We start from the raw sequence: 56,347 nt of genomic DNA, 5'->3' as shown, positions 1-56,347 counted from the left end.
GGGGTGTCCTGAGGCACCGCCGCGCTGGGGGCGGCGCCATCGGTCACGGGCAGGGAGGTGGACATTGTGGCAGGTCTCGCGGCAAGGATGGGATTGGTACCGGATGTCAGTACTTGATGCGCGGATCGAACAGGCGGTAGCTCAGGTCGATCATCAGGTTGATCAGCACGTAGACGCCGGCCGAGATCAACAGCACGCTCTGGATCACCGGGTAATCGTGGCGCTGCACCGAGTCGACCACCAGGCGGCCGACGCCGGGAATCGCGAACACGGTCTCGGTGACGACCACGCCGCCGATCAGCAGCGCGATGCCCATGCCGATGGTGGTGGCGATCGGGATTGCCGCGTTGCGCAGCGCATGGCCCAGCACCGGCAGCACGCCCAGGCCTTTGGCACGCGCTGTGCGGATGTAGTCCTCGTGCAGCACCTCAAGCACGGTGGCGCGCGTCATGCGCGTTACCAGCGCGATATAGACCAGCGCCAGGTTGACGCAGGGCAGGACCAGGCTGCGCAGCCATTCGCCGATGCCGTCGGCCAAGCGCGCATAACCCTGCACCGGAAACCACGGCAGTTGGATGGCGAAGGCGTAGACCAGCAGGTAGCCCACCAGGAACACCGGCAGCGAGAACGCCAGCACCGCGAACAGCATCACCAGCCGGTCGATCCAGCTGCCGGCGCGGTAGGCCGCAAGCGTGCCCAGCGGCACCGCGACCAGCAAGGTCAGCAGCATGGTCAGCGCGGCGATGGAGGCCGTGGGTTCCAGCCGCTGCGCCAGCAACCGGGCCACCGGCACCTGGGTGAAGATCGAGGTGCCGAGATCGCCGGTGGCGAGCCGGCCGAGCCACAGCACGAACTGCCGCCACAGCGGCAGGTCCAGGCCCAGCGCGCCACGCAGTCTGGCGATGTCGTCGACCGTGGCAAGGTCGCCCGCGATCAGTGCAGCCGGGTCGCCCGGCGACAAGTGGATCAGCAGGAATACCACGGTGGCGACCACTGCCATCACGGGTAGCGTCGCGGCCAGGCGTCGGAGCAGGTAGCCCATCGTTGTGTCTCCTCGGTGGGTCGTTCTTCGTTTTTCGTTCGTCGTTCGTCGTTTCTACTTGTCGAGCATCCAGACCGTGGGCATGCCGGCCCACAGCTTGTCGACGCCCTTGAGGCTGGCGCGCGCCGCGAAGGCCGCAGAGTACTGGCCGGCGTTCACATAGGGCACGGCCTCATAGGCGCGCTTCTGGAAGGCATCGAGCAATTCCTTGCGCTTGGCCGGCACGGTCTCGCGGATCCAGGCGGTGCGTAGCGCATCGAGCGGCTTGTCGCAGGGCCAGCCCGGTAGGCTGTTGCCGCAGGCGGCACTGAGGTAGGCGTTGGTGATCGGCGAATTCGAATCGAACTCGCCCGCCACCGTCACGTACATGCTCCAGCCACCGGCCTCGGGCGCATCGCGCTTGGCGCGGCGCGCCCCGATGGATGCCCAGTCCATGTTCTGCATGTCCACGTTCATGCCCATGCTGCGCATGGTCTGCGCTGCCATCAGGGCCTCGGCGTTGAGCTGGGGCACGTCGGTCGGCACCAGCACCACCACCTTCTCGCCCTTGTAGCCGGCCGCGCCGAGCAACTGCTTGGCGCGCGCCAGGTCGGCCTTGCGGTACGGCTCGGCGCCGGCCGTCGTATCGTTGGGGCCGCCGCAGATGAAATAGGTGGCGCAGTAGTTCATGCGCATATCCAGGGGATAGCCCATGGCCGCTGTGAAGCGCTCCTGGCTCACCGCCTGCAGGAAGGCCTGGCGGACCTTCGGGTTATTGAAGGGCGGATGGAGCTGGTTCATCACCAGCACACCCTGGTAGGCGCCGCCCGAGCCGATCTTGACGCTGGTGTCGGCACGCAGCGGGGCGATGTAGTCCGGCGGCACCTGCTCCACCAGGTCGACCTCGCCGCGCTTGAGCGCCGCGATGGCGCTGTTGGCATCCGGCAGGTAGAGCCATTCCACGCGGTCAAACTGGCTCTTCTTGCTGCCGGCGAGACCGCTTGCCGGTTCGCTGCGCGCGACGTAGTTCGGGTTGCGCACGAAGACCGCCTTGTTGCCCGGTACCCATTCGTCGCGCTTGAAGACGAAGGGGCCGGAGCCCATCACCTCGGGCAGCGGCGCGGTGGCGGGCATCCTGGCCAGGCGCTCCGGCAGGATCACCGGCGGAAAGCCCGATGGCTTGGCCAGCGCATCGAGCACCATGCCAAAGGGCTCCTTGAGCGTGAGCGTGAAACTGCGCGCGTCGAGCGCCTTCCATTCGGCGCCAGCGTCACCCATGGCGCGGCCCAGGCTGTCGCGCGCGCCCCAGCGCTGCAGCGATGCGACGGCGTCGGCCGCGGTGACCGCGCTGCCATCCGAGAACTTGAGGCCGGGGCGCAGGGTGAAGCTCCACTGCTTGCCGTCCTTGGAGCTGCTGTACTTCTCCACCATCTGCGGTTGCGGCTTGCCGCTCGCGTCCTGCGCGAACAACGTGTCGTAAACCATGTAGCCGAAGTTGCGCGTGATGTAGGCGGTGGTGAAGGTCGGGTCGAGGATCTTCAGGTCGGCATGGGCCACGACCTTGAGCGTCTTGGTCTGCGCCAGCACGGGAAGGCTGACGCTGGCCAGGGCGAGCGCGCTCGCCGCGAGAGCGGTGCGCAGGGTGGGATTCGGTTTCATGGGCGTGTCTCCGTTCTTGTTGTCGTTGTTGTCGTTGTTATGGTTGTAGCCGTTGCTAACCGGCGCGCGGCGCTCAGGCCGCCGCCGCGTCGAGCGGCCACTTGGGCCGGCGCACCTTGCGGTAGGGCAGGGTCGTGAGGTCGAGCGTCACGGCGCCGGGGGCGCCCGCGTAGATCACGTGCCTGGCCACCTTCGAGAACGAGGCGTAAAAATGCTGCGAGGACTTCACCACGATGATCTTCTTGCGCGCGAGGTCGCAGCCCAGTTGCGTGAACAGATCCGTGCCCATCGCCTGGTTGCGCAGGGTGATCAGCACGATGTCGATGCCGTTGGCTTCCACCAGCGCGCAATCGCCCATCTGCACCGGCGTGTTCGACAGGCCGGTCATCACCATGTTGGGCAGCAAGGCCTTGATCGTGCAGTCCAGGTCCAGCGGATCCCCCGAGAGCGGGCTGATCTTGCCGCCGATGCGCATCGCCAGGCGCGCGCCCACACCCGCGTCAAAGGCGATGCGCACCGCGATCGGGTCCCACAGCGGGCCGACGGCGGCGTTGGCGATGCCGCGCTCGATCATGCGGCGCAGGATAAAGGTGGAGTCGCTCGCCGCGCCGCCCCCGGGATTGTCGGCGCCGTCTGCCAGCACCACCGGGCCGCCGTCGAAGGCCAGGGCCTCGTCGAGCGAGGTGTCGATGTCCGGATAGCGCACCTTGAGCGCCTCGCGCATGCCGATCAGCTCGTCGGCCAGCCGGCGGGCCAGCGCATCGGCCTGGGCCTGGTTGCCATCGGTGTAGACCAGCACCTTGGTGCCCATGCCGGGCACGTCTCCCCACGAGAAGCCGTGGGCGATGGAGACCGACAGCACGCCGTCGCGGCCTTCCAGCGACTGGATGCGGTCCACGAAGCCGCGCGCCGGCTCGCGCGAGGTATGAACGGTAACGATCATCTCGCAGTCGACCACGGCAGCCACGGGGCGGACCTTGCCTTGCACCTTGGCCGCGCACAGGTCGACCAGTTCCAGGGCGCGCTCCAGCACGTCGGTGTGCGGGTATTCCTTGAAGGCGACGAGCACGTCGGCGTGCTCCACCATCTCCGGCGTCAGGTGGCTGTGCGGATCGAGTTCCGCGCCGATCACCACCTGCGGCCCGACGATGGCGCGCACGCGCTGTAGCAAGTCGCCTTCGCAGTCGTCGTAGCCATCGGCCACCATCGCGCCGTGCAGGCCTAGCAGCACCATGTCCACGGGCAGCGCCGCGCGCAGGTCGGCCAGCAGTTCCTCGCGCAGGGTTTCGTAGGCATGGCGCGTGGTCGTGCCGCTGGGCTGCGCGCCGGCTACCATGCCTTCGGACAACTGCCAGCCGCGCTCCTTGCCGCGCAGCCGGGCGGCCCACAGCGGGCCGGAGAAGAACGTCATCTGCTCGGGATGCTGGCCAGCCGGGAAGTAGCCGCGGTCCCTGAAGGACGCGAGGCCTGTCGGCATCGGCCCGAAGGTGTTGGTTTCGGTGGCGAGGGAGGCACTGAATACACGCACGGTGGTGAACTCCTGGTCAATTTGGCGATTGGCGATTTGGGGGGGGACGCGATTCAGGTCGGGCCAGCGAGGCGGCGCAGCCGCGCGGGCCCTAGCATCTCGGCGGTCAGGCCGAACGATGCGGGATGCGCGGGCACGGGCAAGCCGCGCGCAAGCGCGGCGCAGGTGTCGCCCATGGCGGCCGAAGTCTGGATGCCATAGCCGCCCTGGCCAGCGACCCAGAAGAAGCCGGGGGCCGCGTCGTCAAAGCCGCCGACCAGGTCGCCGTCGGCGACGAAGGAGCGCAGCCCGGCCCAGGTGCGGGTGGGGCGGCGGATCGACAGCGATGTGGCTTCCTCGATGCGGTGGATGGCGAGCGCGATATCCATTTCCTCGGGCTGGATGTCTTGCGGCTCGACCGGATCGGCATTGGCCGGCGAGCCCAGCAACATGCCGGCATCGGGCTTGAAGTACCAGTCCTCGCCGGCGCCGAAGACCATGGGCCAGTGGTCCGTATCCATGTCCGCGGGCGGCGCGAAGATGAACGCGGAGCGGCGGCGGGGCTCGATTCCCAGCGGCTGCACGCCGGCCAGTCGCGCAATGGCGTCGACCCAGGCGCCGGCGGCGTTGAGCAGCACGGGCGCTTCGTATACAGCCCCGCCCGCTTCCACGCGCCAGTGGTCCCGCACGCGCGCAATGGCGCTGGCTTCGGCATCGCACACCAGCTTGCCGCCGGCCTGGCGCATGCCGCGCAGATAGCCTTGGTGGATGGCATGCACATCCATGTCCGCGGCGTTGGGCTCATACACGGCGCCCAGCACCTGTTCTGGCCGCAGCGCCGGCACGCGCTCGCGTGCTTGCTCGGCGCTCAGGCGGCGCGCATCGGGGTCCATGGCGCGCAGCACCTCCCAGTGCGCTTCGAGCAGCGGCAATTGTCCCGGGCCGGCGATCATGAGCGCGCCGCGCGGGGTGAGCAGCGGATGCGAGGCAAAGCCCGGCGGCGGGTCCTGCAGGAAAGCGCGGCTTGCCATGGTCAGCGCGCGTACCTGCTGGGTGCCATAGCTCTCCATGAAAAGTGCCGCCGAACGGCCGGTCGAGTGGTAGCCAGGCTGGGCTTCGCGCTCGAGCACGATGACGCGGCCATGCGGCGCGAGCCAGTGCGCGACGGACGCGCCGGCAATGCCACCCCCGATGACGAGGTAGTCGGCTGAGATCGGCGAAGCAGCGTGAGTTGTGCGCATGATGGTGGTGGGGCTGAGCGCGCTCGTGGGGCGCTGGTGCTTTGGAATGCGAGTGAGTGTATTCAAGAATTTGCGAATATGCAAATTGCGGATACGCAAATTTTGCACTAAAGTGAGCGGCATGGGATGTACCCGGCTGCGCCGTCTGATAGCATCCGCTCCAACGGAAAAAAGGACGCAGGCTTGAAAACACACATCGCCCCGGGGCGCGGCAGCGACGATAGCGAAGAGTCGCGCACGCTCGACCGCGAGACCTTTGGCAAGCGTCTGCGCAGTGCGCGCAAGGCCTTTGGCTGGACGCTGGCACATCTGGCGGAGCTGTCGGGCGTGTCGATCACCACCATTTCGCGCGCGGAGCGTGGGCAGCTGGCATTGGGCTACGAGAATTTTGCCGCGCTGGGCAAGGCGCTGCGGATGGACATGGGCTCGATGTTCGCGGGCGCCGGCGCGAAGACTGCGCCATTCCAGGGGCCCGTCGTGACGCGGGCCGGAGAGGGCGTGACCTATCGGGGCGTGTCGTTTTCCTATGAATTCCTCGGCACCGAGGCGGTGGGAAAGCAGATGATTCCGGTGGTCAGCACCGTGCACGCGCGCCGTATCGCGGGGCCCGAGGATTTCGCGCGCCATCCCGGGGAGGAGTTCGTGTACGTACTCTCCGGCGAGATCGAGGTGCATTTCGACGGCGGCGAACGGGTGCATCTGGCGCGCGGCGACTCGCTGTACTTCGATGCCCGCATGGGCCACGCCTACATCAGCCTCAGCCGCCAGCTCGCGCGGATCGTCGGCGTGATGACCAGCGAAAGCAGCTTCATGAAGTCCGCCCAGGCCGGGGAGACGGAAGCCGCGCTGAAACCTGCCGCCAGGCGGCCGCAGGGTAAGGGTTGAAGCGTTGAAGCCCTAAAGTATTCCGTCTCCTTGCCGTTAAGCGGCCACGCCTTATTCAATCTGTACGCGAGGAGCTGGCATGCTGAAACGGATCAAGACCCAACAGCTTCAAGTCGGAATGTTCGTGGCCAGGGTGGGGGGGGCATGGCTGGAGCATCCCTTCTGGCGCTCCCGGTTCCTGGTGAACAACCAGGAACAGATCGACCAGATGATCGCCTCCAAGGTCGAGGAGGTCTGGATCGATCTGCTCAAGGGCAAGGGTGTGTCGCCGCCCGTGCAACTCGCGGCATCGGGATCCTTGAGCGTGAAGCCCGTCGCGGACGAGCCGGCCGGCGCCGTGCCGCAGTCGGGGGTGCCGCTGGAGGTGGAGTTCGGGCTGGCCCGGGAGGTGATGAAGAACGGCAAGGCGGTGGTCGGGTCGATGTTCACGAACGCCCGCATGGGCCGGGCGCTGGAGGTGGAGGGCGCCCTGATGCTGGTCGATTCCGTATCGAATTCGCTGACCCGCCATTCGCAGGCCCTGATCGCGCTGGCGCGGCTCAAGGTGCGGGACGACTACACCTATCTGCATTCCTTCGCGGTCTGCGCGCTGATGATCGCGCTCGGCCGCACCCTTGGCCTGGACAATGCCGCGGTGCAACAGCTCGGGCTGGCAGGCCTGGTGCACGATATCGGCAAGATTTCCGTGCCCACGCACGTGCTGCACAAGCAGGGCGAGATGACCGCCGCCGAGGTCGCGATGGTGCAGCGCCATCCTTCGGTGGGTTACCGCGTCCTCAACGAGGCCAAGCTCTACAGCAATATTCCGCTCGATGTCTGCATGCACCACCACGAGCGCATCGACGGGCGCGGCTACCCGTTTGGCCTGCATGGCAACGAGATCAGCGTGCACGCCAAGATCGCCGCGGTGTGCGACGCCTATGACTCCCTGACCTCCAACCGGCCCGGGCACCAGGCGTGGACACCAGCGCGGGCGCTGGAGTATATGGCGGTGCGGGTGGATACGCTGTTCGATCGTACCGTGTTCCAGGCCTTCACCCGGTCCATTGGCATCTATCCGTTGGGCACGGTGCTGCGCTTGCGTTCCGGACGGCTGGCGGTGGTCTTCGCGCAGAACGACAACGAGCCGCTGCGCCCGCAGGTCAAGGTGTTCTACTCGGTGAGCGAGGCCGCCCACCTCGGCCCCGAGACGCTCGATCTGCGCGAGACGGAGGACACCGTGGTGGGGTTCGAGGATCCGGCGCAATGGGGCTTTCGCGACGAGCAGTTGCTGGCGCTCTGCGCGGCTTAAATCCGGCCACGGTGCGGCAATGCCATGCTGGCGTCAGGCGGCCCAGGCCAGCTCCAGGATGCGCGCGGCATTGCCCCCGCCTGCGCTGATACCCATGACGGCGCCCCATTCGGGGTCGAAGCGGCTGGCAAGGAAGGCGTCGGCGGTGGCCGCGTCGGCATGCTGGAGCATCAGGCAGGCCTGGGCGGTCAGCACCAGCCGCGTGGTGGTGCGGCGCGCCTCGGCCTGCTGCTCTTCCTCGGGCAGGCGCAGCGCCGCGCGCAATGTCGCCACGCTGGCCTGGATGCGCGGCTCGTCCGCGCCGACCACGCTCATGTGTTCGAGCACCCGCAGGTAGTCGTCCGGGTTGCGGCCGATGGCGCGTAGCACGTCCAGGCACATCACGTTGCCGGAGCCTTCCCAGATCGAGTTCACCGGGGCTTCGCGGAACAGCCGGCCCATGGGGCCATCTTCCACATAGCCGTTGCCGCCGAACACTTCCATGGCCTCGCCGGTCATCTCCACCGCGCGCTTGCAGATCCAGAATTTGGAAGCGGGCGTGAGGATGCGGCGCCATGCCAGGCGGGCGGGGTCGTCGGTGGCTTCGAAGGCGGTGGCCAGGTCCATCGCCAGCAGCATCGCTGCCTCCGCCTCCAGCGCCATGTCGGCCAGCAGCCTGACCATCAGCGGCTGGCGGATCAGCGGCTTGCCGAAGGCGCTGCGGTGGCGCGCGTAGTGCAGGGCCTGCACCAGTGCCTGGCGCAGGAAACCGGCGCTCGATAGCGAGCAGTTAAGCCGGCTATACGTGGCCATCTCCAGGATGGTGGGAATGCCGCGGCCTTCCTCGCCGACCATGATGCCCCAGGCAGCGCGGAACTCGACTTCGCTGCTGGAGTTGGAGCGGTTGCCCACCTTGTCCTTCAGGCGCTGGATCTCGATGGGGTTCTTGCTGCCGTCGGGGCGCCAGCGCGGCACGAAGAAGCAGGAGGAGCCGGCCTCGGTGTTCGCCAGCACCAGGTGGGCATCCGACATCGGCGCGGAGAAGAACCACTTGTGGCCGGTGATCAGGTACTCGGCTCCACGCCCCTCGCCGCGGCTGGGTATGGCGCGCGTGGTGTTGGCGCGCACGTCGGAGCCGCCTTGTTTCTCGGTCATGCCCATGCCCACGTTGATCGCGTGCTTGTGCTCGATGGGAAGGTCGCGCGGGTCGTAGGCCTGCGTCAGCAGCTTGTCGCCGAACTGCGCGAACAATCCCGGCTCCTTGCGCAGCACGGGGATGCAGGCCTGGGTCATGTTGGTGGGGCACAGCGAGCCGGACTCGATCTGGCTATGCATATAGAGCGAGGCCGCGTAGGAAGCCCAGGCCGAGGGGCGCGTATCGGCGAAGGGCAGGTTGGCCAGCCCGCTGCGGCGCGCAATGGTCATGAGCGCCTGCCAGCCCGGGTGAAAACGCACCTGGTCGATGCGCTCGCCGATGCGCGAGTGTGTGTGCAGCTCGGGATGATGGCGGTTGGCATCTTCGGCATGCCGGATCGTTTGCTCGGCACCGAGCACCGCGCCCTGGCGTTCGAGTTCCCCCTCGTTCCATCCCGCGCCGGCGCGGGCAACCGCGCGGCGGATGCCGGGGTCGCTCGTGTAGAGGTTGTAGTCCTTGAGCTCCGGGACCTGGTTGGTGATGACGTGGGTGGCGTGGGTGGCGTTCATGGCGGGCTGTCTCCTTGGGCCGGGCGGCCGGGCTTGCCGCCACCCGTTAGATTCGAAAGGTCATTCTAGATAGAATGGCCAGCCTGCATGTTCGGCTTTCGGAGCACCATGAACCCACAGCAAAAAGGCCCGGCAAAGCCGCGCCGCAGGCCGGTGCAGTCGCGCTCATGGCAGACCTCCCTGGCCATCCAGGAGGCCTTTGTTCGGCTTTTGGCCGGGCAGGACTATGGGCACGTGACGATCCGCGCCATCGTGGACCTGGCCGGCGTGGGGCTGGGGACGTTCTACGAGTACTTCGGCAGCAAGGAGGAGCTGGCACAGGTATGCCTGCACCTGCGCGCCAAGCGGATCGTGCTGGCGATGGACGGCTGCCTGGCGCAGTGCCGGGGCGAATCGATGGCGGCCATCGTGGATGCGCTGATCGCCGTCAACGTAGAGCACCACCGGGAGACGCCGGAGCGCTGGGGGCCGATCTACCTGCTGGAGCGGCATTACTCGGGGCGCGCGGCCTACCAGAAGATGTACGCACGGTTTGTGAACGGGTGGAGCCGGGCGCTGCTATGCGCGGCCGACGCGCCGCAGGCCGCGGTGGTCGAGGAGGCCTCGGTGACGCTGCAGGCCATCGTCTATGGCCTGATCTCGCATGCTTGCATCGATGAGGGGGAGGGGATCGATTTCTCGCGGCTGATGCGACAACTGCGGGGCGCAGCGCATGGATACCTGCGAACGCTTGGCGGGCAGGAAGGCTGAAGGGAGCAAACCAGCGGTATCCCGCTCGCGCAAATGAAAACCGGCGCCATCGGCGCCGGTTTTCCCGTCACGGCAAGCCCGGGTCCACTTACTGGATCTTGGCCTTGTCCTTGAGCGACTTCATCATTGCCTGGAACTGCTCGCGCTGCCAGTTCTGGTCGCCCATCAGCATCTGCACCAGCTGCGGCTTGACTTCCTCGAACGTCGGGATCTTGGCGTCGCGGGTGTCGTCGAGCTGGATGATGTGCCAGCCAAACTGGGTCTTGACCGGGGTTTCGGTCATCTGGCCCTTCTTCAGCGCGGTCATGGCGGCCGAGAACTCCGGCACGTAGCTGCTGCTGTTGGCCCAGTCGAGGTCGCCGCCGTTGGCTGCGGAGCCCGGGTCCTTGGACGAGGCCTTGGCCATGTCTTCGAACTTGGCGCCGGCCTTGATCTTGGCGATGATGGCGCGCGCGTCGGCTTCCTTCTCGACCAGGATGTGGCGGGCGTGGTATTCCTTGCCGCTGCCGAACTGGGACTTAATCTTGTCGTACCGCTTGCGCAGTTCGTCGTCGCTGGCGCCGTGGGTCTTGACGTAGTCCTCGAACACGGCACCGGCCAGCACGTTCAGCTTGGCTTGCTCCAGTTGTTCCTGCAGGTCGTCGCGCTGGGTCAGGCCGCGCTTGTTGGCTTCCTGCAGCAGCAGCTCACGGTCGATCAGCATGGTGCGGGCACGGTCGCGCAGTTCTGCGCTGGGAGGCTGTCCGGTGCCGGCTACGAGCTTGTCCAGCTTGGCCGAGGGGATCGCCTTGCCATTCACGACGGCGGCGTTCTGGGCGAGGGCGGGCAAGCTGCCAGCGGCAAGCACAGCCGCCAGGCTGAACGAGAGGACTGTGGTCTTCATGGAATCAGATCTGAGAGTTGCTCGAGGAATCGCGGGAGGTTTCGCGGGATTCAAGTTCTTGGTCAGTCAGCGCGGTCACCGCCAGCGCGTGGATTTGCGCGGGGAATAGATCGCGCAGCGCATCATACACCATGCGATGGCGCGCCACCCGGGTGCTGCCGGCAAATTGCGCGCTGACGATGGTGACGTGGTAATGCCCGCCGCCGGAGGCGGCGCCGGCGTGGCCGGCGTGCAGCGCGCTGTCGTCGCGTACTTCGATGCTGGACGGCGAAAGGGCTGCGCGCAGCAGGGCTTCGATTTGTGCGGGTTCTGCGGCCATCGGTGAATGCGTATCCTGGTGGGGCCCGGCCGGAGCCGGGAGATCAATCGAGGCAGGCGCGGCGGGCTGGGCCCGCCGGTGCGCTTACTCGGGGGTGTTTTCCTGCATGTGGCGGGACAGCCAGACGCTTTGTGCCAGGATGAACACCAGCATCAGGCCCATGCTGCCGAACAGCTTGAAGTTGACCCAGGCGTCGGTGGAGAACTGGTAGGCCACATAGAGGTTGACCACGCCCATCACGGCGAAGAAAGCGGCCCAGGCGGCGTTGAGCTTGCCCCAGGCGGCTTCCGGCATGGTGACCTGCTTGCCCAGCATGGCGCGGATCAGGTTCTTGCGCCAGATCAGCGCCGACAGGGTCAGCGTGGCGGCAAACAGCCAGTACAGCACGGTGGGCTTCCACTTGATGAAGGTCTCGTTATGCAGCAGCAGCGTGGCGCCGCCGAACACCGAGATGATCGCCAGGCTGACCCACTGCATCGGCTCGACCTTGCGGTGGCGCAGCCAGACCCAGCCGATCTGCACCACGGTGGCGGCGATCGCCACGCCGGTGGCGGCATAGATGCCAGCGAACTTGAAGGCGACGAAGAACAGGATGACCGGAAACAGGTCGAACAGGAATTTCATGCGAACAGGATTGAGCGACGCAAGGTCGAAGGCTTGGTTGGCGGCGAACCGCCGCGCGGGCGGTTCGGGCTTAGCGCGGCGTGTCGGGCGATGTCGGCGCGGCGTCACCCGCGTTGAGGTCGGCAGGGTCGCGCTGGTCGAATTTTAGCGCAGCCGAGTTGATGCAGTAGCGCAAACCGGTGGGCGCGGGGCCATCTTCGAAAACGTGGCCAAGGTGGCTGCCGCATTCCTTGCAGCGAACCTCCACCCGGACCATGCCGTGCGTGTGGTCGGTGTGCTCGTCGATCACCTCGCCGTTGATCGGGCGGAAGTAGCTCGGCCAGCCGCAACCGGCGTCGAACTTGGTGCTGGCTTCGAACAGCGGTGTGCCGCAGCCGACACAACGGTAGGTGCCGCGCTCCCAGTGATCCCAGTAGCGGCCGGTGAAGGGCCGCTCGGTGGCGGCTTCGCGGGCAACGCGGTACTCGATGTCGGAGAGTTGCTCGCGCCACTCGGCTTCGGTTTTTTGCGTGGTCATAATCGGCTTTCCTTTCTCGTTGGCCGGGAGACTTGGCCGGCGCACAGCTTGTTGCGCAGCCCGCTTTTCGTCACCCGAGGCCAGTTGGTCGTTTCTTGCCTGTCAAACCTTACGGTGCTTGCAGTGGTGCCGCGCCTTCACGACGAACAGCTCACTTCCAGCCCGGCTGCCCAGTCCGGCGGCAGCGCGGCGTAGCCCTCGGCCTCCGGCTGCTCGTCGAACGGGCGCGACAGCACGGCCAGCAGGCGATCCACCTCGCTGAAATCGTTCTCGCGCGCGCGCTGGATGGCGGTTTCTGCCAAGTGGTTGCGCAGCACGTACTTCGGGTTGACCGCCAGCATGGCCACAGCGCGCACGGCGTCAACGGAGTTCTCGGCACGCAGGCGGGCGCGGTAGGCCTCGGCCCAGGCATCCCACGCCGCGCGGTCCAGGAACAGGTCACGCACCGGGGCATCCTGGCTGCCATCGGCGCAGGAGATGCGGGCGAGGTTGCGCCAAAACAAGGTGTAGTCCACACGCTGGGCGTGCATCAGCTGGAACAGGTCAGTCAGCAGCGGCTCGTCGTCGGCATCGGGGCCGCCCGTCGGGCGCAGGCCAAGCTTGTCCCGGTATTGCTGGAAGAAGGCTGCGGCATAGCGTTCGCGGAACGGATCCAGCGCGGCGCGCGCGGCTTCTACCGCGGCGTCGGTGGCCGCTTTGCTGGTTTCGGCGTCGGCCTTGCCATCGCCCTCTCGCCACAGCGGCATCAGTGCCTGGGCCAGGCAGTGCAGGTTCCAGAACGCAACCTGCGGCTGCTGGCTGTAGGCATAGCGGCCTTGCGAATCGGAATGGTTGCAGATGTGGTTGGCGTCGAACGCATCGAGGAAGCCAAAGGGGCCGTAGTCGATGGTCAGTCCGAGGATCGACATATTGTCGGTGTTCATCACGCCATGGCAGAAGCCCACGGCCTGCCACCTGGCCATCAGGTCGGCGGTGCGCAGGGAGACTTCACGCAGCAGGGCCTGGTAGGGCTGCTTGTCGTCGCGGCACTCGGGCATGAAGCGGTCGATCACGAAATCCGCCAGCTGGCGCAGCGAGCCGAGGTCCTCGCGGGCCGCGAAATGCTCGAAATGGCCAAAGCGGATAAAGGACGGCGCCAGGCGCGTCACCACGGAGGCGGTCTCGATGGTCTCGCGGCGCACCGGGGCGTCCGATCCGATGATGCACATGGCGCGCGTGGTGGGCACGCCCAGCGCCTGCATCGCCTCGGAGCACAGGTATTCCCGGATCGAGGAGCGCAGCACGGCGCGGCCATCGGCCATGCGCGAGTAGGGCGTCATGCCGGCGCCCTTGAGCTGGATTTCCCAGGGGCCGGAGGCGGTGCGCGCCTCGGCCAGGCGTATCGCCCGGCCGTCGCCCAACTGCCCCGCCCAGACCCCGAACTGATGGCCGGAGTACACGCTGGCGAGGGGATCTGCCCACTCGGGCACGTGATTTCCTGCAAAAGTTTCGATGAAGCTACGCTGCGTTGCGGCATCCGCATCCCAGCCCAGCAACCCGGCTGCGGAGGCCGACACGCTGACCAGCCTGGGGGAGGGTAGCGGCGTCGGCGCGAGCCGTGTAAAGAAGCGCGGGCCGAGTTCCGCAAAGCCAGGCACGGCAGTGAACGGCGGCCGCGGCTCGGCAGCATTCAATGGGGCGGGGCCGGCGGGGTCTGGCAAGGCTTGGGGGGCGTCGGTTGGCTCGGGAGAGTTCACTGGGGCATCACTATGGGTGGCTGGGCGGTGCAGCGCCGGCATGTCGGATTTCGCGCAAGTGCGCTTGCAGGCTAGGGAAAACGACATGTTGAGGTGCAACATGGCAGGCGTTATTGTACTTCCACGCCGTCATTCGCATCTCTGACCGTCGTTGTCACCACAATGTTTCCGGATATCCCTTGAATCCCGCCCCTGGCGCACCGCCATGGTGCCGGGGTGCAGCCCGCCGGCCTCCCGGATATGGCGCTGCACAACGGATTCCCGTTGACGTTTCATCAATGGATGGCAACAATCGGCCCAAAAATAGAACGGTTGTTCGTTTTTTTGACGGATTTCGAAAATTACAGGAGACTATTCCATGGCATTGATGGGTCAAATGATGAGCGAACCCCTGCTCATTTCCTCCATCATCAAGCACGCCGCACGCCACTATGGCGGCACGGAAATCGTCTCGCGACGGACCGAAGGCGATCTGCACCGTTATACCTACCGCGATTGCGAGCTGCGCTCGCGCAAGCTGGCCCAGGCCATCGCCGCGCTGGGCGTGCAGTCGGGCGACCGTGTTGGCACGCTGGCCTGGAATGGCTATCGTCACCTGGAGATCTACTACGGCGTATCGGGCTCGGGAGCGGTATGCCATACCGTCAACCCGCGCCTGTTCCCAGAGCAGGTCGCCTACATCATCAACCATGCCGAAGACCAGTACGTGTTCTTCGACGCCACCTTCCTGCCACTGGTCGAAGGCGTGGCGGCGCATTGCCCGGGCGTGAAGGGCTGGGTGATGATGAGCGACCGCTCGCACATGCCGGCGCAAGCCAAGGTGCCGCTGCTGTGCTACGAGGACCTGATCGACGCGCAGGACGGCAACTACACGTGGCCGCAGTTCGATGAGAACACGGCCTCCAGCCTGTGCTACACCTCCGGCACCACCGGCAACCCCAAGGGCGCGCTGTATTCGCATCGCTCCACCGTGCTGCACTCCTACGCATCGGCGCTGCCGGACGCGCTGGGCTGCTCGGCGCGTGACGTGATCCTGCCCGTGGTGCCGATGTTCCACGTCAACGCCTGGGGTCTGCCGTATTCGGTGCCGCTGGTGGGCGCCAAGCTGGTGCTGCCGGGCGCCAAGCTGGACGGTGCTTCGGTCTACGAGCTGTTCGAGAAGGAGAAGGTGACCTTCTCGGCCGGCGTGCCCACGGTATGGCTGGGCCTGCTGCAGCATGTGCAGGCCAACAATCTCAAGTTCTCCACCTTCAATCGCACCGTGATCGGCGGCTCGGCGGCGCCGCCCGCCATGATCCGCGCGCTCAAGGCGCTCGGCGTGGAGACCATTCACGCCTGGGGCATGACGGAGATGTCCCCGCTGGGCACGTCCTGCAAGCTGCTGGCGCGCCACAATGACCTGCCGGAAGACGAACAGCAGAAGATCCAGGAAAAGCAGGGCCGCGTGATCTACGGCGTGGACATGAAGATCGTCGACGGCGACGGCAACGAGCTGCCCTGGGATGGCAAGGCGTTCGGCGACCTGCACGTGCGCGGCCCCTGGGTGATCGAGCACTACTACCGCAACGACGCGTCGCCGCTGGTGGATGGCTGGTTCCCCACGGGCGACGTGGCCACCATCGACCCCGACGGCTACATGCAGATCACCGACCGCAGCAAGGACGTGATCAAGTCCGGCGGCGAGTGGATCTCCTCGATCGATATCGAGAACGTGGCGGCCGCCCACCCGGCGGTGCATATGGCGGCCTGCATTTCCTGCTATCACCCCAAGTGGGACGAGCGCCCGCTGCTGGTGGTGATGAAGAAGGCCGGCGCCGAGGTGACGCGCGAGGAATTGCTGACGTACTTCGAAGGCAAGGTCGCCAAATGGTGGATCCCCGACGACGTTGCCTTTGTCACCGAGATTCCGCTCACCGCTACCGGCAAGATGCAGAAACTCAAGCTGCGCGAGCAGTTCAAGGACTACCGCCTGCCGGCGGCCTGACCCCAAGGCGGCCATAGAGCCGCCAATGCTTGCCGGGCGTTGATGCCGGCGATTGCAGGACAGGTTTGCGGCGCGCGCGGTCTTGGGAGAGAGCGCCGCCGCGAATCGGGATCAACCACAGCCAACAATAAAACCGAAGGAGACAAGCATGATCAGATTGCGTCCGCTCGTGGCAGCTACGGCCATTTTCGCGGCAATGGGTTCCGGGGTTGCGGCTGCCGATACGGTGAAGATCGCCTTTATCGACCCGCTGTCCGGCCTGATGGCGCCGGTGGGGCAGAACCAGCTAAAGAGCTGGCAGTTTGTCGCGGACATCGCCAACCAGAAGAACTGGGGGGGCGGGAACAAGTTTGAAGTGGTTGGCTTTGACAACAAGCTCTCGCCACAGGAAAGCCTGACCATCCTCAAGCAGGCGGTGGACCAGGGCATCCGCTATATCGTGCAGGGCAACGGCTCCTCCGTGGGCCTGGCGCTGGAAGACGCGGTGGCCAAGCACAACGAGCGTAATCCGGGCAAGGAGATCGTCTACCTGAACTACGCCGCGGTGGATCCGGACATGACCAACGGCAAGTGCAACTACTGGCACTTCCGCCTGGACGCCAATTCCGACATGAAGATGGAGGCGCTGACCACTTACCTGGCCAAGGATCCCAGCGTCAAGAAGGTCTACCTGATCAATCAGAACTACTCCTTCGGCCACCAGGTGGCGCGCGCCGCCAAGGAATACCTGAAGCGCAAGCGTCCGGACATCCAGATCGTCGGCGAAGACCTGCACCCGCTGGCGCAGGTCAAGGACTTTGCCCCTTATGCGGCCAAGATCAAGGCCTCCGGGGCCGACACGGTGATCACCGGTAACTGGGGCAGCGACCTCGCGCTGCTGATCAAGGCCGGCAAGGACGCGGGCCTGAGCACCAACTACTACACCTACTACGCCGCCACCACCGGCGTGCCGACCGCCATGGGTCCGTCGGAAGCCGGGCACGTCAAGTACGTCGGCTACTACAACCCCAACAACAAGGGCTTCAAGGGCGCGGACGTCATCGAAGGCTTCAAGAAGAAGTACAACGATGACTTCTACGTGATGGCCGCATACACCGGCATCGCCATGCTGGGCAAGGCGTTCACGGACGTCAAGTCGACGGATCCGGTCAAGGTGGCCAAGGCGCTCGAAGGCCTCAAGGCCGAAAGCCTGAATGGCACGGTGGAGATGCGCGGCTCGGATCACCAGGCCCAGCAATCGCTGGTGGTGGCTACCTGGACCAAGGTTGACGGCAAGGAGGTCAAGTTCGACCAGGAAAACACCGGCTTTGGCTGGAAGACCGATGCGCTGATGGATCAGTACGTGGCAGCGCAGCCGACTTCCTGCCAGATGAAGCGCCCGGGCTAAGCTCGCGCGCGGCGGATGGCGCGGCCAGTTCCGGCGCGCCACCCGATCCTGCATACTTCGGTCGACCCGGCGCGACGCATGCCGCTTTCGGGTGGGCGGCGCTCACCCGCGCGCGCCCGTTCTCCGACCGGCCGATCGGTGGCCGCCAACTGGCCACGTGCGTCAGAATGAAGGATAAGTTGTGGAATTCTTCGTCATTTCCCTATTGAACGGCGTCAGCTACGGGCTGTTGCTGTTCATGCTCTCTTCCGGGCTTACGCTGATCTTCAGCATGATGGGCGTGCTGAACTTCGCGCACGCCAGCTTCTACATGCTGGGCGCGTACTTCGCCTACACCATTGCCAGCAAGATCGGCTTCTGGCCCGCGCTGATCTTCGCGCCGCTGCTGGTGGCCGGCGCTGGCGCGCTGGTGGAGCGCTTCGGGCTGCGCACCGTGCACAAATACGGGCACGTGGCGGAGCTGCTGTTCACCTTCGGCCTGGCTTACCTGATCGAGGAAGGCGTGAAGCTGGTATGGGGCCTTGCCGCCGTACCCTACCGCATCCCGGCAGAGCTGGACGGGCCGCTGTTTACAGTATTCACCTCCTCGTTCCCCAAGTACCGCGCCTTCATGATGGTGGTGTCGCTGGCCATGCTGGTGGCGATCTACCTGGTGCTCACCCGCACCCGCATCGGGCTGGTGATCCAGGCCGCGCTGACGCATCCGGAAATGGTCGAGGCGCTTGGCCATAATGTGCCGCGCGTGTTCATGATGGTGTTCGGTGGTGGCGCTGCGCTGGCGGGGCTGGCCGGCGTGATCGGCGGCAATGCCTTTATCACCGAGCCGTCGATGGCGGCGGCGGTGGGGTCGATCATCTTCGTGGTGGCGGTGGTGGGCGGCATGGGGTCTTTAGTGGGGGCGTTCATTGCCTCGCTGCTGATCGGCGTACTGCAGACCTTTGCCGTCACGCTTGACGCCTCGCTGGCTGGCCTGCTGGGCTCGATCGGCCTGCAGGTTACCGACAGCACGCCGCTGTCCTCGCTATGGAAGCTCACGGTGGCGCAGGTTGCCCCGGTACTGCCGTATCTGTTGCTGGTGGTGATGCTGATCTTCCGCCCGCGTGGTTTGATGGGCACCAGGGAGGGTTGATAGCATGAGCATGGAGACGACAATGCAACAACGCCGCGAGACGGTTGTGACCGGCAGCACCATGCGCTACCGCCCGATGAACCTGGCACGCTGGGCGATCTGGGGCCTGACCGCGGCCCTGATGCTGGTGATGCCGCTGTTCTTCACCGGCGGGTTCGCCATCACGCTGATGTCCCAGATGGGCATCATGATTATTTTCGCGCTGTCCTACAACATGCTGCTCGGGCAGACCGGCATGCTGTCGTTTGGCCATGCGGTGTACGCGGGCCTGGGCGCCTTCATCGCCATCCACGTGCTCAATATGGTGGGGGCGGGCAAGGTATGGCTGCCGGTGTCGCTGCTGCCGGTGGTGGGCGGCCTGGCCGGCGCCTTCTTCGGCGTGCTGTTCGGCTATGTCACCACCAAGAAGTCCGGCACCACCTTCGCGATGATCACCATGGGCATCGGGGAAATGGTATTTGCCAGCTCGCTGATGTTCCCGGATTTCTTCGGCGGCGAGGGCGGCATCTCCACCAACCGCATGGTGGGAGACCCCGTGTTCGGCATCACCTACGGACCCGGGCGCCAGGTGTACTACCTGATCGCGGTGTGGTGCCTGTTGTCGATGGTGGCCATGTACGCCTGGACCCAGACGCCGCTCGGCCGCATTGCCAACGCGGTGCGTGACAACCCGGAACGGGTGGAATTCATCGGCTACAACACGCAGCGCGTGCGTTACCTGGTGCTGATCCTGTCGGCGTTCTTCGCCGGCATCTCGGGGGCGCTGTCGGCCATCAACTTCGAGATCGTGTCGGCCGAGAACGTCAGTGCGGTGCGCTCCGGCGGGGTGCTGCTGGCAGCCTTCATTGGCGGCGCGGGCGTGTTCTTCGGGCCGGTGATCGGCGCGGTGGTGTTCATCCTGTTCGCGGTGGCGCTGTCGGACCTGACCAAGGCCTGGCTGCTGTACCTTGGCCTGTTTTTCGTGCTGATGGTCATGTTCGTGCCGGGCGGCATCGCCAGCTTGCTGATGATGCAGGTGCCGCTGCTCGCGCGCGGCAAGCTGCGCGCCATGTTGCCCGACTACGGCCGCGCCGCGGCTGCCGGGCTGGTGCTGCTCGCCGCGGTGATCCTCACCGTGGAGCTGGTCTACAAGGTGCAGGTGGACAGCGCCAACGGGACGGAGATGTCGCTGTTGCGCATCGGCTTCGACGCCGCGACGGTGAAGCCGTGGCTGGTGGCCGCAGCGTTGTGGGTGGCCGGCCTGCTGGCTTGCCGCGCCGCGCGCGCGCGGGTGCGCGCCACGTGGGACAAGGTACAGGCCGAAATGGCGGGAGGCACGGCATGAGCGCCGCACTGGAACTGAACGACGTACGCAAGAAATTCGGCCAGACCGAGATCATCCGGGGCGTCAACCTGAGCATCCCCAAGGGGGAGCGGCATGCGCTGATCGGCCCCAACGGCGCCGGTAAATCGACCACCTTCAACCTGATCTCGGGGCGCTTCGCGCCAAGCTCGGGCACGGTCAGGCTGAATGGGCAGGAGATCGGCGGGCTGCAGCCATTCGTGATCAACCGCATGGGACTGTCGCGCAGCTTCCAGATCACCAATATCTTTCACCGCTTGTCGGTGTTCGAAAACCTGCGCTGCGCGGTGCTCTGGTCATTGGGCTACAAGTATTCGTTCTGGCATCGCCTGTCCGAGCTGCGCGACGCGCGCGAGCGGGCGGACGAAGTGCTGGAGCTGATCGGGCTGCAGCACCGCCATAGCACCCAGGCCAGCCTGCTGACCTATGCGGAACAGCGCGCGCTGGAGATCGGCATCACCATCGCCGGCGGCGCCGAGGTGATCCTGCTGGACGAGCCCACGGCCGGCATGAGCCGCTCGGAGTCCGACCATGCGGTGGAACTGATCCGCCGCGTCACCGTGGGCAAGACCCTGGTGATGGTGGAGCACGACATGAGCGTGGTGTTCGGGCTGGCCGACCGGATCTCGGTGCTGGTCTACGGCGAGGTCATCGCCACCGACACGCCCGAGGCCATCCGCGCCAACCGCAAGGTCAAGGAAGCCTACCTGGGCACGACCCTGGACGAACCTGCTACTGAGGGAGCGCACTGATGGGCAAGCGCATGCTGGACGTGCAGGGCCTGCACGCCTACTACGGCAAAAGCCATATCCTCCACGGCGTCGACGCGCATATCGACGAAGGCGAGATCGTCGCGCTGCTGGGCCGCAACGGGGTGGGGCGCTCGACCATGGCCAAGGCCATCCTCGGCATGGTCAAGGCGGAGGGCTCGGTGCGCTTTCGCGACGAAGAGATCCTCGGGCGGCGCACCTTCGAGATCGCCCACCTGGGCGTGGGCTACGTGCCGGAGAACCGCGATATCTTTCCCACGCTCACGGTGCGCCAGAACCTGCAGCTCGGGGAGAAGCGCAATCCGCGCCAGTCCAAGCCTCGCTGGACGGTGCAGGACATGTACAACATGTTCCCGCGCCTGAAGGAGCGCGAGAATACGTCAGCCGGCGTGCTCTCCGGCGGCGAGCAGCAGATGCTCACGCTGTGCCGCACCCTGATGGGCGACCCCGACCTGGTGCTGATCGACGAGCCTACCGAAGGGCTGGCCCCGATGATCGTCGCGCTGGTGGGCGATTACCTGAAGGTCTTGAAGGAGCGTGGCGTGTCGGTGCTGCTGATCGAGCAGAAGCTGGCTATCGCGCTGGATATCTCGCAGCGGGTCTATGTGATGGGGCACGGGCACATTGTGTTCGAGGGCACGCCTGGGGACCTGAAGGCCAATGCCGCCATTCGCAAGGAATGGCTGGAAGTGTAGGCCGGATGGGTGTCCTCGTTAGCCCGGGACACCCATCCACGCCGGCTCGTGCGCCGGCACTGCCCTGAGGCCAATTACTTCGCCCTCAGGAACTCACCGACCTCAAGCAGCACCAGTTCATTGTCGTCGGCCTTGTTAGGCTCGCGGCTGCTGGAGAAGGGCAGGTTGTTGTCGTTGCCGACCACGATATGGGTCGGGTCGACCACATCCACGTTCTCGATGGTGAAGAACGGGAACTTGAGCACGCCTTCATTGAGCGGCTTGCGGGCCAGCTTGTCGGGGTCGGCGATATTGAGCAGGTCGATGTAGCCGATCTTGCGCACCGGGCCGCCCGCGTTGGCGTCGCTCAGTTCGATCTTGTAGATGCGCTTGAACTTGGCGATATCCGAGAAGCAGTCGTTGCGCTTCTGGCCTTCGGGGCAGGCTTTGTCGGCCGTGCCTTCGCCGTTATCGCGCTCGATGATGAGGCCGGTGCTGGCGTCGATCATGTTGAAGTCGCCGATGGCGTTGCCATTGGCTTCCAGCGGGTACTTCCATGAGCGGCCCGTCCACTTGCCGGCCTGGGTGTCGAACTCCAGCACCCGCAGGGCTTCCTTGCCGCCGATACGCTCAAAATCCTTGGTTTCGGCGCTCCACACGGGGCCTTCCAGCAGCGCGTAGAGCTTGCTGCCGTCCGGTGATGAGGCCATGCCTTCGAAGCCCTTGGAGCGCTTGACCTGGAAGTCCACCGCGCCGCCCGGCACGCCCGGCGTGGTCACGGCGGGATGGTCCGGCGAGCGGACGACCTTGCCGTCGACCAGCGTGTCGTACACGGCCAGCACCTTGCCTTGCAGGTCGGCCTTGATCAGGAAGGGCCCGAACTCGTCGCCGATCCACAGCGCGCCGCCGGCGAACTGGAAGCTTTCCGTGTCGAAGTCCGAACCGGTCAGGTAGCGTTGCCTGGTGCCTTCGTGGACGACGCGGAAGGGCACCTTCTTGTCCGGATCGTGCAGGAACACAGTGCCCAGGCGATGGAGCTTGCCGCTCTTGAAGTCCACCTTGTAGTGATTCAGGTAGAGCATGAAGTCCGGCGAGTTGGCCTTGCTGCCGGCGCCGTTGTCGGTCAGCACCCAGAAGCTGCCGTCCGCCATGTGCTTGATGCCGGAATGGCCTTGCAGCGGCTGGCCCTTGAAGGGCAGCGAGACGCCCGTCGGCCGGTTGTTCGACTGGCCTTCCACCGCACCGATCTTTTCCACGCGCGCGCCGGTGGTGAACTTGCCGCTCTCCTGCAGGTCCTGCGGCGCGTCCTTGGGCGCGGCGATATAGCTCTGCGCGGGCAGGATGGCGTGGCCGGCGAGGGTGGCGGGGTAAGCGGCAGGGGCTGTGGCCTGGGCCGCGGCGGGCAAAGCCCAGGCCGCAGCGGTGACGGCGATAACGGCAATGACGGTCGCGGACGGGAGGATGCGCATGTAGGAGAAAAGTGGTGTCGAAAGACCGCTACGATGCATGGGCCACGTGACGGTGGCGTGATGAAGGCGTGACGCTCGCGTGACAGATAAGTGTCTCGGTCTGACAACAGCCGCGCGCGCTGATCTGATCGTCAACATTGCCAGATCATGCCATTGCGCATTACGATCGTTTCCCTTCATTCATCAATCGCACTGCAAAGGAGAGCACACCATGAAAACGTCGACGCATCCTTGCAGGCCGCGCCAGGTTTAATCGTTCCGCCGCGCAAGCGCATTGCCAAATTGGCATCGCGTTGCGCGGTGAGTTGCATTGCCCGGCTCCGGCCTGCCACATCAGATTCTTTCTCTTATCTGGATGGTATATGGGCAATGGCATCAAGCATCTGTCCGAACGCGTATCGCTGATCGCGTCGGACCACACCTGGATCGAAGGCGACGCGATCCAACAACTTCACCACACCGCTAGTCTCGCCGGCATGGAGCGAGTCGCCGGCATGCCTGACTTGCATCCTGGCCGGGGCTATCCGGTGGGCGCGGCCTTTTTCTCCAGCGGCCGGCTTTATCCTGCGCTGGTCGGCAATGACATCGGCTGCGGCATGGCGCTGTGGCGCACGGAGCTGGACGCGACCAGGATCGGCGCGGACCAGCTGGAGAAGCGGCTCGGCAATATCGATGGGCCGCTCGACGCGTCATGGGCCGAGGCCGTGGCGCAGGTCGTGGCCAGCCAGTCGCTGCAAGGCGTGGGGCACGAGCACGCGCTGGGCACGATCGGCGGGGGCAATCACTTTGCCGAAGTGCAGCAGATCGACGAGATTCTCGACGAAGCCGCGGTGGCGGCGCTCGGGCTGGAACGCCGCCGGCTGGTGCTGCTGGTGCACAGCGGCTCGCGCGGGCTCGGCCAGGCAATCCTGCAAGCTCAGATCGAGCGCTTCGGCCACAGTGGCTTGAGCGGCGGCAGCCAGGATGGCGCCGACGATCTGGCCAGGCATGCGCAGGCGATGCGTTTCGCGCAAGGCAACCGCGAGCTGGTCGCGCGCCGCATGCTGGACCGGCTGCGGGGCGGCGGCGAGCGGGTGCTCGACGTCGACCACAACTTCCTGGCCGCGGCCACGATCGACGGCATTGCCGGCTGGCTGCACCGCAAGGGCGCCACGCCGGCCGATGCCGGCCCGGTGGTGATCCCGGGCTCGCGGGGAGATTACAGCTACCTGGTCGAGCCGGTCGCCGATGCGCGCAGCTTGTTGTCGCTGGCGCACGGCGCGGGCCGCAAATGGATGCGCGGCGAGTGCAAGAGCCGCTTGTCGGGGCGCTTTACCGTCGAGCAACTAAGCCGGACGCGCTTTGACAGCCGCGTGATCTGCCGCGACCGGCAACTGATCTACGAGGAGGCGCCGCAAGCCTACAAGCCCATCGAGAGCGTGGTGGCGGCGCTTTGCGACGCGGGCCTGGCAAGGCCGCTGGCGCGCCTGCGCCCCGTGCTCACATACAAGACCAGCGGGGAGTGCTGCCGATGATCCTGCTACAACTTTCCGCGGCGCAAGGGCCATCCGAATGCTGCCTGGCAGTCAGCCGGGCGCTCCGGCGCCTGCTGCACGAGGCGACGCTTTGCGGCGTGCAGATCGAGATCATCGACGAGGAGGGTGGCGAGCGCGCGGGCACCCTGCGCTCGGTGCTGGTGAGCCTGGATGGCGAGCCGGCGCCGGACTTGGCGCGCCAGTGGGAGGGCACAGTGCAATGGACTTGCCAGAGCCCTTACCGGCCCCGGCATGCGCGCAAGAACTGGTTTATCGGCGTGGCGCGTTGCGCTGCGCCGTCGCCAGCCCTGGCGGGCGAGATCCGCTTTGAGACCTGCCGGGCCTCCGGGCCAGGCGGGCAGCACGTGAACCGTACCGAGTCGGCTGTGCGCGCCATCCATGTGGCGACCGGCATCAGCGTCAGGGTGCAGTCCGAGCGCAGCCAGCATGCCAACAAGCGCATTGCCACGTTGCTGATTGCGCACAAGCTGGCGCAGCAGGCGGACCAGAGCACGCTCGCCCAACGCGCCCAGCGGCGCTTGCTGCACCATCAGGTGGAGCGCGGCGCCCCGGTGCGGGTATTCAAGGGGGAGCGCTTCGAGCCGGCCTGAGGCAAGGACATGACGCGGCGCCTGCATTACGGACGCCGCGCCGGTGCCGGGGCGCTGGTGCCTGTCTCTATGCAGCGCCTTCATTCGCTGTTGGTGTCCTCGTCGCCAGCGTCATCCAGTACCTCTCGGACAGCCGCTTCAATCACGTCGAAGGAGGCTTGCGGAACGCGATCGGAAAAACGCTTGCGCCGCTTCTTGGAGATGACGCCATCGTTGTCGAGGCAGATGACCACCAGCGTCGCCAGATCATTGCCGCGGACGTCGATTCGCTCGTTCACCCGCCGCATCACCTGATCATAGCGCCCAAGGAAAACCGTTTCCTGGCGCAACTCCACATCCAGTGCCTGCGCCGCCATCCGGAAACCGAATTCGACGCAATGCGTGGCATCCCAGTAGCGAAAGATCGAATCGTCCGTCTTGAACTCGAACTGGTATTCGCCTTCGTCGATCCAGGTAACCCTCACCCGCTCACGGGCCTGGCGTGAGTACGATTGGAGCGCAACAAGATAGTCCGCCTCATTTCGCTTCATGGCGACTGACACAGGCAGGAGCAGTCCCTTCGCCAGCTTCCCGGACGTGCACAGGGCTTTGTGAAAGAGGAATCGCGACAGCCGTCCATTGCCATCCATGAACGGATGAATGAAGACAAAGCCGAACGACGCGATGCTCGCAGCAACGATGGGGTCGGTCTGGCTCGGTGCGTCGTTGGCGAACGCCATCCACGCGTCCATGAGTGGCTCGACCAATTCCGGCCATGGCGGCACGTACGTTACGCCACTAGCGCCGCGCCCTGGCCCTCGGAGCCAGTTCTGCTCGCCCCGGAACTGCACGGCCTGATCGAGCGGGTTGAGCACGGTCGACGACTGCAATTCAGCCAGGTAGTCCTCGGTAAGGCGTTGGCCTTCATGGGCTTGGCGAAGGAGCTGGACAAAGGCACGAGCCTTGTCTTCGCTCGGGGCCTCATGCTCAATCGCATAGGAATCCTCTGTTTCATGCAGATAGGCCCAGGCTAGCGCACGGTCAAGCATGGCAGGTCCGAGGCTCTTCAGGAACGCGTTGGCACGCCCCAGGATGTCGGAGGCGATCCCCGCCTCGATCGCCGGTGTGCGTTCGACCGTGGCGCAGTAAGCCAGGGAGCCTAGTCCGTTGAAATCTACCCGCCACCGTGCATCGCGGCGCGAGGGGCCCGTGATATAGCGAGCTGGATCGAATACGCTCACATAGCCGACCGTGATCTCCGGCCGACCCTCAAGCCGCTGGCCACTGAAGTGTTCCCAGAGAAACGCCGCGACCCGGATGTATTGGCCATTAGGTGTTTGGTGCAGCGCTGCAAGCATTTGCGCCGCGGGGATTGTTGGGAGCGCTTGAGCCAGGATTTGGAGATTGACCCCTTCGTGCTTCAAGGCGAACAGAACGTGATCCAGCGGCTGGGCTGATTGTGGTGCCACCTGTGCCGGAATGGCCAGCAGTCCGTTGCCTGGCATCACCTTTGTGACCGGCTGTATTCGCGCTGGCTGCGCTAGGGCAAACGCAGTCAACTCACCTGTTCGACGAAGAAACTCATACCCCACTGCGCTCATATTTTTCTCATCGCCCCATGTTTTTTCGCATTATTGCATGACGCATCCTCTTTTTTGTAAGAAGTTACTTTTAGGTAACTTTATACGGCGATGGCCAGATGGTGGTGGTGAGGTTTTTTCTTAGCCGCTTATGATTTTTGCCAGTTTTCAAGTGATGGATCAGATTTTTGCCAGTCGGTGTTGTGATCAATCCTGATGTTGACGAATTATCTACATTTGGATAACCTGTCCATATGAAAAAACGTACACCAGAACGCACGCCCGAGCAGCAAGCGCTGCTCGAGCAACTCAAGCAGGTGGCCCAAGGTTTGAGCGAGACCTTCGCGCCCTTTTGCGAGGTGGTTGTTCACGATCTGCTGGACCCCAAGCACGCCATTCTCGCCATCCATAACAACCTGTCGGGCCGTCAGGTGGGAGACCCCGCAACCGAGCTGGGCCTTGCCCGTATCGCCGACCCCGAGTATCCGCAGGTGATCGCCAACTATGCGAATCAGTTCGCCGACGGGCGGCAGGCCAAGAGCACGTCGATCGGCATCAAGGATTCGGCCGGGGGCTATGTGGCCGCCCTGTGCATGAACGTCGACCTGACGCTGTTCCGCAGCTTGCAGAACGTGCTGGGCCAGTTTGGCAGCGTGGACGCGGGCGCAGCCATGAAGGAGTCGCTCGACCCGGCCGGCGCAGATGCCATCCGGGCCCGCATCGACCAGTTTGCCGCACGGCTGGCCACCACGCCGCGATCCCTCAAGGCCGAAGACAGGCGTGCGTTGCTGCGCGAGCTCAAGAAGGCGGGGTTCATGGAGGTGCGCCGCGCCATGGAAATCGTGGCGCTGCATCTCGGCGTGTCGCGGGCTACGGTGTACAGCTATGCCAAGTGAAGCGCGCTTGCTCCTGCTCGACAAGAACCAGGTCGAGTCACTGCTGCAGCCGGCAGATGCCATGGAGGCGGTGAGCGAAGCCTTTGCCCTGCATAGTCAGGCAGAGGGCCGTGTCTTTCCGCTGGTTCGGGAGCCGCTGGCGACCGGTGGCGTGTTCGGCATCAAGTCCGGCGACGTCCAGTCGCAAGGCCTGCTGGGTTTCAAGGCGGCTGGATTCTGGCCGGCCAACCGCGAGGTGGGCGGCGAGCCGCATCAGGCCACGATCATGCTGATCGATCCGGCAACCGGGCGGCCAGTGTGCATGATCGATGGCAACGCCGTCACCACGATGCGCACCGGTGCCGCCGGCGGCCTTGGGCTTCAGTGGCTGGCACGCCAGGACAGCGAGCGCCTGTGTCTGTTCGGCACCGGCGTGCAGGCGCGGATTCAGTTGACGTTTGCCCTTGCGCTGCTGCCCTCGCTCAATCAGGTTCAATACGTTACGGTAACAGGCCAGCCCGACGCGGCGTTCGAGCGCGCCTTTGCCGAGCGCTGTGAGATCTCCCATGCCCCTGAGCGCAATGCGGCAGTGGCGGGCAGCGACGTAGTCATCACCGCTACGCCTGGCGGCGGTGCGCTGTTCGACCTGCAAGCCGTGCAGCCAGGCACGCACCTGAACTGCGTGGGCGCGGACACGCGTGGCAAGCGCGAGTTGCCCGACGGCCTGCTGGCGCGCGCGCGGCTGTTTGTCGACGATCGGGACCAGGCCCGCCAGATCGGCGAAATGCAGTGGGCGCCGGATACGCCTTGCACGGAAATCGGCGACGTGCTGGGCGGCAAGGTGCAAGTTGAGCGCCACGATACCGACATTACCGTCTTTGATATGACAGGCCTGGCCTTGCAGGACCTGACCGTGGCTCGCCTGCTCCAGCGGCGAGCCGCCACCGCGCAAGCTGGCACCAGCATCCACTGGCCCTGGTAGCCTTTTTACTCAAACGAGACTTACGATCATGCTGAATCTACCGACCTTTGATGATGTGTCAGCCGCCGCTGCGCGGCTTGAGGGCTACGCGCACCGCACCCCCGTCATGCGCTCGCGCACCGCGGACAAGGAAGTGGGCGCTGAGCTGTTCTTCAAGTGCGAGAACCTGCAACGCATGGGCGCTTTCAAGTTTCGTGGCGCCTTCAACGCGTTGTCGAAGTTCGACGAAGGCCAGAGGCGGGCGGGGGTGGTGGCCTTTTCCTCGGGTAACCACGCGCAGGCCATCGCGCTCTCGGCCTCCCTGCTCGGCATGCCGGCGACGATCATCATGCCGCATGACGCGCCGGCCGCGAAGGTTGCCGCGACCAAGGGCTACGGCGGCAAGGTGGTGATCTATGACCGCTATACCGAGGACCGCGAGGCAATCGGCCGCAAGCTGGCCGAGGAACAGGGCCTGACGCTGATCCCGCCGTATGACCACCCGGATGTCATCGCCGGGCAGGGCACCGCCGCCAAGGAGTTGTTCGAGGAAACCGGCGAGCTGGATGCCCTGTTTGTCTGCCTTGGCGGCGGCGGGCTGCTTTCCGGGTCCGCGTTGTCCGCGCGCGCGCTGTCTCCCCAATGCAAGATCTACGGCGTGGAGCCTGCCGCTGGCAACGACGGCCAGCAGTCGTTCCGCACTGGCTCGATCGTGCATATCGAGACACCCAAGACCATCGCCGACGGCGCGCAGACGCAGCACCTTGGCAACTACACGTTCGAGATCATTCGCCGCGATGTCGATGACATCGTTACCGCGACCGACGACGAGCTGGTCGACTGCATGCGCTTTTTCGCGTCGCGCATGAAGCTGGTGGTGGAGCCCACCGGCTGCCTCGGCTTTGCCGCCGTGCGTGCCATGAAGGCCGAACTGCAAGGCAAGCGCGTGGGTGTCCTCATCAGCGGCGGGAACATCGATATCGACCGGTTCGCCGCGTTGCTTGCTGGCTGATTGGCCCGATCCGCGCGCGGGCCGGGCGGTGCGCATGGCACCGCCCGGCCATGCCGCGTGGCGCAGGTGACGTTGGCCCCGGCGGCGTGATTGCCGGGGTCGGCGGCATCACAGCCAGGAACAGATTCGACCATTCCTACCGATCGCCATTCGTGTGAGCCTGTCCATCAGGCTGCGCGCGCGATGGCGTTTGCCTTCACCGGGATCCCCACTCGGTATCGCTATCGCATGCCTGGCCTCGCTCTGGCCATTCCCTCCATTCCCTCCATTGTTTCCGCTTTGCTGCCGTTGCCCGAAGGCATGCGCCTGCGTGCGCCTGTCGCCGGCGCTGTGCACTCATCTTGCCGAAACACTTCGGGTTTTCATTGTGTTGACGTTTTATCTAGTGTTGGATAATCTGTCTTATCGACATGGGCGGGATGCACTGTGCGTCGATATTGGAAACTGGCCAGGAGGCGAAGCTTTGAAAACCACTAACAAACTTACCCGCTGGATCATGCTCAGCATGGTCCTGGGTGTCATCGTCGGCTATGCCTGTCACCGCATGGCGGCCGACGCGGCAGCGGCCAAGACGATTGCCGGGAATTTCTCGATCATCACCGAGATCTTTCTGCGCATGATCAAGATGATCATCGCCCCGCTCGTGTTTGCGACCCTGGTCTCGGGCATCGCGAGCATGGACGACACCAAGGCAATTGGCCGCATCGGCGCCAAGGCCTTGACATGGTTCCTCCTCGCGTCACTCGTGTCGCTGAGCATCGGACTGCTGTTCGTGAACCTGGCGCAACCCGGTGTCAGCCTGAACATGGTTCTGCCGGACGCCGGCGCAAGCACGAATCTCAAGACCGGCGCACTCAACTTGAAAGAGTTCGTCACGCATATTTTCCCGAAGAGCATCTTCGAGGCCATGGCGACCAATGAGATCATGCAGATCCTGATCTTTTCGCTTTTCTTCGGCATTGCGCTGGGCAAGACGACCGGTGGCTCGGGCCAATTCCTGAAGCGGTCCGTCGACGAACTGATGCACGTGATGCTGCACATCACGAATACGGTGATGTTGTTCGCGCCGGTCGGCATCTTTGCGGCGCTTGCCGCGGCCATCACCGTGCAGGGCCTTGACGTACTGGTGACCTATGGCAAGTTCATTGGCGCGTTCTATCTCGCTTTGCTGGCCCTGTGGGCCGTGCTCTTTATCGCGGGCTATGTGGTTCTCAAGGGGCGTATGTTCGATCTGGCAAAGGGTATCCGCGAACCCATGATGATTGCCTTTTCCACCGCCAGCAGCGAGGCGGCTTACCCGAAGATGATCGAGCGGCTGCAGCGCTTCGGGGTGAAGAAGCGCCTGGTCGGCTTTGTCCTGCCGCTGGGATACTCCTTCAACCTCGACGGTTCCATGGTGTATCAGGCGTTTGCGGCGGTCTTTATCGCGCAGGCCTTCGATATCCATATGTCGCTCGGGCACCAGATCACCATGCTGCTGATCCTGATGGTCAGCAGCAAGGGCATGGCCGCGGTCCCGCGCGGCTCGCTGGTGGTGGTAGCAGCCATCTTGCCGATGTTCGGCTTGCCTGAGGCCGGGCTGTTGCTGGTGATGGGAATCGATCAGTTCCTGGATATGGGGCGCACGGCGACCAATGTCCTGGGCAATAGCATTGCCACTGCCGTCGTTGCCAAATGGGAGGGGGAGCTCGGGACCGAAGAAGAGTTTGACCCGCTCTGCGTCGATGTGGCCGCCGGTCACGGCGAACCGGTCGCACCAGCGATACCTTCCCCGGCGCGCATGGCTTGATCGCACGGAAAAGCAATTTGCTTATGAGAATGCCGGGCATGCTCTTATAAGAAAGATATTGTTTCGCTGGGGCGGAGTGCGCAATACGCTACGCACTTTGCCCGAGTACCTGCCATGTCCTTTCCCGTCTCATTCACAGCGCGCGCATTCGTGGCGCTGACCGCCCTCGCTGCTTTGGCCAGCCTCCAGTCCGCGCGCGCCCAGAGCCCGATCCTGGAGCAGATCCGGGAATCCGGCACGATCACGATGGGCTATCGCGAGGGAGCGTTGCCGTTTTCTTTCTCCGACATCAAGGGCCAGCCTTCGGGCTACGCCGTGGATTTGTGCCTGCGTGTGGCCGAGGCCGTGCGCCAGAAGCTCGGCCTGAAGGACCTGAAGGTGCGCTGGCTGCCGCTGACGGCGCAGAGCCGCGTGCCGGCGGTGATGAACGGTCTGGTGACCGTGGACTGCGCGCCCAACACCAATACGGTCGAGCGCCAGAAGCAGGTCGCATTCAGCGTATCGCACTATGTGTCGGTGGTGCGCATGCTGGTTCGCGAGGATTCCGGCATCCAATCTCTCAACGACCTGCGCGGCAAGGTCGTGGTCACCAGCGCGGGCTCCACCGGCGATCGCCACGTGCGCCGGCTCAAGACCCAGTACGCCTACAACGACGTGTACGCGAAGGACCATAACGAGTCCTTCCTGTTGCTGGAGACCGGCCGTGCCCAGGCCTTCGTGCTGGATGATGTGGTGCTGTATGGCCTGCGCGCCAATTCAAAGGCCCCGTCGCAATACACGGTCGTCGGGCCGGCGCTTTCCACGGAGCGCAACGCGCTGATGCTGCCGAAATCCGATCCGGAATGGAAGCAGCTTGTCGACCAGACGTTGACCTCGGTCTTCGCCGGCCCTGAGGTGGTGGCATTACAGAAGCGCTGGTTCCAGCAGCCGATCGGCACGCGCGGCATCAACCTCGCGCTGACGCCATCGCCCGAGGTGCTGGCCGCGTGGAAGCGTCCCACCGACGAGGCGGCGGAGTGAGTCGGCCGATGCACGCAGCCCTGCCGACCTATGACGATGTGGTGGCCGCCGCGAGCCGGCTGGCCGGGCACGCGTGGCGCACACCGGTGCTGCGTTCGCCCGCGATGGATGCCTGGGTCGGCGCCGAGCTGTTCTTCAAGTGCGAGAACCTGCAACGTACCGGCGCCTTCAAGTTTCGCGGCGCCTTCAATGCGCTGGCGCGCTTCGATGCCGGGCAGCGCCGCCGCGGCGCGGTCGCGTTCTCCGGCGGCAACCACGCGCAAGGCATTGCGCTTGCCGGGCAGGTGCTTGGCATTCCGGTGGTGGTGGTGATGCCTCGTGACGCGGCGGCGTCCAAGGTGGAGGCGACCCGTGCCTGCGGCGCGCAGGTGGCCTTGTACGACCGCCAGGTGGACGACCGCGAAGCGATCACGCGGCGCCTGGCGGAAGAACATGGGATGACCCTGATCCCGCCCTACGACCATGCCGATGTCATTGCCGGGCAAGGTACGGTCACGCGCGAATTGCTGGAGGAAACCGGCCCGCTCGATGCCTTGTTCGTTTGCCAGGGGGGCGGGGGGCTGCTTGGGGGCGCCGCCCTGGTGAAAGAACAGCTCTCGCCCGGTTGCCTGCTGTACGGCGTCGAGCCGCAGGCCGGCAATCATGGGCAGCAGTCGCTTCGCCGTGGCGCCATCGTGCATATCGAGCCACCCGACACGATTGCCGACGGCGCGCGCGCCCAGCATCTTGGCGCGCTGACGTTCGGGCTGATCCGCCGCGGCGTGACCGACATCCTCGCCGTGCCGGACCATGCGCTGCTTGAATGCATGCGCATGTTCGCGCAGGCCATGAAGCTGGTGGTCGAGCCGACCGGCTGCCTTGGCCTTGCGGCCGCGCGCTATGCGGGGCTACCGCTGCAGGGCAAGCGTGTTGGCATCATCATCAGCGGCGGCAATGTGGATCTGGCGCGTTATGCGGCATTGCTGTCGGTGGACGCGTGCCTTGGCAGTGAAGCCGCAGCCGGCCCTGCCTCGGCTGCCCGCTTGCAGTTGAACGGCATATCTTCGTAGTCGATCAGCCGCGTCTTCTTGACCAGCCGATAGCCAAGCCAGAGAACCAGGAACAGCGGCACGCCGATGTAGGTGCCGACAATCTCCAGCCAGCGCCCGCGCACGTCGGAGAAGGCCTGGTAGTTCTGGCCAAGCACGATCACCACGCACAGCACGATGGCAAAGATGGGGCCAAACGGGTAGAGCGGCGAGCGGTAAGCCAGGTCGGACGGCTTGTAGCCCTGGTGCACCAGCCCCCGGCGAAAGCGGTAGTGGCTGATGGCGATACCAAGCCAGGCGATAAAGCCAGTCATGCCGGACGTGTTCAGCAGCCACAGGTAGACCGCCTTGTCGCCAAACAGCGAGCTGAGAAAGCACAGGGCGCCGACGGCGGTGGTGGCGAACAGCGCGACGTAGGGCACGCCGCTGGCGGAGAGCCGCGCCAGCGCGCGCGGCGCCCGCCCGCTGACCGCCAGCCCGTAGAGGATCCGGGTGGAGGCGTACATGCTGGAGGTGCCGGCGGAGAGCAGGGCGGTCAGCACCACGGCATTCATCAGGCCAGCGGCGAAGGCCAGGCCGGCGTGGCGGAACACCAGCGCGAAGGGGCTGACGCCGATGTCGGTGACGTCGTTGCGCAGCAGGCTGGGGTCGGTGTAGGGGATCAGCACGCCGATGATCAGGATCGCCAGCACGTAGAACAGCAAGATGCGCCAGAAGGTCTGGCGGATGGCGCGCGGGATGGTGCGTGCCGGGTCGGCGGCTTCGCCGGCGGCCACACCGACCGTTTCCGTGCCCTGGAAGGAGAACCCGGCGATCATGGCCACGCCGAACATGGCGGGGATGCCGCCAACGAAGGGGGCATCGCCCAGCGTGAAGTTGTGCCAGCCGGACTGCGGGCCACCTTGCATGATGCCGAAGATCATCATCAGGCCGGCAGCCAGGAAGATCAGGATCGTGGCCACCTTGATCAGGGCGAACCAGTACTCGGCCTCGCCGAAGCCGCGTACCGAGAAGGCATTGAGGCCAAACATCAGCAGCAGGAAGCCCGCGCTCCACACCACGCCGGAGACGTGCGGAAACCAGTACTGCATCACTAGTTGAGCCGCCGCCAGCTCCACGGCAATCGTGACCGCGAGGCTGAACCAGTAACTCCAGCCGAGCGCGAAGCCAAAGCCTTCTTCTACGTACAGCGCGCTGTAGGTGACGAAAGAGCCGGCCACCGGCATATGCACGGCGAGCTCGCCCAGGCTGGTCATCAGGCAGTACACCATCAGCCCGATCAGGCAGTACATCAGCAGTGCGCCACCGGGCCCCGCCTGGGAGATCGACGCGCCGGAGGCTACGAACAGCCCGGTGCCGACCGCGCCGCCGATGGCGATCATGGTCAGGTGGCGGGCCTTGAGTTTGCGCTGCAGGTCGTCGTGCTCGACGACGGGGTGCTGGTGAGGATGAGGTTGGGAAGACATCAGGGTCACTGGAACTTCGGCGGGCGGGGCCGCGACTTCGGAGCGGGTGACGCCTTGTGGGGCACCCGAGCGGGCAAAGGGCGCGAGTTTAGCGGGTTATCCGGGTAAATCCGAGGGTTGCGGCGGTTTATGTCAGGAAAGTCGCCTACTGTGACTAGAGGCCATCCTCAGGAACTGGATAATGTGCTGTAGGGGTCATGAGACTCCGGGCTTACCCTAGCTTTTTGGTGGCCTTTGGCAGCCTGAATGCACGCCGGCGCGATCCGCCATGAATGAGGCGCATGGTGGTGCCAGCGAAGCCCCAAAATGAAATTGAACGACCGTGCTATTTTGTGTATGCTTGATCCGCTCGCGATAGGGTGGGCACGGGCCGAGGGGGGCAAGCACAGTGCTTCCCCGGTGGCCGGGCGGTGGTTTTAGGCCCCGCGGAAAAACATAATTCGAGAATTCGAATCCCGAGACACCTTCTAGTTCTAGTTACCAAAGGAACCAGCATGACAGCGCAGTATCAGGTTCAGGACGGCGTCGCCGTCATCACGCTCGACAATCCCCCCGTCAATGGCCTGGGTCTCAGCACCCGGCTTGGCATCGTCGAAGGCATGACCCGTGCGCTGGACGATGCGGCCGTCAAGGCCATCGTCATTACCGGCGCCGGCAAAGCCTTCTCGGGTGGCGCCGACATCCGTGAATTCAATACGCCCAAGGCCACCCAGGAGCCGACGCTGCACTCGGTGATCAAGGTCGTGGAAGGATCTAGCAAGCCCGTCGTGGCGGCGATCCATTCCGTCGCCATGGGCGGTGGCCTGGAACTGGCGCTGGGCTGTAACTACCGTGTGGCTTCGAAGGGCGCGCAGATCGCCCTGCCGGAAGTGAAGCTGGGCCTGCTGCCCGGCGCTGGCGGCACGCAGCGCCTGCCGCGCGTGATCGGCCTGGAAGCCGCCCTGAACATGATCGTGTCGGGCAACGCCATCCCCAGCGAAAAATTCGCCGGCACCAAGCTGTTCGACGAGATCGTCGACGGTGACGTGCTGCCCGCAGCCGTGGCGTTTGCCAAGACGGCGGCGGCCAACCCCGGCCCGTATCCCAAGGTGCGCGACCTGAAGGTCAAGCACGAGAACGCGGAAGGCTTTATCGCTTTCTCGCGCAATACCGTGGCAGCCGTTGCCAAGAACTTCCCGGCGCCGCTGAAGTGCGTGGATGCCGTGGCCGCCTCGCTCAAGCCGTTCGAAGCTGGCCTGAAGGCCGAGCGCGAGGGCTTCATGTACCTGATCACCACGCCGGAATCGCGCGCGCTGCGTCACGCCTTCTTTGGCGAACGCGCCGCCAGCAAGATTCCTGACGTGCCGGAAGGCACCGCAACCCGCAAGATCGAGAAGGTCGCCGTGATCGGCGCCGGCACCATGGGCGGCGGCATCACCATGAACTTCCTGAACGCCGGCGTGCCGGTGATCATGCTGGAAACCAAGCAGGAAGCGCTGGACCGCGGCGTGGCCACGATCCGCAAGAATTACGAAAACAGCGCCAAGAAGGGCAAGCTCACGCAAGAGAAGGTCGAGCAGCGCATGGGCCTGCTGACCACCACGCTGTCCTATGACGAGATCAAGGACGCGGACATGGTCATCGAGGCCGTGTTCGAGGAAATGGGCGTCAAGGAGATCGTCTTCAAGAAGCTGGATGAAGTGATGAAGCAGGGCGCGATCCTGGCTTCGAACACCTCCACGCTGGACGTCAACAAGATCGCCTCCTTCACCAAACGTCCGCAAGACGTGGTCGGCATGCACTTCTTCAGCCCGGCCAACGTGATGAAGCTGCTGGAAGTGGTGCGCGGCGAAAAGACGGGCAAGGACGTGCTGGCAACCGTCATGCAGGTCGCCAAGAAGATCAAGAAGACCGCCGTGGTATCGGGCGTGTGCGACGGCTTTATCGGCAACCGCATGATCGAGCAGTACAGCCGCCAGGCTGGCTACCTGCTGGACGAAGGCGCGCTGCCGGAGCAGGTGGACAAGGCCATCGAGAAGTTCGGCTTTGCCATGGGCCCGTTCCGCATGGGCGACCTGGCCGGCAACGACATCGGCTGGGCGATCCGCAAGCGCCGCGCGATCGACAAGCCGGAAATCCAGTACTCCAAGACCGCCGACCTGCTGTGCGAACTGGGTCGCTATGGCCAGAAGACAGGCGCGGGCTGGTACGACTACAAGGCGGGCGACCGCAAGCCGTACCCGAACCAGCAGGTCAACGACATGATCGTGCAGCATTCCAAGGACCTGGGCATCACCCGCCGCAAGATCTCCGATGAGGAAATCGTCGAGCGCCTGGTGTTCGCGCTGGTCAACGAAGGCGCCAAGATACTGGAAGAAGGCATTGCCTCCAAGGCCTCGGATATCGACATGGTCTACCTGACCGGCTACGGTTTCCCGCTGTTCCGCGGTGGCCCGATGCTGTACGCGGACCAGGTTGGCCTGTTCAATGTGGCGCAGTCGATGGCGCGTTATGCCAAGGGCTACCACGGCGAAGCCTGGCAAGCAGCCCCGCTGCTGGTCAAGTTGGCTGGCGAAGGCAAGGGCTTCAACGGCTAAGCATAGCCAAGGCGATTTCGCGCGGCGCAGTCAGGCCGCGCGGGGTTCTCATCACTGATCGCAAACCGGTCACCAAGCGAGGAGTAGCGGCATGGCCAAGCAATACGGCCCCGAAGATTGCCTGCTGGTCATCGACGTGCAGAACGACTTCATGCCGGGCGGCGCGCTTGCCGTGGCGCATGGCAATGAAGTCGTCCCCGTGATCAACCGCCTCGCGACGGCGTTTGCGCGAGTGGTGCTGACCCAGGACTGGCATCCCGCCGATCACGTTTCGTTTGCCGCCAACCATGCCGGCACGCAGCCGTTCCAGACCGTGGCGTTGCCCTATGGCCAGCAAGTCCTGTGGCCCACGCATTGCGTGCAGGGCACCTACGGCGCGGCGCTGCATGCCGGGCTGGAAGTGCAGCACGCGCAGATGGTGATCCGCAAGGGCCATCACCGCGAGGTGGATAGCTACTCGGCCTTCATGGAGGCCGACCGCGCCACCCCGACGGGGCTCGCGGGCTATCTGCGCGAGCGTGGCGTGCGCCGGGTGTTTTGCGTGGGACTGGCAACGGATTACTGCGTTGCCTGGAGCGCGCTGGATGCCCGCGCGGCGGGGTTCGAGGCCGTCGTGGTCGAGGATGCCTGCCGCGCCATCGACCTCGACGGGTCGCTGGCGCGTGCGTGGCAAGACCTGGAAGCCGCGGGCGTGCGACGCGTGCAATCGGCTGCGCTGCTGTCCTGAAACCGAAGAATCGCCAAGCCAACCCGAGCTGACGCGGCTGAACCCAGCCAACGACATATTGCATGACACTGCCGGACGTGAACGCACGCCGCAGGTCACCAGATACCAGAGATACCGAGGAGCAAGACATGAAAGAGGCAGTCATCGTTTCCACCGCACGTACCGGCCTGGCCAAAAGCTGGAAGGGTGCTTTCAACATGACCCACGGCGCGACCCTGGGCGGCCATGCGGTCCAGCACGCCATTGCGCGCGCCAAGATCGACGCCGGCGAAGTGGAAGACGTGCTGATGGGCTGTGCCAACCCGGAAGGGGCCACTGGCGCCAATATCGCGCGCCAGATCGCGCTGCGCGCGGGCTGCCCGGTTACCGTGCCCGGCGCCACCGTGAACCGTTTCTGCTCGTCCGGCCTGCAAACCATCGCCATGGCCGCGCAACGCGTGATTGCCGATGAAGGCGACATCTTCGTGGCCGGTGGCGTGGAGAGCATCTCCTGCGTGCAGCAGGAAATGAACCGCCACATGATCCAGGAAAGCTGGCTAACCAAGAACAAGCCGGAAATCTACTGGAACATGCTGCAAACTGCCGAGAACGTGGCCAAGCGCTACAACATCTCGCGCGAGCGCCAGGACGAGTACGGCGTGCGCAGCCAGCAGCGCGCGTTCGCGGCCCTGGAAGCCGGCAAGTTCAACGACGAAATCGTGCCGATCACGGTGCTCGCGGGCGTGGCCGACAAGGCGACCGGCCAGCTGATGACCAAGGAAGTCACGGTCTCGGCCGACGAAGGCATCCGCGGCGATACCACGCTGGAAGCCGTGTCGAAGATCCGCACCGCCATGCCCGGCGGCGTGGTCTCGGCAGGCAATGCATCGCAGTTCTCCGACGGTGCTTCGGCGGTCGTGGTCATGGATTCGAAGGTGGCCGAGGCCCGCGGCCTGCAGCCGCTGGGCGCGTTCCGCGGCTTTGCCGTGGCCGGCTGCGAGCCTGACGAAATGGGCATCGGCCCGGTGTTCGCGGTGCCCAAGCTGCTGAAGAAGGCCGGCCTGACGGTTGCCGACATCGGCCTGTGGGAGCTCAACGAAGCCTTCGCCGTGCAGGTGCTGTACTGCGCCGACACCCTGGGCATCCCCATGGACCGCCTGAACGTCAATGGCGGCGCCATCGCGGTGGGCCATCCCTATGGTGTGTCGGGCGCCCGCCTGGTCGGCCATGCGCTGATCGAAGGCAAGCGCCGTGGCGCGAAGTACGTGGTGGTGACCATGTGCATCGGCGGCGGCCAGGGTGCTGCCGGCCTGTTCGAAGTCTTCTGAGGCGGCACGTTACCGTGCGCGATCCGGCCGACCCGATGCTGGCCCGTGGCCGGGAGGTGCTGGTCAGCCAGCCCTTCCCGGTGCTGGTCGGCGCCGAGCTGGACGCGCCGGTGGTGACCTCCGAGTACAAGATCAACTACCTGCGCCCGGCGATCGGCGACACGCTGATCGCCCGCCTGGGCGAAGGCAGCTAGGCACGGCGGGAAAGAGACGGGCGCGCGAGCGCCTTTTTCTTTCCCCGCGCCGTTTAGAGATACAGAATTTGCGGTGCGCCATGAGAGCGCGCCGTTGTGGAGACAGCGATGATCCCCGCCGCGAGGCTTGCAGTTGATGCCGCCGCCGACGGGTCGCGCATCTTTGATTTTCCCTTTCAGTCTGGGAGCCGTTTCCTGCCATGTCGCTGATCCTTTCCCGCCGTGACCTGAACTTCGTGCTGTACGAATGGCTCAAGGTCGAGGGGCTGACCCGTATTCCGCGCTACGCCGACCATTCCCGCGAGACCTTCGACGCCGCGCTCGATACCTGCGAGAAGATCGCCGCCGACCTGTTCGCGCCACATAACAAGAAGAACGACCAGCAAGAGCCGCATTTCGACGGTGAGACCGTCAGCATCATCCCCGAGGTCAAGACCGCGCTAAAGGCCTTCTGCGAGGCCGGCCTGATGGCCGCCGGGCAGGACTACGACATCGGCGGCATGCAACTGCCCGTGGTGGTGGAGAAGGCCGGCTTTGCCTACTTCAAGGGCGCCAACGTCGGCACCAGCTCCTATCCCTTCCTGACCATCGGCAACGCCAACCTGCTGCTCACGCACGGCACGCCGGCGCAGGTGGAGACCTTCGTCAAGCCGGAGATGGAAGGCCGCTTCTTCGGCACCATGTGCCTGTCCGAGCCGCAGGCGGGCTCGTCGCTGTCGGACATCACCACGCGCGCCGACTACGAGGGCGAATCGCCGCTCGGCCAGCAATACCGCCTGCGCGGCAACAAGATGTGGATTTCTGCCGGCGAGCATGAGCTCTCCGACAATATCGTCCACCTCGTGCTGGCCAAGATCCCCGGCCCGGACGGCAAGCTGATCCCGGGCGTGAAGGGCATCTCGTTGTTCATCGTGCCGAAATACCTGGTCAACGCCGACGGCAGCCTGGGCGAGCACAACGACGTGGTGCTGGCCGGCCTGAACCACAAGATGGGCTATCGCGGCACCACCAACTGCCTGCTGAACTTCGGCGAAGGCATGAAGTACAAACCGGGCGGCAAGGCGGGGGCCATTGGTTACCTGGTGGGCGAGGCCCACAAGGGCCTGGCCTGCATGTTCCATATGATGAACGAGGCCCGCATCGGCGTGGGCCTGGGCGCGGTCATGCTGGGCTATACCGGCTACCTGCATTCGGTCGATTACGCGCGCAACCGCCCGCAAGGCCGCCCGATCGGCCCCGGCGGCAAGGATCCGGCCAGCCCGCAGGTGCGGCTGGTGGAGCACGCGGATATCCGCCGCATGCTGCTGGCGCAGAAGAGCTATGTGGAAGGCGGGCTGGCGCTCAACCTGTATTGCGCGCAACTGGTGGACCAGGAGCGTGCTGCGCAGGGTGCCGAGCATGAACGCCTGGCACTGCTGCTCGATATCCTCACGCCGATCGCCAAGAGCTGGCCGTCGCAGTGGTGCCTGGAAGCCAACAACCTGGCCATCCAGGTGCATGGCGGCTACGGCTACACCCGCGAGTACAACGTCGAGCAGTTCTACCGCGACAACCGCCTCAACCCGATCCATGAAGGCACGCACGGCATCCAGGGCCTGGACCTGCTGGGCCGCAAGGTGGTGATGAAGGACGGCGCGGCCTTCAAAGTGCTGGGCGAAGAGATCCAGGCCACCATCGGCCGCGCCCTGGCCAGCGGCGATGCCGCGCTGGGCAGCCACGCCAAGGCGCTGGGCGCCGCCGTCAAGCGCGTGGCGCAAGTCACGCAGGCGTTGTGGGCGGCGGGCGACGCCACGGTGACGCTGGCCAACGCCTCGGTCTACCTGGAAGCCTTCGGCCATGTCGTGCTGTCGTGGACGTGGCTGGAGCAGGAACTGGTGGCGCAGGCCGCACTGGCGGGAGCCAAGGGCCAGGAAGACCAGGACTTCTATCGCGGCAAGCTGGCGGCGGCGGCGTACTTCTTCCGCTGGGAGTTGCCCAAGGTGGGCCCGCAGCTAGACCTGCTGGCCTCGCTGGACCGCACCACGCTGGACATGCAGGACGCCTGGTTCTGAGCGGCATCCAAGCAAGATGAACGAGCGCGCGCATCGATCTGCGCGCGCGCCAAACCAAATCGGGAGACACCATGAACACCATCCAGCAATTGTTCGACCTGAAGGGCAAGACGGCACTGATCACCGGCGGCTCGCGCGGGCTTGGCCTGCAGATTGCCGAAGCGCTTGGCGAGCAGGGCGCGCGCATCGTGCTGTCGGCGCGCAAGGCCGATGAGCTGCAAGCGGCGCAAGCCCACCTCAAGGCGCTTGGCATCGATGCCGAGTGGATCGCCGCCGACGGCGCGCGCGATGCGGATATCGTGCGCCTGGCCGACGAGGCACTGGCCAAGCTGGGCCATATCGACATCCTGGTCAACAATGCCGGCGCCACCTGGGGCGCGCCTGCCGAAGATCACCCGGTGGAAGCCTGGGACAAGGTGATGAACCTGAATATCCGCGGCGTGTTCCTGCTGTCGCAGCGCATCGGCAAGCTGTCGATGATTCCGCGCCGCTATGGCCGCATCATCAACGTGGCCTCCATCGCCGGCCTGGCGGGCAACCCGCCGGGATCGATGGAAACCATTGCCTACAACACCTCCAAGGGCGCGGTGGTGAACTTTACCCGCACGCTGGCGGCCGAGTGGGGCGAGCACAACATCACGGTGAACGCGCTGGCGCCGGGCTTCTTCCCCTCCAAGATGACGCAGGGCTCGCTGGACCGCCTTGGGGTGGATGCCATGTGCGCGTCGGTGCCGCTGCACCGGCTGGGCGACGACGAAGACCTGAAGGGCGCGGCGCTGCTGTTCGCCAGCGCCGCCGGCAAGCACATCACCGGCCAGGTGCTGGCGGTGGATGGCGGCGTGAGCGCGGTATAAAGTCCATGCTCCAATGCGGTTGGCTCATGCAGGGCGGGGCTTTTTCGCCTCGCCAGCCGGCCAGCCGTACCGTCTTCGCCACACTAGCAACTATGACTAAAACCAACGGATTTCCCCTCAAGATTCCCTTCCTTGCCGATCTCGGCGTGCAATGCACCCGCATGGACAAGGAGGGCAGCGAGATCGAACTGGCGCTGGAAACGCGTCACCAGAACAGCTGGGATATGGCCCATGGCGGCGTGCTGATGACGCTGCTCGACGTGGCCATGGCCATCGCCGGCCGCGCCGCCGATCCCGATGGCCGCGGGGTGGTCACCATCGAGATGAAGACCAGTTTCATGGCGCCTGGCCGCGGCAAGCTCATCGCGCGCGGCCAGTGCGTGCACCGTACCAGCACCATGGCCTTTTGCGAGGCGGAGATCGTCGACGCCGATGGCAAGACCGTGTCGCGCGGGTCGGGCACGTTCAAGTTCGTCAAGCGCGTGCCGCCGCAGCGGGCGGCAAGCGGCGCTTCGGATACCGGCGCGGACGGCTGAGGCCGCGGGGCAGAGAGGGGATATTAGCTACAAGACCGGCAGGGTCACCAGAGCCGGCGGCGCGCAGCAGCTGTAAAACAAAAATGGAGACAAGATGCTGTTTGAACGGATTGCCGCCACGCGGCGATTGAAACTGACCGTGCTCGCCGCCTTCGGCGCAGGAGCCCTTGCCATGTATCAGCCGGGCCAAGCCCAGAATGCACCTGTTCCTTCGGCCGGCGCGCCGGTTGCGGCACCTGCCGCGCCAGTGTTCCCGGACGCGGCCGCCACCGATCCCGTTGCGGCGGGCTGGATGCAGGGCTTTCCTCCCGCAGCCGCCAAGGTCATCAGCTTCACTCCTGCCAGCAACGGCTTCCCGCGCACGCGCTGGAGCTTTTCGCATATCCGCGAACTGGTCCCGACAGCCTCGGTCTGGCACGGGCGCGGCCCGGTTTCGGCACTGCCGCGTGCCGAGCGCGATATCGGTGGCGTGCCGTTCACCGATGCCGACGGCACCCGCCGCACGTTCAGCGACATGCTCGGCCTGACCTATACCGACGGCATCCTGGTGATGCACAAGGGCCGGGTCGTCTACGAGAAGTACTTCGGCGCGCTGGACGACCATACGCCGCACATCGCCATGTCGGTCACCAAGTCCTTCGTCGGCACGCTGGCCGCCATCCTGGTGGCGGACGGCAAGCTGGATCCCGCCGCGCCCGTTACGCGCTACCTGCCGGAGATGGCGGGCACCGCCTACGGCGATGCGACTGTGCGCGAAGTCATGGACATGACGGTGGGCGTCAAGTATTCCGAAAACTATGCCGAGCCCAAGGCCGAGATCTGGGACTACAGCCGCGCCGGCGGCATGATGCCGCGCGAGCCCGGCTATGCCGGACCCAAGACGTTCTACGAATTCCTGGCCACCTTGAAGAAGGAAGGCGAGCATGACCAGGCCTTCGCCTACAAGACCGTCAATGCCGAAGTCCTGGCCTGGATCGTCAAGCGCGTGTCCGGGCAGTCGCTGGCCAAGCTGCTTTCCGAGCGCGTCTGGCAAAAAATGGGCGCGGAGAACGATGCCTACTTCATGGTGGACAGCATCGGCAGCGAGTCCGGTGGCGGCGGCCTGAATACCACGCTGCGCGACCTGGCCCGCTTTGGCGAGACCATGCGCAACGGCGGCCGCTTCAATGGCCAGCAGGTTATCCCGGCCGAAGTGGTGGCGGACATCCGCCGCGGCGGCGATCCCGCCAAGTTTGCCAAGGCTGGCTATGCCACCTTGCCCGGCTGGAGCTACCGTTCGATGTGGTGGGTCTCGAACGACGACCACGGCGTGTTCGAGGCACGTGGCATCCACGGCCAGCGTATTTACGTCGATCCCAAGGCGGAACTCACCATCGTGCGCTACGCCTCGCATCCCATCGCGGCCAACGGCGCCAACGACCCCGTCACGCATCGCGCGTATCGGGCACTGGCGCTGTCATTGATGAAATAACCAAACAAGCCGGCAAGCTGACCAGCTAGCCGGCAACGACCCACAACGAACGGCAAAGGGCGAGTGTCCTTGTCCATTTCACTGTAAGGAAGCCATCATGTCGAACACCTACAAGCGCATCGTCCTGGCATCGCGTCCCACCGGCGCCGTGACCCCTGACAACTTCCGCCTGGAAGAGGTGCCTGTGCCCGAGATCGGCGAAGGCGAGGTGCTGGTCCGCAATCATTTCCTGTCGCTCGATCCGTATATGCGCGGCCGCATGAACGAGGGCAAGTCGTACGCCACCCCGCAGCCGCTGGGCGACGTGATGATCGGCGGCACGGTTGGCGAGATCGTGGCGACGAAGAACCCCAAGTACGCAGTCGGCGACAAGGTGGTCGGCATGTTCGGCTGGCAGGAAATGGGCGTCACCAATGGCATCGGCATCCAGAAGGTCGATACCACCCATATTCCGCTGTCGGCCTACCTCGGCTCGGTCGGCATGCCCGGCGTCACGGCCTGGTATGGCTTGAACAAGATCATCCAGCCGAAGGCCGGCAAGACCATCGTGGTGAGCGCGGCCTCCGGCGCGGTCGGCAGCGTGGTGGGCCAGCTGGCCAAGCTCCAGGGCTGCCGCGTGGTCGGCTTTGCCGGCGGCAAGGACAAGTGCGACTACGTGGTCAATGAACTCGGCTTCGATGCCTGCGTTGACTACAAGGCGGCCAAGGACAGCAAGGCGCTGTACACGATGTTCAAGGAAGCCACCCCGGATGGCGTGGATGGCTACTTCGAGAACGTCGGCGGCGAGATCCTCGACACCGTGCTGGCCCGCATGAACGCCTTTGGCCGCATCGCCATCTGCGGCATGATCGCTGGCTACGATGGCCAGCCGATGCCGCTGAAGAACCCGCAGCTGATCCTGGTGTCGCGCCTGACCGTGGAAGGCTTCATCGTGTCCGAGCACATGGACGTGTGGCCGCAAGCGCTGCAAGAGCTCGGCACCGCGGTGGCGCAAGGCAAGCTCAAGTTCCGCGAGAGCATTGCGCAAGGCCTGGCGAGCGCGCCGGAAGCGTTCATGGGCCTGCTCAAGGGCAAGAATTTCGGCAAGCAACTGGTCAAGCTGGTTTAACCAGAGGCATGCACCGAAGCCGCCGAGCGGGCCAGAGCCGCGCGCCATGACGACGGCTGTCTCTCCCTCTCCCCTCAGGGGGAGAGGGCCGGGGAGAGGGGTGGCTTAGCTAGGAGCCACTTGAAGCGAAGCCCGTGGTGTTGTCCGGCACGCAGGCGTAACGAGCGCCCGCCCTCTCCCCCGACCCCTCCCGCACGCGGGAGAGGGGGGCAAACCAACTACGAACAAGGAGATTCCCCATGAACGCCCCTGCAGAAAGCACCAGGCCCCAGGCCGACCAGGACGAAATGGCCGCCGGCCTGTCCGAAGCGGTCAAGGCCAAGTACCGCGTACTGCCGCGCCCGCCGAAGTTCGATACACCGGCGGAGGAGCGCCTGCACCGCAAGCAGCGGCTGGCCGCGGCCTTCCGTTTGTTTTCCAAGTTCGGCTTCGACGAAGGCGTGGCCGGCCACATCACCGCGCGCGATCCCGAGTTTCCGGATACGTTCTGGGTCAACCCGTTCGGCGTGCATTTCAGCCAGGTCAAGGTGTCCAACCTGATCCGCTGCGATCACCATGGCGACGTGGTCGAAGGTGATTACCCGGTCAACGCCGCGGCCTTCGCCATCCACTCGCGCGTGCACCAGACCCGTGAAGACGCGGTCGCCGCCGCGCACTCGCACAGCACCTATGGCCGCGCCTGGTCCACGCTGGGCCGCACGCTCGACCCGCTGACGCAGGACGTGTGCGCCTTCTACAACGATCATGCCCTCTACGACGATTTCGGCGGCGTGGTGGTGGAGTTGGACGAAGGCCAGCGCATCGCCAACGCGCTGGGCAGCAACAAGGCCGCGATCCTGCAGAACCATGGCTTGCTGACGGTGGGCAAGACGGTGGACGAAGCTGCCTGGTGGTTCATCACCATGGAGCGCTCATGCCAGGTGCAGTTGCTGGCCGAGGCCGCCGCCGCGCGCACCAATGCGCCGCTGAAGGTGATCTCCGACGCCGCGGCGCGCCAGGCGTACTCGATCGTCGGCACCGCGCAGGCGGGCTGGTTCCAGTTCCAGCCGCTGTACGCCCGCATCGTCAAGGAACAGCCCGACCTGCTGGATTGAAGTCATGGCCGCCTTTGCTCCATTCACTGGCAAGGTCGTGCTGATCACCGGCGCGTCCGACGGCATTGGCGCCGAACTGGCCCTGCTGCTGGCGCAGCAGGGTGCGCGGCTTGCGCTGGCGGCGCGCCGTGTCGACATGCTGCAGGCGCTGGCGGAGCGCATCCGCCGCCAGCACCCGGCCGCCGACGTCGGCGTGTGGCGCGTCGACGTGTCCGACGAGTTCGACTGCCGGCGGCTGGTGGCCACGGTGGTGGCGCAGTATGGCGGGCTCGACGTGCTGGTCAACAATGCCGGCGTGTCCGCCCACGGCTACTTCGAACAGGTATCGGACTACAGCTACTACGAGCAGGTCATGCGCGTGAACTACTTCGGCGCCATGTGGTGCACGCGCGAGGCGCTGCCGCACCTGCGCGAGCGCGGCGGCCTGATGGTGGCGGTGTCCAGCCTGGCCGGCAAGATCGGCGTGCCGGGCCGTACCGCCTACTCGGCCAGCAAGTTCGCACTGGCGGGATTCTGCGAGGCGCTGCGGGCCGAGCTGCGCGGGTCTGGCGTGGATGTGTGCGTGGTGTTCCCCGGCGTGGTGGCGACCGATACGCGCATCAATGGCTTCGGCCCAGACGGCCGCCCACTGGGCGAGAGCCGGCTGCGCGAGGAGGGGGCCATGAGCGCGCAGGAATGCGCGCGCCAGATGCTGGCGGCCATGGCCGCGCGCAAGCGCGAACTGGTGATGACCGGCAAGGGCCGGCTCGGGCTGTGGCTTAAGCTGCTGGCGCCGCGCCTGGTCGAGAACATGGCGCTCAAGGCGCTGAAGCAAACGGGGCGGTAGTGCGGTTGACAGCGCGACAGAGGAAATCGAGCAATAGCAGGCACGCGCCTTGCTGATACCCGTGGCGGCATCCGCCCGACGCACCGGCAGCAGGCATAAGAGAAATTTCAGGCTGAGTTTAATCTGGCTATAGATTGGCGATAGATTGGCTTCAGACTGGCAACACAAGCGATTCCGACACCATGGCAGACCTTATCCTTCACCAGTATGCAACGTCGCCGTTCTCCGAGAAGATCCGCCTGCTGATGGGCGCGAAGGGCCTGGCGTGGCAAGCGGTGGAAATCCCGCCCATCATGCCAAAGCCGGACGTGGTGGCGCTGACCGGCGGCTACCGCCGCACCCCGATCCTGCAGGTCGGGGCCGACATCTATTGCGACACCGCGTTGATCTGCGAGGTGATCGACAGCGCGGCGCCCGCGCGCCCGCTCTATCCCGCCGCGCAAGCGGCCACCACGCGCCTGGTCGCTGGCTGGATCGATACCGCGCTGTTTACCGCCGCCGTCACCTACCTGTTCCAGCCGGCTGGCGCGCAAAGCATGCTGGGCCATCTCACGCCGGCGCAAATGCAGGCTTTCTCGGCCGATCGCAAGGCCATGCGTGGCGAGACCAATGCGCTGCGCATGCCGTTGCCCGAGGCCATCGCCATGCTGCATGAAACCTTCGGGCGGCTCGAGCAGCAATTCAAGGCGGGCGTGGCGCATGTGGCCGGGGCCGAGCTGTCGGTGGCGGATTTTTCGCTGTACCACAATATCTGGTTCATCCAGCGCGCCAGCGAGCTGGCCAAGCTGCTGGATGCGTATCCGGCGGTGCAAGCCTGGTATGCGCGCATGAAGGCCTTTGGCCATGGCACGGTGCGGGTGGTCAGCGCGGAGTCGGCGCTGGAAGTGGCACGGCACGCCGATCCGGCCGCGTTGCCTGGCGGGGTGGCTGCCGGCAGCGGCTTCGAAGCGGGCGACGCGGTCACCGTGACGCCAACGGATTACGCGCGCGATCCCGTGGCCGGCGTGCTGGTGGCGCTGGACGCCCACCGTGCCACATTGCGCCGCCAGGACCCGCGTGCGGGCGCGGTCAACGTGCATTTCCCGCGCCAAGGCTATCAAGTGCAGCACGCGGGCTAAGACCCGCGCGGCAAGGCAACCCCATAACAACGACAGCAAACGAGAGGCAGACAACATGAAGCAATTCCAGGGCAAGGTGGCAGTGATCACCGGTGGTGCATCGGGCTTCGGCAAGGAATTCGCCAAGCTGGGTGCGGGACTCGGCATGAAGCTGGTGCTGGCCGACGTGCAGGAGGACGCACTGGATGGCGCCGTGGCGGAATTCAAGGCGCAAGGCGTGCCGGTGATCGGCGTGCGCGTGGATGTGTCCAAGGCCGAGCAGGTGCAGGCGCTGGCCGATGCCGCCATCGCCACCTTTGGCCAGGTCAACCTGCTGTTCAACAACGCCGGCGTGGGCGCGGGCGGCCTGATGTGGGAAAACACCGAGCGCGACTGGGAGTGGGTGCTGGGCGTCAACCTCTTTGGCGTGATCCACGGTGTGCGCATCTTTACCCCGCTGATGCTCGCGGCCGCGGCCAAGGACCCGTCGTTCGAAGGCCATATCGTCAATACGGCCTCCATGGCCGGCTTGCTCAGCCCGCCCGCGATGGGCGTCTACAACGTCTCCAAGCATGCCGTGGTTTCCCTGTCCGAATCGCTGTACCAGGATCTCAGCCTGGTCAGCGAGCAGGTGCGCTGCTCGGTGCTGTGCCCGTATTTCGTGCCGACCGGCATCACGCAATCGGGCCGCAACCGGCCGGCCGGGCTGGCCAATGACGCTCCGCCTACGCGCTCGCAACTGGTGTCGCAAGCCATGTCGGACAAAGCGGTCAGTTCGGGCAAGGTCACGGCCGCTGAAGTGGCGCAACTCACCTTCGATGCCATCCGCGACAACGGCTTCTATATTTACTCGCATCCGCAGCAACTGGATCCCGTGCGGCAGCGCTTCGAAGATATCATTAGCCAACGCAACCCAAGCGACCCGTTCGCCGACAAGCCGGAAGTGCGCGCCGGGCTCATCGCCGCCTTGCGCGGATAACCGAGGGGGAGCCGCCAGGTGCGGCCAGCAGCAAGTCCACCAGAGACAGCCATTGCGGCAAGGGAGGAATACATGACCAAACCTGCAGTCATTCGCCATCTGCAGTACGCCACCTTGCCCAATGGCACGCGCCTGCACTACGCCAGCGCCGGCGAGCGCGGCAAGCCGCTGGTGCTGTTCGTGCATGGCTTTCCCGAGTTCTGGTACGAGTGGGAAGCCCAGCTGGCCGAGTTCGGCAAGACCCACTTCGCGGTGGCGCCGGACCTGCGCGGCTTCAACCTCTCAAGCAAGCCCGCGGAAGTCGAGGCCTACCGTCCCCGCCACATCGTCGAGGACCTGGTCCAGTTCATCAACGCGCTGGGCTACTCGCATTGCGTGGTGGTGGCGCACGACTGGGGCGGGGCAATCTGCTGGAACCTGGCCATCCAGTTTCCGCAGATGGTGGAGCGGCTGGTCATCATCAATTCGCCGCATCCCTATGTGTTTGCCAAGGCGCTGACCAGCGATCCCCAGCAGCAAGCCGCCTCGGCCTATATGAACTGGCTGCGCGAGCCGGGATCGGAACAAGCGCTGGCGGCGGACGGCTTCGCCAAGCTCGAGGGCTTCCTGAATGGGCAGGGCAAGCAGCCCGCGCCCTGGTTTACCGGCGAGACCCGCGAGAAATACCACGCGGCCTGGTCGCAGCCCGGCGCCGGCGGCTCTCACTCGCTGACCGGCGGTGTGAACTATTACCGCGCGTCGCCCATGCATCCGCCGGGCCCTGGCGAGACGCCTCCCGATATCTCCAGGCTCGATCCCGCCGCCTTCACCGTGCGCGTGCCGACGCTGGTGGTCTGGGGCGAGCGCGACACCGCGCTGCCCAAGAGCCTGCTGGATGGCCTGGACAAGTTCATCCCGGACATGCGGCTGGAGCGCATTCCGGATGGCACCCACTGGGTCATCCACGAGCAGCCGGAGCGCATCAACCTGTTGATCCGGAGCGCTTTGCCCTGATTTGTTGTGCATGCCAGGCCGCGTCAGGCATGCGCGCCTGCGCCGGCCCGGTCGGAAACCGCCGCACTGTGCATGGGGCGGGGTGGCGCCTGCTGCTACATTGACCTGATTCGACGGCGCCGGTGCGCAAGGAAGGTCAAGATGAAGACGATCGGACTGATCGGCGGCATGAGCTGGGAATCCTCAGCCGAGTACTATCGCCTGATCAACCAGGACATGAAACAACGTCTCGGCGGCCACCATAACGCGCGCAGCGTCATGGTCACGGTCAGCTTCGAGCAGATCAAGGCACTGCAGCACGCGCAACGCTGGGACGAACTCGGCGAAGCCATGCGGCAAGCCGCCCTGCAGGTACAGGCCGCCGGCGCGGATTTCGTGCTGCTCTGCACCAACACCATGCACCGCGTGGCCCCTGTCCTGGAAGCCGCGCTCGACATCCCCTTTCTCCATATCGTCGATCCCACCGCGCAAGCATTGCGCGCGGCCGGCATCCGGCGCGTGGGCTTGCTTGGCACGGCCTTCACCATGGAGCAGGACTTCTATCGCGGCCGCATGCAGGACAAGCACGGCATCGAAGTCGTGGTCCCCGACGCCGCCGACCGCGCGCTGGTCCACGGGATCATCTACGACGAGCTATGCCACGGCATCGTGCGCGACGCCTCGCGCGATGTGTACCGGCGGATTATCGGCGGCTTGCAGGCGCAGGGCGTGGGCGGGGTGATTCTGGGCTGCACCGAGATCGCGCTGCTGATCGGGCAGGATGATGTGGCGCTGCCGGTGTTCGATACCACGGCTTTGCATGCGCAGGCCGCGGTGGGGCTGGCGTTGGAGGGGGTGGTGGTGGCGAATTAGCCCAGGAGTGAGAAGAACTCCCGGAGCGAGGGCAGGGACAGCGAGGAAGACAGCAAAACGGGAAATCGCAGGAGAATGCCGATTTCCCGTCAGCCATTTAGCTCAACCTGTGCCGATACAACCGGTAATTCTCGTCATCAAAGCAGACAAAACTGACCTGCTCGATGGTGGGTGCGGCCACCAGGGCCTTGCGTACCGCCTCGATGGCAATGTCCACGGCGCGCTCGCGCGGGAAACCGTAGATGCCGGTGCTGATATTGGGAAAGGCGATGGTGCGCAGCTTGTGCTGCGCGGCTAGCGCGATGCTGGCCTGGTAGGCGCTGGCAAGGAGGGCGTCTTCGCCGTGGTCGCCCCCTTGCCAGACCGGGCCGACCGCGTGGATGACGTAAGGCGCGGGCAGCAGGCCACCGGTGGTGATCACCGCCTGGCCGGTGGGGCAGCCGCCCTTGGTTTCGCGAATGCCGCGACAGGCGGCCATGATGGCGGGACCGCCAGCGCCGTGGATGGCGCCGTCGACACCGCCGCCACCGAGCAAGCCGCTATTGGCGGCATTGACGATGGCGTCGACTTCCATGCGGGTGATGTCTCCGTGCAAGACCTGCAGGTGTTCCCCTGTCATGACCTCTTCTCCGTGCTGGGTGGTAAAGCTGGATCGCCCCGGCTGTTCCGCGCACCTGTGCTGCCGGCCCGCCGCGGCACTTACATGGATTCCGCCAGCATACGCCGATAATCCGCGGCGCTGGCCTCTTTCGGGTTGGTCTTGTGGCAATGGTCGACCAGTGCGCCGGCGATCACCTTGTCGAACATGTCTTCGGTGACCCCCATCTGGCGCAGACCAGTGGGCAGCCCGAGGCGCGCGGTCATGTCGTGCACGGCCTGGGCCAGGTCGGCGTCCTGGGGCAGGCCCATGGCATGGCGCAGGCGGGCGTAGCGGTTGTCGCGCACCACGCTGGGCGCGTCGGCGTTGAAGCGCAGCACCGCTGGCATCACCACCGCATTCAGGGTGCCGTGGTGCAGGCCGGTCTTGCCGTCCACCTTGAGGCCGCCAAGCGGGTGCGATAGCGAGTGCACGCAGCCCAGTCCCTTCTGGAAGGCCATGGCGCCCTGCATGGAGGCGCTCATCATGTTCAGGCGCGCGTCGCGGTCCTGGCCGTCGCGGGTGGCGCGTTCGATATGCTTCCAGCCGCGCTCCAGGCCGTCCAGGGCGATGCCGTCGGCGGGCGGGTTGAAGGCTGGCGCCAGGAAGGTTTCCACACAATGCGCGATGGCATCCATGCCGGTGGCGGCGGTCAGGCCGGCCGGCAGGCCGAGCGTGAGGCCCGGGTCACAGATGGCGGATTTCGGCAACAGGTGCCACGAGTGGAAGCCGAGCTTGCGGCCGTCTTCCAGGATGATGATGGCACCGCGCGCCACCTCGCTGCCGGTGCCCGAGGTGGTCGGCACGGCGATCAGCGGCGCGGCGCGCTCGGTGATCCTGGCGCTGCCGCCTTCGATGGTGGCGTAGGTGGTCAGCTCGCCGGGATGGGTGGCGAGGATGGCGATGCCCTTGGCCAGGTCGATGGAGGAGCCGCCGCCGACCGCGATCAGCCCATCGCAGCCGCTATCCCGATACTGCGCCGCGGCCTTCTTGACCATGGCTTCGGTCGGGTTGGAGGGGGTTTCGTCGAAAATCTCGTGCGGCAGGCCGCCCAGGGCCACGACGGCCTGCTGGGCCACACCGGCGGCAACCACGCCTTTGTCGGTGACGACCAGCGGGCGCCGGATGCCGATGCGCTCGCACTCTGCCTTGAGCTGGCTGATGGTGCCGAAATCCAGGTGGATGTGGGTCAGGTAATAAATGAAGGCCATCTATGCTGTCTCCGTCGATGAGGGTTTTCTATTTCTTCTGGCTTCTGACTTCTGGCTTTTCTGACGATGGTCGATGATCGCGCAAAACCTGCCGCCCTGACCAGCCCCAGGGAAATTTCATATGCTTTGCTGCAGAAACATCTGGAATCATACTAAAATCGAACGATCGTTCACAATTCGAACGCCAGCGGCGCTGACGCCACTGGGGATTCGGCTGCTGCCGAAGGTTCGTTGCTACTGATTCTGAGTGTCCATGTCCGCTGTCCCGCCTGATTCCACCGCTGCGCCCGCCCAGCCTGTGCCTGCCTTGCCCGGCATGCCGACGGTGCCGCTGGACCCGCAGGTGGCGGCGTTGCTGGAGCTGATCGGGCGCGTGAAGCGTCCGTCCATCCATGAACTGGACCCGGCCGACGCCAAGACCGCCTACGAAAAGAGCGCGCCCATCATGGATATCGCGCCGCTGGCCGTGCACAGCGTGGAAAACCTGACGGTAGCCGCGCGCGATGGCTACGACATCCCGGTGCGGCTGTATGCGCCGCGCGAGGCCAACTGGGCCGAGCCGTTGCCCTTGCTGGTGTACTTCCATGGCGGCGGCTTCACGGTGGGCAGCGTCAACTCGCACGATCCCTTGAGCCGGCTGCTGTGCATGCAGGCGGATTGCATGGTGCTGTCGGTGGACTACCGGCTTGGCCCGCAGTGGAAGTTTCCTCATGCGGCGAACGATGCGTTCGATGTCATGGCGTGGGTGTTCGCCGAGGCCGCGCGCCTGGGCGCCGATGCCGGCCGTATCGCCCTGGGCGGCGACAGCGCGGGCGGCACCCTGGCCAGCGCCTGCGCCGTGCACGCGCGGGATCTGGGCCTGGAGCCTGTCCTGCAGATGCTGATCTATCCCGGCACCTGCGCCCGCCAGGACACGCCTTCGCATCGCGCGCTGGCCGAGGGCTATCTGCTGACCGCGCCGATGATCCAGTGGTTTTTCTCGCAATACCTGGACAGCGAAACCAGCCGCGACGACTGGCGTTTTGCCCCGCTGGACGGTGGTGGCACGGGTGCCGACGTGCGCGGTTGCTGCCCGGCCTGGATCGCCGTGGCGGGCTACGACCCGCTGCACGACGAAGGCGTGGCCTACGCGGCCAAGCTGCGCGCCGCGGGCGTGCCGGCGCAATTGGCCGACTACCAAGGCATGATCCACGATTTTTTCAAGCTGGGGCGCTTTGTCCCGGCGGTGGCCGGCGCGCATGGCGACGCGGTCGCCGCCTTGCGCGCTGCCTTCGACGGCTGAGCGGGACTTGCCGGCACGGGCCGGCAGCCAGATCGAAGCGGTCGCAGAACCCCCGGTTTCATTGGCTTTACGTGTAGTGCATTACTTGTAGCAGTAGCAAAAGGAGACACAGACCCATGCAACGCCGCCATTTCCTCGCCCATGCGGGCGCGCTCGCCGCCACCGCGGCTACCCTGGGGCTGGCCAGCGCGCCGGCCCTGGCGCAGGCGGACAATTTCCCGCAACGGCCGATTCGCCTGATCATCGGCTATACCGCGGGCGGTTCCACCGACCTGCCGTTCCGCGTGCTGGCGGAAAACGCTTCCAAGATCCTCGGCCAGCCGGTGATCATCGAGAACAAGCCTGGCGCCGGCGGGGTATTGCCCGCCCAGCTGATGCAATCGACCCAGCCGGACGGCTACACGCTGGCGCAGGTGGCCATGCCGGTCTACCGCCTGCCGTACACCACCAAGATCAACTGGGATCCGGTCAAGGACTTGTCGTACGTGATCAACCTGGCCGGCTACTCGTTTGGCCTGGTTGTGCCGGTGGATTCGCCGATCAAGACCATGCAGGACTACATCGCCTACGCCAAGGCCAACCCGGGCCGCCTGACCTACGGCTCGCCGGGCTCGATGACCACGCTGCACCTGACCATGGAAGAGCTGGCCATGAAGCAGAACGTGCAGTTCTCGCATATTCCGTACAAGGGCAACTCGGAATCGATGCAGGCCCTGCTGGGCGGGCACGTGATGTCGGTGGCGGACACCCCGGCCTGGGCACCGTACGTGGAGTCCGGCAAGCTGCGCCTGCTGTCGACCTGGGGCGAGAAGCGCTCGGCGCGCTTCCCCAATGTGCCGACGTTGAAGGAGCTGGGCCTGGGCATCGTGCAGACCTCGCCGTTCGGCGTGGTGGCACCCAAGGGCACCGATCCGAAGATCGTCAAGAAGCTGCACGACGGCTTCAAGAAGGCCATGGAAATGCAGAACTACCGCGATGCGCTGGCCAAGTTCGACATGGAGCCGTTCTACATGAGCAGCGAGCAATACGCGCACTTCGCCGCCGATACGGTCAAGAAAGAGAAGGCCATCATTGACAAGCTGGGGCTGAACAAGCCGCAATAAGCGTGACTTAGCCGCTTTATGCCGGCGCCGCCCTGTCCGGGGCCGGCGCCGTTTTCATATCAGGCCGATATCTGGCTGGCAATCAAGGAGGGACGCTGACATGGCGAAGGAAGATTTCCGTCACAGCATGCCGCTGCGCGTGCGTTGGGCCGAAGTGGATCCGCAATCGATCGTGTTCAACGCGCATTACCTGACCTACTGCGATATCTGCGTGACGGAGTACTGGCGGGCGGTTGGGATCCGGTATCCGGAGGATGTGCTGCACGCGCACGGCGTGGATATCTTCGTGGTGAAGTCCACGCTGGAGTATCACGCGTCCGCGCGCTTTGACGACATGCTGGAGATCCGGGGGCGGATTGCGCGCCTGGGCCGCTCCAGCATGTTGTTCCGCGTGGAGATGTACCGCGGCGACGAGCACCTCGTCACGGGCGAGATCGTCTATGTCTGCGCGGATCCCGCTACGCAGAAGTCGGCGCCGATTCCGGGACCGGTGCGGGAAACGATCACGGCGTATGAAATGGTGAAGCCGGACGCTTGATCTGTCCGGCTTTCGTGGTTTCAGGTGTGGCAGCGTTGGCCTGCGTGCAAGCCAGCGCCGCCAAGACGCGTCTGCGGGTTCAACGCGCCGCTATGCCCGCATCCTCGATATAAGCCCGGATCACTGCATCGAAATCCTCGTCGCCCTGGAACCCCAGCGCCAGCGCGCGCTCCGTATTCCATGCGGCAGGCCAGGTGCCGACGAT

At 65.3% G+C, this 56,347-nt stretch carries 52 protein-coding genes and 1 pseudogene (2 of these 53 cut by a window edge); 35 read left to right on the top strand and 18 right to left on the bottom strand.

Annotated features, from left to right (window positions below):
* The 5 genes from AC1RQC_RS00515 to AC1RQC_RS00495 form a co-directional block, all read right to left on the bottom strand.
* Positions 1–65: the beginning of an ABC transporter permease gene (locus AC1RQC_RS00515; RefSeq protein WP_416048690.1), read on the bottom strand. Its footprint begins 838 nt before the window's first position; 65 of the gene's 903 nt are visible here — the first part of the coding sequence; its start codon is at positions 63–65; the stop codon falls past the left edge of the window.
* Between the two features lie 41 nt (positions 66–106).
* The gene (locus tag AC1RQC_RS00510) at positions 107–1,042 is read right to left on the bottom strand and encodes an ABC transporter permease (protein ID WP_492374552.1); all 936 of its coding nucleotides are present in this window, start codon (positions 1,040–1,042) and stop codon (positions 107–109) included.
* A gap of 54 nt (positions 1,043–1,096) precedes the next feature.
* On the bottom strand, positions 1,097–2,680 hold the full coding sequence (locus AC1RQC_RS00505; protein WP_492374553.1) for an ABC transporter substrate-binding protein: 1,584 nt from the start codon (positions 2,678–2,680) through the stop codon (positions 1,097–1,099).
* A 73-nt stretch (positions 2,681–2,753) separates the two neighbouring features.
* On the bottom strand, positions 2,754–4,208 hold the full coding sequence (locus AC1RQC_RS00500; RefSeq protein ID WP_492882259.1) for a M81 family metallopeptidase: 1,455 nt from the start codon (positions 4,206–4,208) through the stop codon (positions 2,754–2,756).
* Positions 4,209–4,261: 53 nt separating this feature from the next.
* Complete coding sequence (locus AC1RQC_RS00495) at positions 4,262–5,428, bottom strand: NAD(P)/FAD-dependent oxidoreductase (protein ID WP_492374579.1); 1,167 nt, start codon at positions 5,426–5,428, stop codon at positions 4,262–4,264.
* 183 nt (positions 5,429–5,611) lie between these two features.
* On the opposite strand from AC1RQC_RS00495, the gene AC1RQC_RS00490 reads away from it, so the two are divergent.
* Complete coding sequence (locus AC1RQC_RS00490; protein WP_492374555.1) at positions 5,612–6,313, top strand: helix-turn-helix domain-containing protein; 702 nt, start codon at positions 5,612–5,614, stop codon at positions 6,311–6,313.
* A gap of 79 nt (positions 6,314–6,392) precedes the next feature.
* A complete protein-coding gene (locus AC1RQC_RS00485) occupies positions 6,393–7,604 on the top strand; it encodes a cyclic di-GMP phosphodiesterase (protein ID WP_492882258.1) in 1,212 nt (403 codons plus the stop codon).
* 33 nt (positions 7,605–7,637) lie between these two features.
* On the opposite strand, the gene AC1RQC_RS00480 is transcribed toward AC1RQC_RS00485, so the two are convergent.
* Positions 7,638–9,287, bottom strand: coding sequence for an acyl-CoA dehydrogenase family protein (locus AC1RQC_RS00480; RefSeq protein ID WP_492882257.1), 1,650 nt, complete (start codon positions 9,285–9,287; stop codon positions 7,638–7,640).
* A gap of 108 nt (positions 9,288–9,395) precedes the next feature.
* Here AC1RQC_RS00480 and AC1RQC_RS00475 point away from each other — a divergent pair, with 108 nt between their 5' ends.
* On the top strand, positions 9,396–10,037 hold the full coding sequence (locus AC1RQC_RS00475) for a TetR/AcrR family transcriptional regulator (protein WP_492829906.1): 642 nt from the start codon (positions 9,396–9,398) through the stop codon (positions 10,035–10,037).
* Positions 10,038–10,125: 88 nt separating this feature from the next.
* Here the strand turns inward: AC1RQC_RS00475 and AC1RQC_RS00470 are convergent, their stop codons facing one another.
* The 5 genes from AC1RQC_RS00470 to AC1RQC_RS00450 all read right to left on the bottom strand — a co-directional run bounded on the left by AC1RQC_RS00470 (position 10,126) and on the right by AC1RQC_RS00450 (position 14,158).
* On the bottom strand, positions 10,126–10,920 hold the full coding sequence (locus tag AC1RQC_RS00470; RefSeq protein ID WP_492882256.1) for a peptidylprolyl isomerase: 795 nt from the start codon (positions 10,918–10,920) through the stop codon (positions 10,126–10,128).
* A gap of 4 nt (positions 10,921–10,924) precedes the next feature.
* Positions 10,925–11,239, bottom strand: a complete 315-nt coding sequence (locus tag AC1RQC_RS00465) for a BolA family protein (RefSeq protein WP_150990287.1) — start codon at positions 11,237–11,239, stop codon at positions 10,925–10,927.
* Between the two features lie 84 nt (positions 11,240–11,323).
* Positions 11,324–11,863: a septation protein A gene (locus tag AC1RQC_RS00460; protein ID WP_174426400.1), complete on the bottom strand. Its 540-nt coding sequence runs from the start codon at positions 11,861–11,863 to the stop codon at positions 11,324–11,326.
* 70 nt (positions 11,864–11,933) lie between these two features.
* Complete coding sequence (msrB, locus tag AC1RQC_RS00455; RefSeq protein ID WP_492374560.1) at positions 11,934–12,380, bottom strand: peptide-methionine (R)-S-oxide reductase MsrB; 447 nt, start codon at positions 12,378–12,380, stop codon at positions 11,934–11,936.
* Between the two features lie 137 nt (positions 12,381–12,517).
* Complete coding sequence (locus tag AC1RQC_RS00450) at positions 12,518–14,158, bottom strand: protein adenylyltransferase SelO (RefSeq protein ID WP_477133974.1); 1,641 nt, start codon at positions 14,156–14,158, stop codon at positions 12,518–12,520.
* Positions 14,159–14,474: 316 nt separating this feature from the next.
* Here AC1RQC_RS00450 and AC1RQC_RS00445 point away from each other — a divergent pair, with 316 nt between their 5' ends.
* From AC1RQC_RS00445 to AC1RQC_RS00420, 6 genes are all read left to right on the top strand, one after another.
* The gene (locus AC1RQC_RS00445) at positions 14,475–16,100 is read left to right on the top strand and encodes a 3-(methylthio)propionyl-CoA ligase (protein ID WP_492374561.1); all 1,626 of its coding nucleotides are present in this window, start codon (positions 14,475–14,477) and stop codon (positions 16,098–16,100) included.
* Positions 16,101–16,248: 148 nt separating this feature from the next.
* Positions 16,249–17,487, top strand: a complete 1,239-nt coding sequence (locus AC1RQC_RS00440; protein WP_492374562.1) for a branched-chain amino acid ABC transporter substrate-binding protein — start codon at positions 16,249–16,251, stop codon at positions 17,485–17,487.
* Between the two features lie 181 nt (positions 17,488–17,668).
* Positions 17,669–18,616: a branched-chain amino acid ABC transporter permease gene (locus AC1RQC_RS00435; protein ID WP_150990296.1), complete on the top strand. Its 948-nt coding sequence runs from the start codon at positions 17,669–17,671 to the stop codon at positions 18,614–18,616.
* A 10-nt stretch (positions 18,617–18,626) separates the two neighbouring features.
* Entirely contained in the window at positions 18,627–19,940 is a 1,314-nt protein-coding gene (locus AC1RQC_RS00430) for a branched-chain amino acid ABC transporter permease (RefSeq protein WP_043351905.1), read from the top strand.
* Positions 19,937–20,710, top strand: a complete 774-nt coding sequence (locus AC1RQC_RS00425) for an ABC transporter ATP-binding protein (RefSeq protein ID WP_043346660.1) — start codon at positions 19,937–19,939, stop codon at positions 20,708–20,710. The genes AC1RQC_RS00430 and AC1RQC_RS00425 overlap by 4 nt, the downstream gene beginning before the upstream one ends.
* A complete protein-coding gene (locus tag AC1RQC_RS00420; protein WP_043346656.1) occupies positions 20,710–21,423 on the top strand; it encodes an ABC transporter ATP-binding protein in 714 nt (237 codons plus the stop codon). The genes AC1RQC_RS00425 and AC1RQC_RS00420 overlap by 1 nt, the downstream gene beginning before the upstream one ends.
* Before the next feature lie 74 nt (positions 21,424–21,497).
* Here the strand turns inward: AC1RQC_RS00420 and AC1RQC_RS00415 are convergent, their stop codons facing one another.
* Positions 21,498–22,871, bottom strand: a complete 1,374-nt coding sequence (locus tag AC1RQC_RS00415; protein ID WP_492374563.1) for an esterase-like activity of phytase family protein — start codon at positions 22,869–22,871, stop codon at positions 21,498–21,500.
* A gap of 176 nt (positions 22,872–23,047) precedes the next feature.
* A complete protein-coding gene (locus tag AC1RQC_RS00410; protein WP_492374564.1) occupies positions 23,048–23,182 on the bottom strand; it encodes a hypothetical protein in 135 nt (44 codons plus the stop codon).
* A gap of 51 nt (positions 23,183–23,233) precedes the next feature.
* Here AC1RQC_RS00410 and AC1RQC_RS00405 point away from each other — a divergent pair, with 51 nt between their 5' ends.
* The gene (locus AC1RQC_RS00405; RefSeq protein ID WP_492882255.1) at positions 23,234–24,385 is read left to right on the top strand and encodes an RNA ligase RtcB family protein; all 1,152 of its coding nucleotides are present in this window, start codon (positions 23,234–23,236) and stop codon (positions 24,383–24,385) included.
* The gene (gene prfH, locus AC1RQC_RS00400; protein WP_492829908.1) at positions 24,382–24,996 is read left to right on the top strand and encodes a peptide chain release factor H; all 615 of its coding nucleotides are present in this window, start codon (positions 24,382–24,384) and stop codon (positions 24,994–24,996) included. Before AC1RQC_RS00405 ends, prfH begins: the two co-directional genes overlap by 4 nt.
* 80 nt (positions 24,997–25,076) lie before the next feature.
* Here the strand turns inward: prfH and AC1RQC_RS00395 are convergent, their stop codons facing one another.
* Positions 25,077–26,576, bottom strand: a complete 1,500-nt coding sequence (locus tag AC1RQC_RS00395; RefSeq protein ID WP_492882254.1) for a Fic family protein — start codon at positions 26,574–26,576, stop codon at positions 25,077–25,079.
* 233 nt (positions 26,577–26,809) lie between these two features.
* On the opposite strand from AC1RQC_RS00395, the gene AC1RQC_RS00390 reads away from it, so the two are divergent.
* The 6 genes from AC1RQC_RS00390 to AC1RQC_RS00365 all read left to right on the top strand — a co-directional run bounded on the left by AC1RQC_RS00390 (position 26,810) and on the right by AC1RQC_RS00365 (position 33,261).
* The gene (locus tag AC1RQC_RS00390; RefSeq protein WP_492829912.1) at positions 26,810–27,451 is read left to right on the top strand and encodes a helix-turn-helix transcriptional regulator; all 642 of its coding nucleotides are present in this window, start codon (positions 26,810–26,812) and stop codon (positions 27,449–27,451) included.
* Entirely contained in the window at positions 27,441–28,412 is a 972-nt protein-coding gene (locus AC1RQC_RS00385) for an ornithine cyclodeaminase family protein (RefSeq protein ID WP_492829914.1), read from the top strand. Before AC1RQC_RS00390 ends, AC1RQC_RS00385 begins: the two co-directional genes overlap by 11 nt.
* 28 nt (positions 28,413–28,440) lie before the next feature.
* Positions 28,441–29,403: a threo-3-hydroxy-L-aspartate ammonia-lyase gene (locus AC1RQC_RS00380; protein ID WP_492374569.1), complete on the top strand. Its 963-nt coding sequence runs from the start codon at positions 28,441–28,443 to the stop codon at positions 29,401–29,403.
* A gap of 463 nt (positions 29,404–29,866) precedes the next feature.
* Positions 29,867–31,192, top strand: coding sequence for a dicarboxylate/amino acid:cation symporter (locus tag AC1RQC_RS00375; protein WP_492374580.1), 1,326 nt, complete (start codon positions 29,867–29,869; stop codon positions 31,190–31,192).
* A 114-nt stretch (positions 31,193–31,306) separates the two neighbouring features.
* Positions 31,307–32,212, top strand: a complete 906-nt coding sequence (locus AC1RQC_RS00370; RefSeq protein WP_492882253.1) for an amino acid ABC transporter substrate-binding protein — start codon at positions 31,307–31,309, stop codon at positions 32,210–32,212.
* An 8-nt stretch (positions 32,213–32,220) separates the two neighbouring features.
* A complete protein-coding gene (locus AC1RQC_RS00365; protein ID WP_492882252.1) occupies positions 32,221–33,261 on the top strand; it encodes a threo-3-hydroxy-L-aspartate ammonia-lyase in 1,041 nt (346 codons plus the stop codon).
* Here the strand turns inward: AC1RQC_RS00365 and AC1RQC_RS00360 are convergent.
* The gene (locus AC1RQC_RS00360; protein ID WP_492374571.1) at positions 33,162–34,706 is read right to left on the bottom strand and encodes an amino acid permease; all 1,545 of its coding nucleotides are present in this window, start codon (positions 34,704–34,706) and stop codon (positions 33,162–33,164) included. The two genes, AC1RQC_RS00365 and AC1RQC_RS00360, sit on opposite strands and share 100 nt — an antisense overlap.
* Positions 34,707–35,200: 494 nt before the next feature.
* On the opposite strand from AC1RQC_RS00360, the gene AC1RQC_RS00355 reads away from it, so the two are divergent.
* From AC1RQC_RS00355 to AC1RQC_RS00285, 15 genes and pseudogenes are all read left to right on the top strand, one after another.
* Entirely contained in the window at positions 35,201–37,282 is a 2,082-nt protein-coding gene (locus tag AC1RQC_RS00355) for a 3-hydroxyacyl-CoA dehydrogenase NAD-binding domain-containing protein (RefSeq protein ID WP_174426390.1), read from the top strand.
* Between the two features lie 91 nt (positions 37,283–37,373).
* The gene (pncA, locus tag AC1RQC_RS00350) at positions 37,374–38,009 is read left to right on the top strand and encodes a bifunctional nicotinamidase/pyrazinamidase (RefSeq protein WP_492812626.1); all 636 of its coding nucleotides are present in this window, start codon (positions 37,374–37,376) and stop codon (positions 38,007–38,009) included.
* A 128-nt stretch (positions 38,010–38,137) separates the two neighbouring features.
* Positions 38,138–39,316: an acetyl-CoA C-acyltransferase gene (locus tag AC1RQC_RS00345; protein WP_492374573.1), complete on the top strand. Its 1,179-nt coding sequence runs from the start codon at positions 38,138–38,140 to the stop codon at positions 39,314–39,316.
* A 35-nt stretch (positions 39,317–39,351) separates the two neighbouring features.
* A pseudogene (locus AC1RQC_RS00340) lies at positions 39,352–39,492 on the top strand (phenylacetic acid degradation protein); the annotation flags it as partial.
* A gap of 218 nt (positions 39,493–39,710) precedes the next feature.
* The gene (locus AC1RQC_RS00335) at positions 39,711–41,561 is read left to right on the top strand and encodes an acyl-CoA dehydrogenase (RefSeq protein ID WP_492812624.1); all 1,851 of its coding nucleotides are present in this window, start codon (positions 39,711–39,713) and stop codon (positions 41,559–41,561) included.
* A 71-nt stretch (positions 41,562–41,632) separates the two neighbouring features.
* On the top strand, positions 41,633–42,415 hold the full coding sequence (locus AC1RQC_RS00330; protein WP_492374576.1) for an SDR family oxidoreductase: 783 nt from the start codon (positions 41,633–41,635) through the stop codon (positions 42,413–42,415).
* Positions 42,416–42,507: 92 nt separating this feature from the next.
* Complete coding sequence (locus AC1RQC_RS00325) at positions 42,508–42,951, top strand: PaaI family thioesterase (RefSeq protein ID WP_174426385.1); 444 nt, start codon at positions 42,508–42,510, stop codon at positions 42,949–42,951.
* Positions 42,952–43,045: 94 nt separating this feature from the next.
* A complete protein-coding gene (locus AC1RQC_RS00320) occupies positions 43,046–44,422 on the top strand; it encodes a serine hydrolase domain-containing protein (RefSeq protein ID WP_492882251.1) in 1,377 nt (458 codons plus the stop codon).
* A 97-nt stretch (positions 44,423–44,519) separates the two neighbouring features.
* On the top strand, positions 44,520–45,530 hold the full coding sequence (locus AC1RQC_RS00315; protein WP_492374578.1) for an NADP-dependent oxidoreductase: 1,011 nt from the start codon (positions 44,520–44,522) through the stop codon (positions 45,528–45,530).
* A gap of 239 nt (positions 45,531–45,769) precedes the next feature.
* Complete coding sequence (locus tag AC1RQC_RS00310) at positions 45,770–46,624, top strand: class II aldolase/adducin family protein (RefSeq protein ID WP_492376311.1); 855 nt, start codon at positions 45,770–45,772, stop codon at positions 46,622–46,624.
* Between the two features lie 4 nt (positions 46,625–46,628).
* A complete protein-coding gene (locus AC1RQC_RS00305; RefSeq protein ID WP_150990339.1) occupies positions 46,629–47,450 on the top strand; it encodes an SDR family oxidoreductase in 822 nt (273 codons plus the stop codon).
* A gap of 182 nt (positions 47,451–47,632) precedes the next feature.
* Positions 47,633–48,568 (top strand): glutathione S-transferase family protein, encoded by a 936-nt coding sequence (locus tag AC1RQC_RS00300; protein WP_492376310.1) that lies wholly within the window; start codon positions 47,633–47,635, stop codon positions 48,566–48,568.
* A 55-nt stretch (positions 48,569–48,623) separates the two neighbouring features.
* Positions 48,624–49,526: an SDR family oxidoreductase gene (locus AC1RQC_RS00295; protein WP_492882250.1), complete on the top strand. Its 903-nt coding sequence runs from the start codon at positions 48,624–48,626 to the stop codon at positions 49,524–49,526.
* Positions 49,527–49,598: 72 nt separating this feature from the next.
* Positions 49,599–50,519, top strand: a complete 921-nt coding sequence (locus tag AC1RQC_RS00290) for an alpha/beta fold hydrolase (protein ID WP_416048660.1) — start codon at positions 49,599–49,601, stop codon at positions 50,517–50,519.
* Between the two features lie 141 nt (positions 50,520–50,660).
* Positions 50,661–51,371 carry an aspartate/glutamate racemase family protein gene (locus tag AC1RQC_RS00285; RefSeq protein WP_492812613.1) on the top strand — a complete coding sequence of 237 codons (711 nt, stop codon included), beginning with the start codon at positions 50,661–50,663 and terminating at the stop codon, positions 51,369–51,371.
* Positions 51,372–51,468: 97 nt separating this feature from the next.
* On the opposite strand, the gene AC1RQC_RS00280 is transcribed toward AC1RQC_RS00285, so the two are convergent.
* Positions 51,469–51,990: an O-acetyl-ADP-ribose deacetylase gene (locus tag AC1RQC_RS00280; protein WP_043346598.1), complete on the bottom strand. Its 522-nt coding sequence runs from the start codon at positions 51,988–51,990 to the stop codon at positions 51,469–51,471.
* 80 nt (positions 51,991–52,070) lie between these two features.
* Complete coding sequence (gbd, locus tag AC1RQC_RS00275) at positions 52,071–53,219, bottom strand: 4-hydroxybutyrate dehydrogenase (protein WP_150990352.1); 1,149 nt, start codon at positions 53,217–53,219, stop codon at positions 52,071–52,073.
* Positions 53,220–53,535: 316 nt separating this feature from the next.
* On the opposite strand from gbd, the gene AC1RQC_RS00270 reads away from it, so the two are divergent.
* The 3 genes from AC1RQC_RS00270 (at position 53,536) to AC1RQC_RS00260 (ending at position 56,142) form a co-directional block, all read left to right on the top strand.
* On the top strand, positions 53,536–54,501 hold the full coding sequence (locus tag AC1RQC_RS00270; RefSeq protein WP_492882356.1) for an alpha/beta hydrolase: 966 nt from the start codon (positions 53,536–53,538) through the stop codon (positions 54,499–54,501).
* Between the two features lie 116 nt (positions 54,502–54,617).
* The gene (locus tag AC1RQC_RS00265) at positions 54,618–55,604 is read left to right on the top strand and encodes a tripartite tricarboxylate transporter substrate binding protein (protein ID WP_150990354.1); all 987 of its coding nucleotides are present in this window, start codon (positions 54,618–54,620) and stop codon (positions 55,602–55,604) included.
* 100 nt (positions 55,605–55,704) lie between these two features.
* On the top strand, positions 55,705–56,142 hold the full coding sequence (locus AC1RQC_RS00260) for a YbgC/FadM family acyl-CoA thioesterase (protein WP_492376306.1): 438 nt from the start codon (positions 55,705–55,707) through the stop codon (positions 56,140–56,142).
* A gap of 79 nt (positions 56,143–56,221) precedes the next feature.
* On the opposite strand, the gene denD is transcribed toward AC1RQC_RS00260, so the two are convergent.
* A protein-coding gene (denD, locus tag AC1RQC_RS00255) for a D-erythronate dehydrogenase (RefSeq protein ID WP_492812607.1) crosses the window boundary here: on the bottom strand, positions 56,222–56,347 show its final stretch. The gene runs 864 nt beyond the window's last position; 126 of the gene's 990 nt are visible here — the last part of the coding sequence; its start codon lies off the right edge, out of view; it ends in the stop codon at positions 56,222–56,224.

The organism is Cupriavidus sp. GW822-FHT03E04, from assembly GCF_058801495.1.
This window is presented reverse-complemented; position numbering and strand designations above follow the sequence as displayed.

Coding starts and splice junctions, on each gene's coding strand:
- AC1RQC_RS00510 (WP_492374552.1), bottom strand. CDS start 1,042: ATGGGCTACCTGCTCCGACGCCTGGCCGCGACGCTACCCGTGATGGCA.
- AC1RQC_RS00505 (WP_492374553.1), bottom strand. CDS start 2,680: ATGAAACCGAATCCCACCCTGCGCACCGCTCTCGCGGCGAGCGCGCTC.
- AC1RQC_RS00495 (WP_492374579.1), bottom strand. CDS start 5,428: ATGCGCACAACTCACGCTGCTTCGCCGATCTCAGCCGACTACCTCGTC.
- AC1RQC_RS00485 (WP_492882258.1), top strand. CDS start 6,393: ATGCTGAAACGGATCAAGACCCAACAGCTTCAAGTCGGAATGTTCGTG.
- AC1RQC_RS00480 (WP_492882257.1), bottom strand. CDS start 9,287: ATGAACGCCACCCACGCCACCCACGTCATCACCAACCAGGTCCCGGAG.
- AC1RQC_RS00475 (WP_492829906.1), top strand. CDS start 9,396: ATGAACCCACAGCAAAAAGGCCCGGCAAAGCCGCGCCGCAGGCCGGTG.
- AC1RQC_RS00470 (WP_492882256.1), bottom strand. CDS start 10,920: ATGAAGACCACAGTCCTCTCGTTCAGCCTGGCGGCTGTGCTTGCCGCT.
- AC1RQC_RS00465 (WP_150990287.1), bottom strand. CDS start 11,239: ATGGCCGCAGAACCCGCACAAATCGAAGCCCTGCTGCGCGCAGCCCTT.
- AC1RQC_RS00460 (WP_174426400.1), bottom strand. CDS start 11,863: ATGAAATTCCTGTTCGACCTGTTTCCGGTCATCCTGTTCTTCGTCGCC.
- msrB (WP_492374560.1), bottom strand. CDS start 12,380: ATGACCACGCAAAAAACCGAAGCCGAGTGGCGCGAGCAACTCTCCGAC.
- AC1RQC_RS00450 (WP_477133974.1), bottom strand. CDS start 14,158: ATGCCGGCGCTGCACCGCCCAGCCACCCATAGTGATGCCCCAGTGAAC.
- AC1RQC_RS00445 (WP_492374561.1), top strand. CDS start 14,475: ATGGCATTGATGGGTCAAATGATGAGCGAACCCCTGCTCATTTCCTCC.
- AC1RQC_RS00440 (WP_492374562.1), top strand. CDS start 16,249: ATGATCAGATTGCGTCCGCTCGTGGCAGCTACGGCCATTTTCGCGGCA.
- AC1RQC_RS00430 (WP_043351905.1), top strand. CDS start 18,627: ATGGAGACGACAATGCAACAACGCCGCGAGACGGTTGTGACCGGCAGC.
- AC1RQC_RS00425 (WP_043346660.1), top strand. CDS start 19,937: ATGAGCGCCGCACTGGAACTGAACGACGTACGCAAGAAATTCGGCCAG.
- AC1RQC_RS00420 (WP_043346656.1), top strand. CDS start 20,710: ATGGGCAAGCGCATGCTGGACGTGCAGGGCCTGCACGCCTACTACGGC.
- AC1RQC_RS00415 (WP_492374563.1), bottom strand. CDS start 22,871: ATGCGCATCCTCCCGTCCGCGACCGTCATTGCCGTTATCGCCGTCACC.
- AC1RQC_RS00410 (WP_492374564.1), bottom strand. CDS start 23,182: ATGCAACTCACCGCGCAACGCGATGCCAATTTGGCAATGCGCTTGCGC.
- AC1RQC_RS00405 (WP_492882255.1), top strand. CDS start 23,234: ATGGGCAATGGCATCAAGCATCTGTCCGAACGCGTATCGCTGATCGCG.
- prfH (WP_492829908.1), top strand. CDS start 24,382: ATGATCCTGCTACAACTTTCCGCGGCGCAAGGGCCATCCGAATGCTGC.
- AC1RQC_RS00395 (WP_492882254.1), bottom strand. CDS start 26,576: ATGAGCGCAGTGGGGTATGAGTTTCTTCGTCGAACAGGTGAGTTGACT.
- AC1RQC_RS00390 (WP_492829912.1), top strand. CDS start 26,810: ATGAAAAAACGTACACCAGAACGCACGCCCGAGCAGCAAGCGCTGCTC.
- AC1RQC_RS00385 (WP_492829914.1), top strand. CDS start 27,441: ATGCCAAGTGAAGCGCGCTTGCTCCTGCTCGACAAGAACCAGGTCGAG.
- AC1RQC_RS00380 (WP_492374569.1), top strand. CDS start 28,441: ATGCTGAATCTACCGACCTTTGATGATGTGTCAGCCGCCGCTGCGCGG.
- AC1RQC_RS00370 (WP_492882253.1), top strand. CDS start 31,307: ATGTCCTTTCCCGTCTCATTCACAGCGCGCGCATTCGTGGCGCTGACC.
- AC1RQC_RS00365 (WP_492882252.1), top strand. CDS start 32,221: ATGCACGCAGCCCTGCCGACCTATGACGATGTGGTGGCCGCCGCGAGC.
- AC1RQC_RS00360 (WP_492374571.1), bottom strand. CDS start 34,706: ATGTCTTCCCAACCTCATCCTCACCAGCACCCCGTCGTCGAGCACGAC.
- AC1RQC_RS00355 (WP_174426390.1), top strand. CDS start 35,201: ATGACAGCGCAGTATCAGGTTCAGGACGGCGTCGCCGTCATCACGCTC.
- pncA (WP_492812626.1), top strand. CDS start 37,374: ATGGCCAAGCAATACGGCCCCGAAGATTGCCTGCTGGTCATCGACGTG.
- AC1RQC_RS00345 (WP_492374573.1), top strand. CDS start 38,138: ATGAAAGAGGCAGTCATCGTTTCCACCGCACGTACCGGCCTGGCCAAA.
- AC1RQC_RS00335 (WP_492812624.1), top strand. CDS start 39,711: ATGTCGCTGATCCTTTCCCGCCGTGACCTGAACTTCGTGCTGTACGAA.
- AC1RQC_RS00330 (WP_492374576.1), top strand. CDS start 41,633: ATGAACACCATCCAGCAATTGTTCGACCTGAAGGGCAAGACGGCACTG.
- AC1RQC_RS00325 (WP_174426385.1), top strand. CDS start 42,508: ATGACTAAAACCAACGGATTTCCCCTCAAGATTCCCTTCCTTGCCGAT.
- AC1RQC_RS00320 (WP_492882251.1), top strand. CDS start 43,046: ATGCTGTTTGAACGGATTGCCGCCACGCGGCGATTGAAACTGACCGTG.
- AC1RQC_RS00315 (WP_492374578.1), top strand. CDS start 44,520: ATGTCGAACACCTACAAGCGCATCGTCCTGGCATCGCGTCCCACCGGC.
- AC1RQC_RS00310 (WP_492376311.1), top strand. CDS start 45,770: ATGAACGCCCCTGCAGAAAGCACCAGGCCCCAGGCCGACCAGGACGAA.
- AC1RQC_RS00305 (WP_150990339.1), top strand. CDS start 46,629: ATGGCCGCCTTTGCTCCATTCACTGGCAAGGTCGTGCTGATCACCGGC.
- AC1RQC_RS00300 (WP_492376310.1), top strand. CDS start 47,633: ATGGCAGACCTTATCCTTCACCAGTATGCAACGTCGCCGTTCTCCGAG.
- AC1RQC_RS00295 (WP_492882250.1), top strand. CDS start 48,624: ATGAAGCAATTCCAGGGCAAGGTGGCAGTGATCACCGGTGGTGCATCG.
- AC1RQC_RS00290 (WP_416048660.1), top strand. CDS start 49,599: ATGACCAAACCTGCAGTCATTCGCCATCTGCAGTACGCCACCTTGCCC.
- AC1RQC_RS00285 (WP_492812613.1), top strand. CDS start 50,661: ATGAAGACGATCGGACTGATCGGCGGCATGAGCTGGGAATCCTCAGCC.
- AC1RQC_RS00280 (WP_043346598.1), bottom strand. CDS start 51,990: ATGACAGGGGAACACCTGCAGGTCTTGCACGGAGACATCACCCGCATG.
- gbd (WP_150990352.1), bottom strand. CDS start 53,219: ATGGCCTTCATTTATTACCTGACCCACATCCACCTGGATTTCGGCACC.
- AC1RQC_RS00270 (WP_492882356.1), top strand. CDS start 53,536: ATGCCGACGGTGCCGCTGGACCCGCAGGTGGCGGCGTTGCTGGAGCTG.
- AC1RQC_RS00265 (WP_150990354.1), top strand. CDS start 54,618: ATGCAACGCCGCCATTTCCTCGCCCATGCGGGCGCGCTCGCCGCCACC.
- AC1RQC_RS00260 (WP_492376306.1), top strand. CDS start 55,705: ATGGCGAAGGAAGATTTCCGTCACAGCATGCCGCTGCGCGTGCGTTGG.